The organism is Mesotoga sp. UBA6090 (assembly GCF_002435945.1).
Lineage (GTDB): Bacteria > Thermotogota > Thermotogae > Petrotogales > Kosmotogaceae > Mesotoga.
In genome coordinates this window covers 1-57671 of the sequence record NZ_DIXC01000057.1, presented here as the reverse complement: position 1 = coordinate 57671, position 57671 = coordinate 1, and the positions used below count along the sequence as shown (strand labels likewise).

General features: G+C 47.2%; 53 protein-coding genes. 38 read left to right on the top strand and 15 right to left on the bottom strand.

Annotated features, from left to right (window positions below; all coding sequences use genetic code 11):
* Window positions 1–739: 739 nt before the first annotated feature.
* The 3 genes from B3K42_RS08860 to B3K42_RS08850 are packed head-to-tail and all read right to left on the bottom strand — an operon-like array spanning window position 740 to window position 3931.
* Complete coding sequence (locus B3K42_RS08860) at window positions 740–2146, bottom strand: FAD-binding oxidoreductase (RefSeq protein WP_110991130.1); 1407 nt, start codon at window positions 2144–2146, stop codon at window positions 740–742.
* Window positions 2143–3141, bottom strand: coding sequence for an electron transfer flavoprotein subunit alpha/FixB family protein (locus B3K42_RS08855; RefSeq protein WP_110991131.1), 999 nt, complete (start codon window positions 3139–3141; stop codon window positions 2143–2145). Before B3K42_RS08855 ends, B3K42_RS08860 begins: the two co-directional genes overlap by 4 nt.
* On the bottom strand, window positions 3134–3931 hold the full coding sequence (locus B3K42_RS08850; RefSeq protein WP_110991132.1) for an electron transfer flavoprotein subunit beta/FixA family protein: 798 nt from the start codon (window positions 3929–3931) through the stop codon (window positions 3134–3136). Before B3K42_RS08850 ends, B3K42_RS08855 begins: the two co-directional genes overlap by 8 nt.
* Before the next feature lie 387 nt (window positions 3932–4318).
* On the opposite strand from B3K42_RS08850, the gene B3K42_RS08845 reads away from it, so the two are divergent.
* The 14 genes from B3K42_RS08845 (at window position 4319) to B3K42_RS08780 (ending at window position 17980) form a co-directional block, all read left to right on the top strand.
* Entirely contained in the window at window positions 4319–6127 is a 1809-nt protein-coding gene (locus B3K42_RS08845; RefSeq protein WP_110991134.1) for a diguanylate cyclase, read from the top strand.
* Window positions 6128–6347: 220 nt separating this feature from the next.
* A complete protein-coding gene (locus B3K42_RS08840; protein ID WP_110991135.1) occupies window positions 6348–7316 on the top strand; it encodes an ABC transporter substrate-binding protein in 969 nt (322 codons plus the stop codon).
* Between the two features lie 79 nt (window positions 7317–7395).
* Complete coding sequence (gene deoC, locus B3K42_RS08835) at window positions 7396–8091, top strand: deoxyribose-phosphate aldolase (protein ID WP_110991136.1); 696 nt, start codon at window positions 7396–7398, stop codon at window positions 8089–8091.
* Between the two features lie 14 nt (window positions 8092–8105).
* A complete protein-coding gene (locus tag B3K42_RS08830) occupies window positions 8106–9629 on the top strand; it encodes a sugar ABC transporter ATP-binding protein (protein WP_110991137.1) in 1524 nt (507 codons plus the stop codon).
* The gene (locus tag B3K42_RS08825; RefSeq protein ID WP_110991138.1) at window positions 9630–10622 is read left to right on the top strand and encodes an ABC transporter permease; all 993 of its coding nucleotides are present in this window, start codon (window positions 9630–9632) and stop codon (window positions 10620–10622) included.
* Between the two features lie 6 nt (window positions 10623–10628).
* Window positions 10629–11033 carry a VOC family protein gene (locus tag B3K42_RS08820; protein WP_110991139.1) on the top strand — a complete coding sequence of 135 codons (405 nt, stop codon included), beginning with the start codon at window positions 10629–10631 and terminating at the stop codon, window positions 11031–11033.
* A gap of 27 nt (window positions 11034–11060) precedes the next feature.
* The gene (locus tag B3K42_RS08815; RefSeq protein ID WP_110991140.1) at window positions 11061–11993 is read left to right on the top strand and encodes a ribokinase; all 933 of its coding nucleotides are present in this window, start codon (window positions 11061–11063) and stop codon (window positions 11991–11993) included.
* A complete protein-coding gene (gene xylB / locus B3K42_RS08810; RefSeq protein ID WP_110991141.1) occupies window positions 11990–13519 on the top strand; it encodes a xylulokinase in 1530 nt (509 codons plus the stop codon). Before B3K42_RS08815 ends, xylB begins: the two co-directional genes overlap by 4 nt.
* Window positions 13520–13563: 44 nt before the next feature.
* Window positions 13564–14313, top strand: a complete 750-nt coding sequence (locus B3K42_RS08805; RefSeq protein ID WP_110991142.1) for a GntR family transcriptional regulator — start codon at window positions 13564–13566, stop codon at window positions 14311–14313.
* A 14-nt stretch (window positions 14314–14327) separates the two neighbouring features.
* Complete coding sequence (gene rbsD / locus B3K42_RS08800) at window positions 14328–14729, top strand: D-ribose pyranase (RefSeq protein ID WP_110991143.1); 402 nt, start codon at window positions 14328–14330, stop codon at window positions 14727–14729.
* Window positions 14729–15382, top strand: a complete 654-nt coding sequence (locus tag B3K42_RS08795; protein ID WP_258367466.1) for an orotidine 5'-phosphate decarboxylase / HUMPS family protein — start codon at window positions 14729–14731, stop codon at window positions 15380–15382. Before rbsD ends, B3K42_RS08795 begins: the two co-directional genes overlap by 1 nt.
* Complete coding sequence (hxlB, locus tag B3K42_RS08790) at window positions 15379–15939, top strand: 6-phospho-3-hexuloisomerase (RefSeq protein ID WP_110991145.1); 561 nt, start codon at window positions 15379–15381, stop codon at window positions 15937–15939. The genes B3K42_RS08795 and hxlB overlap by 4 nt, the downstream gene beginning before the upstream one ends.
* A 14-nt stretch (window positions 15940–15953) precedes the next feature.
* Window positions 15954–16940: an aldo/keto reductase gene (locus B3K42_RS08785; protein WP_110991146.1), complete on the top strand. Its 987-nt coding sequence runs from the start codon at window positions 15954–15956 to the stop codon at window positions 16938–16940.
* An 11-nt stretch (window positions 16941–16951) separates the two neighbouring features.
* The gene (locus B3K42_RS08780; protein ID WP_110991147.1) at window positions 16952–17980 is read left to right on the top strand and encodes a zinc-dependent alcohol dehydrogenase; all 1029 of its coding nucleotides are present in this window, start codon (window positions 16952–16954) and stop codon (window positions 17978–17980) included.
* Between the two features lie 797 nt (window positions 17981–18777).
* Here the strand turns inward: B3K42_RS08780 and B3K42_RS08775 are convergent.
* From B3K42_RS08775 to B3K42_RS08745, 7 genes are read right to left on the bottom strand one after another with little or no spacing between them, the layout of a single operon-like run.
* Window positions 18778–19791: an ABC transporter ATP-binding protein gene (locus B3K42_RS08775; protein WP_110991149.1), complete on the bottom strand. Its 1014-nt coding sequence runs from the start codon at window positions 19789–19791 to the stop codon at window positions 18778–18780.
* Window positions 19788–20765: an ABC transporter ATP-binding protein gene (locus B3K42_RS08770; protein WP_110991150.1), complete on the bottom strand. Its 978-nt coding sequence runs from the start codon at window positions 20763–20765 to the stop codon at window positions 19788–19790. The genes B3K42_RS08775 and B3K42_RS08770 overlap by 4 nt, the downstream gene beginning before the upstream one ends.
* Window positions 20762–21853 carry an ABC transporter permease gene (locus tag B3K42_RS08765; RefSeq protein ID WP_110991151.1) on the bottom strand — a complete coding sequence of 364 codons (1092 nt, stop codon included), beginning with the start codon at window positions 21851–21853 and terminating at the stop codon, window positions 20762–20764. Before B3K42_RS08765 ends, B3K42_RS08770 begins: the two co-directional genes overlap by 4 nt.
* A 1-nt stretch (window position 21854) precedes the next feature.
* A complete protein-coding gene (locus tag B3K42_RS08760; protein WP_110991152.1) occupies window positions 21855–22823 on the bottom strand; it encodes an ABC transporter permease in 969 nt (322 codons plus the stop codon).
* A gap of 56 nt (window positions 22824–22879) precedes the next feature.
* A complete protein-coding gene (locus B3K42_RS08755) occupies window positions 22880–24625 on the bottom strand; it encodes an ABC transporter substrate-binding protein (protein ID WP_110991153.1) in 1746 nt (581 codons plus the stop codon).
* 40 nt (window positions 24626–24665) lie between these two features.
* On the bottom strand, window positions 24666–25781 hold the full coding sequence (locus B3K42_RS08750; RefSeq protein WP_110991154.1) for an anhydro-N-acetylmuramic acid kinase: 1116 nt from the start codon (window positions 25779–25781) through the stop codon (window positions 24666–24668).
* Complete coding sequence (locus B3K42_RS08745; protein ID WP_110991155.1) at window positions 25778–26797, bottom strand: serine hydrolase domain-containing protein; 1020 nt, start codon at window positions 26795–26797, stop codon at window positions 25778–25780. Before B3K42_RS08745 ends, B3K42_RS08750 begins: the two co-directional genes overlap by 4 nt.
* Before the next feature lie 857 nt (window positions 26798–27654).
* Between B3K42_RS08745 and nagZ the strand changes: the two genes are divergently transcribed.
* The 4 genes from nagZ to B3K42_RS08725 are packed head-to-tail and all read left to right on the top strand — an operon-like array spanning window position 27655 to window position 31688.
* Window positions 27655–29193 (top strand): beta-N-acetylhexosaminidase, encoded by a 1539-nt coding sequence (nagZ, locus tag B3K42_RS08740; protein ID WP_110991157.1) that lies wholly within the window; start codon window positions 27655–27657, stop codon window positions 29191–29193.
* 1 nt (window position 29194) lies between these two features.
* On the top strand, window positions 29195–30103 hold the full coding sequence (murQ, locus tag B3K42_RS08735; RefSeq protein ID WP_110991158.1) for an N-acetylmuramic acid 6-phosphate etherase: 909 nt from the start codon (window positions 29195–29197) through the stop codon (window positions 30101–30103).
* Entirely contained in the window at window positions 30100–30825 is a 726-nt protein-coding gene (locus tag B3K42_RS08730) for a GntR family transcriptional regulator (RefSeq protein ID WP_110991159.1), read from the top strand. Before murQ ends, B3K42_RS08730 begins: the two co-directional genes overlap by 4 nt.
* A complete protein-coding gene (locus tag B3K42_RS08725) occupies window positions 30822–31688 on the top strand; it encodes a BadF/BadG/BcrA/BcrD ATPase family protein (RefSeq protein WP_110991160.1) in 867 nt (288 codons plus the stop codon). The genes B3K42_RS08730 and B3K42_RS08725 overlap by 4 nt, the downstream gene beginning before the upstream one ends.
* Here B3K42_RS08725 and B3K42_RS08720 read toward each other — a convergent pair.
* The 4 genes from B3K42_RS08720 to B3K42_RS08705 all read right to left on the bottom strand — a co-directional run bounded on the left by B3K42_RS08720 (window position 31675) and on the right by B3K42_RS08705 (window position 35894).
* A complete protein-coding gene (locus B3K42_RS08720) occupies window positions 31675–32850 on the bottom strand; it encodes an exo-beta-N-acetylmuramidase NamZ family protein (protein WP_258367472.1) in 1176 nt (391 codons plus the stop codon). The genes B3K42_RS08725 and B3K42_RS08720 overlap by 14 nt on opposite strands.
* A 10-nt stretch (window positions 32851–32860) precedes the next feature.
* Complete coding sequence (locus B3K42_RS08715; RefSeq protein ID WP_292598322.1) at window positions 32861–33688, bottom strand: carbohydrate ABC transporter permease; 828 nt, start codon at window positions 33686–33688, stop codon at window positions 32861–32863.
* Between the two features lie 3 nt (window positions 33689–33691).
* Window positions 33692–34594: a carbohydrate ABC transporter permease gene (locus B3K42_RS08710; protein ID WP_292598321.1), complete on the bottom strand. Its 903-nt coding sequence runs from the start codon at window positions 34592–34594 to the stop codon at window positions 33692–33694.
* Between the two features lie 61 nt (window positions 34595–34655).
* Window positions 34656–35894, bottom strand: coding sequence for an ABC transporter substrate-binding protein (locus B3K42_RS08705; RefSeq protein ID WP_292598319.1), 1239 nt, complete (start codon window positions 35892–35894; stop codon window positions 34656–34658).
* Window positions 35895–36418: 524 nt separating this feature from the next.
* Between B3K42_RS08705 and B3K42_RS08700 the strand changes: the two genes are divergently transcribed.
* The 18 genes from B3K42_RS08700 to B3K42_RS08615 all read left to right on the top strand — a co-directional run bounded on the left by B3K42_RS08700 (window position 36419) and on the right by B3K42_RS08615 (window position 54978).
* Entirely contained in the window at window positions 36419–36724 is a 306-nt protein-coding gene (locus B3K42_RS08700; protein WP_292598317.1) for a cytoplasmic protein, read from the top strand.
* 37 nt (window positions 36725–36761) lie between these two features.
* The gene (pdxA, locus tag B3K42_RS08695; RefSeq protein ID WP_292598315.1) at window positions 36762–37796 is read left to right on the top strand and encodes a 4-hydroxythreonine-4-phosphate dehydrogenase PdxA; all 1035 of its coding nucleotides are present in this window, start codon (window positions 36762–36764) and stop codon (window positions 37794–37796) included.
* 305 nt (window positions 37797–38101) lie between these two features.
* A complete protein-coding gene (gene trhA / locus B3K42_RS08690) occupies window positions 38102–38794 on the top strand; it encodes a PAQR family membrane homeostasis protein TrhA (protein ID WP_292598314.1) in 693 nt (230 codons plus the stop codon).
* A 184-nt stretch (window positions 38795–38978) separates the two neighbouring features.
* A complete protein-coding gene (locus B3K42_RS08685; RefSeq protein WP_292598312.1) occupies window positions 38979–39965 on the top strand; it encodes a LacI family DNA-binding transcriptional regulator in 987 nt (328 codons plus the stop codon).
* A 28-nt stretch (window positions 39966–39993) separates the two neighbouring features.
* On the top strand, window positions 39994–41241 hold the full coding sequence (locus tag B3K42_RS08680; protein WP_292598310.1) for an ABC transporter substrate-binding protein: 1248 nt from the start codon (window positions 39994–39996) through the stop codon (window positions 41239–41241).
* Between the two features lie 62 nt (window positions 41242–41303).
* A complete protein-coding gene (locus tag B3K42_RS08675) occupies window positions 41304–42203 on the top strand; it encodes a carbohydrate ABC transporter permease (RefSeq protein WP_292598308.1) in 900 nt (299 codons plus the stop codon).
* Window positions 42200–43027 carry a carbohydrate ABC transporter permease gene (locus tag B3K42_RS08670; RefSeq protein ID WP_292598306.1) on the top strand — a complete coding sequence of 276 codons (828 nt, stop codon included), beginning with the start codon at window positions 42200–42202 and terminating at the stop codon, window positions 43025–43027. Before B3K42_RS08675 ends, B3K42_RS08670 begins: the two co-directional genes overlap by 4 nt.
* A 5-nt stretch (window positions 43028–43032) precedes the next feature.
* Complete coding sequence (locus B3K42_RS08665; RefSeq protein ID WP_181419127.1) at window positions 43033–44478, top strand: cellulase family glycosylhydrolase; 1446 nt, start codon at window positions 43033–43035, stop codon at window positions 44476–44478.
* A 135-nt stretch (window positions 44479–44613) separates the two neighbouring features.
* A complete protein-coding gene (locus B3K42_RS08660) occupies window positions 44614–45828 on the top strand; it encodes a family 1 glycosylhydrolase (protein ID WP_292598303.1) in 1215 nt (404 codons plus the stop codon).
* Between the two features lie 49 nt (window positions 45829–45877).
* Window positions 45878–48331, top strand: coding sequence for a glycoside hydrolase family 2 protein (locus B3K42_RS08655; RefSeq protein WP_110991165.1), 2454 nt, complete (start codon window positions 45878–45880; stop codon window positions 48329–48331).
* Window positions 48332–48530: 199 nt separating this feature from the next.
* Window positions 48531–48905: a DUF2089 domain-containing protein gene (locus tag B3K42_RS08650; RefSeq protein ID WP_110991166.1), complete on the top strand. Its 375-nt coding sequence runs from the start codon at window positions 48531–48533 to the stop codon at window positions 48903–48905.
* A 10-nt stretch (window positions 48906–48915) separates the two neighbouring features.
* Complete coding sequence (locus B3K42_RS08645) at window positions 48916–49278, top strand: SHOCT-like domain-containing protein (RefSeq protein WP_110991167.1); 363 nt, start codon at window positions 48916–48918, stop codon at window positions 49276–49278.
* Window positions 49279–49284: 6 nt separating this feature from the next.
* On the top strand, window positions 49285–50388 hold the full coding sequence (locus tag B3K42_RS08640; protein ID WP_110991168.1) for a DUF4097 family beta strand repeat-containing protein: 1104 nt from the start codon (window positions 49285–49287) through the stop codon (window positions 50386–50388).
* 2 nt (window positions 50389–50390) lie between these two features.
* A complete protein-coding gene (locus tag B3K42_RS08635; protein ID WP_110991169.1) occupies window positions 50391–51356 on the top strand; it encodes a hypothetical protein in 966 nt (321 codons plus the stop codon).
* A 225-nt stretch (window positions 51357–51581) separates the two neighbouring features.
* Window positions 51582–52847: a nicotinate phosphoribosyltransferase gene (locus B3K42_RS08630; protein WP_181419134.1), complete on the top strand. Its 1266-nt coding sequence runs from the start codon at window positions 51582–51584 to the stop codon at window positions 52845–52847.
* Window positions 52848–52849: 2 nt separating this feature from the next.
* Window positions 52850–53728: a pyridoxal 5'-phosphate synthase lyase subunit PdxS gene (gene pdxS / locus B3K42_RS08625; protein ID WP_110991171.1), complete on the top strand. Its 879-nt coding sequence runs from the start codon at window positions 52850–52852 to the stop codon at window positions 53726–53728.
* A gap of 3 nt (window positions 53729–53731) precedes the next feature.
* A complete protein-coding gene (gene pdxT / locus B3K42_RS08620) occupies window positions 53732–54334 on the top strand; it encodes a pyridoxal 5'-phosphate synthase glutaminase subunit PdxT (RefSeq protein ID WP_110991172.1) in 603 nt (200 codons plus the stop codon).
* Window positions 54322–54978 carry a class II glutamine amidotransferase gene (locus B3K42_RS08615; RefSeq protein WP_110991173.1) on the top strand — a complete coding sequence of 219 codons (657 nt, stop codon included), beginning with the start codon at window positions 54322–54324 and terminating at the stop codon, window positions 54976–54978. Before pdxT ends, B3K42_RS08615 begins: the two co-directional genes overlap by 13 nt.
* A 193-nt stretch (window positions 54979–55171) precedes the next feature.
* On the opposite strand, the gene B3K42_RS08610 is transcribed toward B3K42_RS08615, so the two are convergent.
* On the bottom strand, window positions 55172–55429 hold the full coding sequence (locus B3K42_RS08610; RefSeq protein ID WP_258367473.1) for a hypothetical protein: 258 nt from the start codon (window positions 55427–55429) through the stop codon (window positions 55172–55174).
* Window positions 55430–55737: 308 nt separating this feature from the next.
* On the opposite strand from B3K42_RS08610, the gene B3K42_RS08605 reads away from it, so the two are divergent.
* Complete coding sequence (locus B3K42_RS08605; RefSeq protein WP_258367476.1) at window positions 55738–56757, top strand: nucleoside phosphorylase; 1020 nt, start codon at window positions 55738–55740, stop codon at window positions 56755–56757.
* A 57-nt stretch (window positions 56758–56814) separates the two neighbouring features.
* Window positions 56815–57420 carry a GNAT family N-acetyltransferase gene (locus B3K42_RS08600; RefSeq protein ID WP_110991174.1) on the top strand — a complete coding sequence of 202 codons (606 nt, stop codon included), beginning with the start codon at window positions 56815–56817 and terminating at the stop codon, window positions 57418–57420.
* Window positions 57421–57671 lie beyond the last annotated feature (251 nt).

Genomic DNA, 57671 nt, shown 5'->3' with positions numbered 1-57671 from the left:
GAGTCGAGAAAGAGCATTGTCGAGATTTTGCTGCGCTCACCAAGAGGGCGAGAGCACCGTCTCGCCCTGTCTCCTTATCTCGTGGTCCTTAACGAAGAACTTTGACACAAAGTGCGAAGAAGCGTTTTTTCCAGCGTACAGCCTTCAGCGTTTCTTATCCAAGCGGCTCTTTCCCCGCGAAGCGGGCATTGCGACCTGGCATGTTCTTCGCCAGCCTTGCGTCTTGTGTATTGTTGTAGCCTCACTTCCTGCCGGAGGCAGCATCACTTCTGATCTTGATGCCACCAACCCGCTATCCCCAACCCCGGTCTTTCAAAAGCTCAGATCCTGAACAGGAGCACTTCAGTGACAAAATAAGTTCGTTCTGATCAGATTCGCCTTTTTCTCGGTCTCTTGTTCTTCTTACAACTGACAACTTGCAACTGATCCTATGCTCTTTCCAGCGTTCAGCGTCTCTTATCGAGCGGCAAGCGGCTTTTTTCGGAGAACGGAGAACCGTTCAACGGCGAACCAGTTTCTCTTGCTCTTCCTACAACGAACCCGCTAAACCCAACACGGTCTTTCAAAAGCCCAGATCCTGAACAGGAGCACGAGGATGACAAAAAAAGTTCGTTCTGATCAGATTCGCCTTTTTCTCGGTCTCTTGTTCTTCTTACAACTGACAACTTGCAACTTGCAACTAATTCTTTGCTCTGTCCAACCCCAACCTGCTATACCCCCGACCACGGCTGTCGGTTTTTCAAAGATCCACGATCTTCCCTGGATTGAGTATGTTGTTTCGATCAAAGGCCATTTTTATGCCTCGAATTAGGTCAAGTTGCGCTTTGTCTACGATCGATGCGAGGTATTTCTTCCTCTTTATACCTATGCCGTGTTCTCCGCTGATGCAGCCCCCTAACTCTGTGGTTTCGTCAAAGAGCTCTTTCTCGGCCAGTGGGAGATTTTTGTTCCACTCTTCTTGGGGAAGGTCTCCCTTTATGAAAGTGACATGGACATTTCCGTCGCCGGCGTGTCCAAAGGCAATCATTTCGAGTCCGCGCTTCTTTGCGATCTCTTCAGACCTCTTTATTAGCTTAGGTATGTTGGCCATCGGAACGGAAACGTCTTCCATGCTGTGTACGGGGCTTATTGCTGCCAATGCCTCCGCAATCGACTTTCTGGCCTTCCATAGTTTGTCTCTTGTATTCCGGTTGTCTGCCACGAAGGCTTCAAGACCGCCTGCTTCGATAGCGGCTTCCCCGAGTTTGACGTAATCGTCGAATATCGAATCCTTGCTGTTACCTTCGACTTCAATTATCAGGTGAGCGCCGGCGTCGGAATACGGGAATTCGATATTAAGGAAGCTGCAGGCCGCCCTTATCGACGAGCCGTCCATAAACTCCAGGGAAGTAGGGACAACACCCGAACCGCTCATCAACCCAGGTACTGCGGCAATTGCCGTATCGATATTCGGGTACGGTACGAGCAGTGCCACGGAATACTTCGGCTTTGGCAGCAGCCTCAGAGTTATCTTCGTGACAATTCCGAGCGTGCCTTCAGATCCGACCATGAGATGAACAAAGTCCAGACCGCTGACATCCTTCAGTCTCTTCCCTCCGAAGTACGTAACCTCGCCTGAGGGTAGTACAACCTCAAGGCCGTAAACATGGTATCCCGTCGGTCCATATTTCATCACTTTGTTTCCACCGGCATTTTCCGCAACGTTGCCCCCGATCGAGGAACTCTCGCTGCTGCACGGATCACCTCCGTAAACGAGGTTATGCCTGTCTGCCAGTTTCTGAATTTCGCCGGTTATCACTCCCGGTTCGACCGTAATCATCATGTTTGCTTCGTCGAACTCGAGAATCCTGTTCATCTTCTCGAAACTCATGACGATTCCACGATATGAAGGCACTGCGCCTCCCGAAAGGCCCGTTCCCGCACCCCTTGGGGTAACTGGAATCAAGTGCCTGTTTGCGAATCTCATGATCTGCGACACTTCCTCAGTACTTACAGGGAATGTGACGACCTCCGGTCTCACGGCTTTCAATTCCGCTGTCTCGTCTCTAGAATATCTATCCAGTGACTCCTCATCGTATTTGACGGGGATATTGAGTACTGATTGTAGCTCTTCGATCAGGCCCGCGTCCAGCTGTCCGTAATTCATCTCTTCACCTCCGACTCAAGAGACTCGGCAAGTTCGTTCAGAATCTCGACCGCGTCTCCAACAAGCCCGATATCTGCGAAGTTGAAAATCGCGGCGTTCCTGTCTCTGTTTATCGCAACGATGAACTCTGCGGTTTGCATCCCAGCAATATGCTGAACGGCGCCCGAAATACCCGCAGCGATGTAGATCTTCGGTTTAACTGTATGGCCACTCAATCCGACTTGAGCTTCGTGTCCTATCCACTTCGAATCAACGATCTTTCTTGAAGCGCCGATGGTTCCGTTAATCATTTTTGATAGCCTGTAGACAGGTTCCATGTTTTCGACCTTTCGAAGTCCCATACCTCCTGCGATTATTACTTCGGCGTCCTGAACACCCTTCTGCCCCTCTCCTATTGGATGGAACTCGATGAGTTTCGCTACCGTTTGGGCTAAATCCGGAGTCACGTCAAAGCGAACCAGCTCACCTTTGCTTTGATATGCTTCCTTCAAAGCCGAGAATGTCTTCGGTCTCACGGTGGCCATCTGAGGCCTGTGATTCGGAGTCTTTATAGTTGCCATTATGTTGCCGCCTATAGCAGGTCTCGTCTGAAGAAGGTTTCCAGTTTCCTCTTCTATATCTAGACCGGTGCAGTCGGCCGTCAGGCCAGTCTTCAAGAGAGCCGCCAGTCCGGGCATATAGGTTCTGCCCGAAGTTGTGGCTGGCGCAAGAACGATCTCCGGTGCGAACTCTCTTACGATAGCAGCCAGAGTCTTTGTGTATGGTTCGAAATTGAATCTGGAGAAGCTTCTGTCTACTGCCAGGATGATTCGATCTGCCCCTCCTGAGAAGAGAGCGTTAGCCGAATCCTCTTCGACAGGCTTGTCGGAAAGAACAACTACTGAAACCGTAAGAGGCCGCTTTATGGATAATTCTCTCGCCTTTCCAAGTAGTTCGAATGTACTTGAGTGGATTTCATTTCCTCTTCTCTCTGCGATTACCAGGAGATCACTCATGGTTCACCTCCAGATAGGGTACCAATCTCTTCTTTATCTCATCTATTCCGTCTCTGATACTGCTCCCCTCGTACATCTCTACCTTCCTCGAGAGCTTCGGGGTCCCAATTCTCACTACTCTTGTTGGTGAACCTTTCAAGCCGATCTCCGATGGATCTAATTCCAGAAAATCGTTGCCGACCCTCTCTATTGAGGCATTTCTGGCGAGTTTCTTTCCATTCAAGGTGGGGAGTCTGGGTTCATTGACATCTTTAGTCACCGAAACGAGTGAAGGTAGGGGAAGCTTCCATACTTCCTTTCCATCTTCCACTTCGCGTTCGATTGTTATGCCCGATTCATCTAGCTCAACTATCCTCGAAACATAAGTAGCCACGGGAATACCCAGCATAGCGCCTGTTTCAGGGCCCACCTGACCGGTTTCTCCGTCGGTAGCCTTCTCGCCGGCCAGGATCAGGTCAAAGGGACCTTCCTTTTCTGCAAACCTCGCTAGAGCCATAGACGTTGCCCACGTATCGGCGCCTGCGAACTTACGGTCTGTCAGCAGCACCGCCCTGTCGGCACCCATTGCTATTGCTTCCCTCACGGCCTCTTCTGCGGCTGGTGGTCCCATAGAAACAACCGCAACGGAGTGATTACCAGTCTCTTTGATTCTCAACGCTGTTTCCAGCGCGTGCAGGTCGAGAGGATTGATAACGGTACCAACACCCTCTCTTATCATTGTTCCCGTCTCTGAATTTAGCTTCACTTCGTCGGAGTCCGGGACCTGTTTTAGAAGAACGAGTATTTTCAAGACAATTCCCCCTTGGCGTGTATTCTCTATTCAATCTTAATACACGTGTCGATTACTTTCGCGGCCGTAGTCCAGATTTTGGAACGAAAGTCTTTGAAAGACTTGTTTTTAGCCACTTGATTATTATTGACCGTTTTGCTCTGAAAACCGATGAAAAATTGGTTACTTGATTTAATTGTCAGCACAAAGTGAAGGCGCACATATGTAGACGGCAAATACGTTTGAGTATTTTTCCATAATATTGCTTTTGAGTTAATGGAAAGTACTTTGTAGTCTGATTGGGAGCGATAAATAAGGCCCATAAATGATTCTCACTAAATTCCGGATTTTTAGAACTTCAATTATTCGTAATGATTGTGCTATCATATCAATAATCGGGGTGAATCGATGAAAAACAGGAAGACTTTCTTGTCACTTGTCTTGATTCTCTTGTGTGTTTTTGTTTTCGCAGATAAGCTCACTTTCGGCGGGGATAACGCATATCCTCCGTATGAGTTTGTTGATGAAAACGGTGAGCACACGGGATTCAATGTGGACCTGATGAAGGCCGTCTCTAGAGTTGCCGAGCTGGATATTGAAATAGAGCTCGGTGAATGGAATCTCGTGGTCGAAAAGTTCAAGTCAGGAGAACTTGACGGCCTAATAGGCATGGCTGTCACTCCCGAACGGCAAAAGATATACGGTTTTTCGATTCCCCACAATACTCTGCACATGGCGATCTTTTACAGAAAAGGTTCCAAAGAGCCTACCGTAGATGATCTGAGAGGAGGGGAAATTGTCGTACAAAGGAACGGTGTCATGCACGACTATCTCCTGGAGAACTCTATAACCGATGAGATTGTCGCGGTTGATTCTCCACTTGAAGGACTCAAGTTTCTCTCATCCGGTAAGGGAGATTATGGTCTCTTCGAGAAGTACCAATGTCTCTACTTTGCCAAGGAGAACAAGATCGATAATCTTGAAGCTTCAAGCATCATGGTCTTCGATAGAGATTACGCTTTCGCAACGGCAAAAGACGACTTCGCTCTTCTCAATAAGCTGAATAAGGGCCTCCTACTTGTAAGAGAGAGCGGGGAATACGGCATGATTTTCGAGAAGTGGTTTGGCTCGGCAAACTGGTTCGAACAGAATAAGAGGAATCTGCTGGTGACCGCAGGAATTGTCGTTTTCTTTGCCATTGGTCTGTTTGTCCTCTGGTTCTGGAATCACACTCTTAAAGTACGTGTCAAGGCAAGAACCGAGGAGCTTGAGAAGAAGGCAACTGAAAACGAGCGCCTCAGGGACAAGATAAGAAGTCTCCACGATATTGCCTTCAAGATGGAGAGCTGCACAGAAGAAGAGGAAGTCTATGATCTCATAGTTAGAGCGGCCACCGAAATTCTCAGCTTCGACTATTACAGTCTTGACATTGTCGAAGGAGACTATCTTGTCGCAAAGAGAAACTCGAACAACATCGAAGTCAATTCAAGGGTTCCAAAGTACGAGGGAATTGCTGGAAAGACTTTGAAGACCGGGAAAACGATAATAGTCGATGACGTTTCGAAGGAAATCGATGCAATACCTTCAAGCAATAGGATCAAGGCTGTACTTAGTGTTCCCATCGGCGATTTCGGCGTTTTTCAAACAGTCACAGTTGAGTCCGTGAGCTTTAAACATGAAGATGCAGAGCTTGCCGAGTTGTTGATGCTTCATGCTCTTGGAGCCTTTGAAAAGATCAAGAAGACTAGAGAAATACAGTTCCTTGCTTTCCACGATTCGCTGACTGGTCTTTACAACAGGACCTTCTTAGATGAGGAAGTATCCAGAGTAGACACTTCGAGAAATCTTCCGATTTCCGTAATTTTCGCGGATGTAAACGGGCTGAAGGGTTTGAACGACCGTTTCGGCCATTTCTACGGCGACGATTATCTGAAGACAATATCTCGCACAATCAAGGAATCCTGCAGGCACGAGGATCTAGTTGTTCGATGGGGTGGAGATGAGTTTGTTGTCCTTCTTCTGAGAACAGACACCGAAATGGCAGAGGAAATCGTTTCAAGAATCGAGAAAAATCTGAGCAAGATAGACTGTTTCGCCGTGGAAGCTAGTGTCTCATTTGGAGTAGCCACTAAGAGAGACATGGTAACTGATTTTCATGATGTGCTGAGAAATGCGGAGCTTGCAATGTATTCGAAGAAAAGAGAACTCAGAAGGTAAGAAAGAGTCCAGAAGACCAACCTTTCCAGAAACAACTGGCGATGATTAAGAGTGATTAAAGACGATTATGTCTTCTTTTTTTCTCTAGGCTTCTTATAACTAAGATTTCCTCTGTCATTCAAATTTGATTCGAGTTTGGTCACTTGCTATAATTATAGTGTTTGTACGTACATGTGTACATACGTATGTACAGAACAATCTTATAAGGAGGGTTTTGCTAATGCGCAAAGTACTTATGCTACTTGTCATGGCTTCCATTCTTTTCGGAGCCACATTAGGTTTTGCCGCTTACGAAATTGCTTTTATTGTAAAGGCGACGGATTCTGACTTCTGGCAGTACACGATAGTCGGCGCTAAGAATGCCGAACACGATCTCCAGGGTCTTGTGAATGTCACGGTTTACGGACCTCCGTCCGAATCAGACATCGACAAGCAGGTTGCCATTCTTGAGGACGTTGTCAACAAGAAGCCCGATGCGATTGTTATTTCTTCGACAAGCTCGGAAGCTCCTTCTCTGATTCTTGACGAAGCTTACAAGCAGGGAATCAAGATAATCCTTATTGACAACTTCGTCTATGATACTGGATACAATTCATTCTTAGCGACTAACAACGCCGTTGGTGGCGCCGCTGCAGCCGACAAGCTGGTTGAGGCTCTGAAAGCAAACAACAAGCCTTTGGATGGCAAGGTCGGTCTGATAAGTGCAATGGCCGGTGTCCAAGTTCTCACCGACAGAGATGCTGGGTTTATGAACAGATTGAAGGAAATAGCTCCGAATCTCGAAGTCCTGCCAACGATCTATGTAGACAATGACATTTCAAAAGCGGCCAACGCAGCTGAGGACCTTTTGATAGCTCATTCAGATTTGGTTGGTTTCTTTGCTGACAATAATCACACAGGAATCGGTGTTTCCAGAATCATTGAGCAGAGAGGTCTAGAGGATGAGATAATGGCAGTTGCTTACGACTCAGATCCTTTGGAAATTGAGGCGCTTGATAGTGGAGCACTGAAGGCTCTCATTGTTCAGGACCCCCACGGTATGGGCTACAAGGGTGTTATGTACGCCTTCATGGCCATTCATGGCGAGCCTCTTCCCGAATACTACGACACTGGAGTCTACGTAATTACAAAGGACATTCTTGAAGAGTCTATGGAAATTCTCGATCCATTTTCGAGAAAGAGATATTAATTTCAGCAAGAGCTAATGTACCCAATGGGCAGCGAAAGCTGCCCTTTTTCAGAAATTTCTGCCTACCCCGGAGGTATTTATGAATAGAGACATTCCTTTTAACAGGCGTTTCGATAATACTTTGCTCACTCCAGAATCGAAATGGGAAGATATCGAAAGTTTCGTTGATGAAACACTCGAGTACAACTTCAGAAATGTAGTTGTGCCTTGGTATGCGATCCCGACTTATGTCATTGAAAAAGTCCAGGGAACTGAAGTTGGAATTAATGTGGGTCCAGGAGGCTTTCCGCTCGGAATGATTCCCACTGAGTTGAAAATGAGGGAAATCGAATACTATATTTCTCTCGGAGAGGCGGTTACTGATTTCGACATTGTGATAAACGTATCTGCAGTCAAATCGAGAAACTGGGATCTGGTGAAACGGGAGTTCGTAACTCTTTCCGAGCTTGTAAAGAAAGGAAACAGAATCTGCAAATTCATAATAGAGACCAGCAGATTGACTGAAGAGGAAATAGTCAAAGTGTGTGAATTGATAGTAGACGTTCCAACAATCGACTTCGTGAAGACCGGGACGGGTTTCGGTCCTAGAGCTACTTCTTATCGTGATGTTGAGCTGATTAACTCTGTCGTTTCCGGGAAGAAGCAGATCAAAGTTTCCGGGGGCGTCAGGACTCTCGAGCAGGTCGAGAAATTCATGGAAATGGGAGCTACTGTCTTCGGTTCAAGTTCCAGTGTCTCTATATACAAAGAGTATGAAAAGAAATATGGTGGTTAAAGGAGAGCGATAACATGCCCGAGGAAAAGACCGTAATTGAGCTAGAAGGTATAAACAAGAGTTTCCCTGCTGTTAAGGCTCTTGACAATGTCTTCCTCTCCGTCAAAAACGGTGAGGTGAGAGGGCTTGTGGGAGAAAACGGAGCAGGGAAATCGACACTCATAAAGATAATTACAGGAGCTTATTCGAAAGACTCAGGGACAATGATCTTTGAAGGAAATGAAATTTCCAGGAATTCACCGTTGATATCAAAAGCGTTGGGAATCTACGCCGTTTATCAGGATGTCATGGTCACACCCGATCTTTCCGTGGCAGAAAACTTCTTTCTTGGGCAGCAACCTAAGATTGGTCCATTCATAAACTGGAAGAAGATGTACAAAGAATCAACGGAGTTCCTGGAGAATATCGGTCTGGACATAAACGTCCGCAAAAGCATAAAAGAGTTGAGTATAGCTGAAAGTGAAATGATAACCATATCCAAGGCGCTCTGGCAGAAGCCCAGACTAGTTATCTTTGATGAACCGACCGCCGTGCTCACAAGGAATGAGACGAAAATTCTCTTTCAGATAATAGATGAACTCAAGAATCAGGGAACGGCCGTAATCTATATCTCGCATAACCTTGAAGAGGTCTTTGACATATGTGATACGGTTACAGTCTTGAAGGACGGGGCCACAGTGGGAACTTACACAACGGAAGAGCTTGAAAACGTTGAGAAACTGATCCCTCTGATGGTTGGCAGATCGATTGAGGAGATGTACCACAAAAAAGACACAAAGGCTGGCAAAGAGCTCCTGAGGGTCGAGAACCTTTCCGGAGAGAGATTCGAGAATATCAGTTTCCATGTAAGGGAAGGCGAAGTAGTAGGCTTCTTTGGCTTGATGGGTGCTGGAAGAACTGAGATTGCACGGGCGCTTTTCGGAGCCGATTTTCTTAAAGAAGGAAAGATATCGGTTGAAGGCAAAGACGTTTCGATAAAGACACCGAAGGATGCGCTGATGAAGGGTATTGGCTATCTTCCGGAAGACAGGAGAAAACAGGGAATCTTCTTGCAGCAGGATATAGATTTCAATATTAACATAATTAACTTCGACGAGGTGATGGCGGGTCCTATCATCAACTATGGGAAGGCTCATTCACAGGCAAGAGAGTATATCGACAAGCTTTCTATAAAGATTGGCAGCATCTTCCAGCCGGTTTCCGAGCTGAGTGGAGGAAACCAGCAGAAGGTAATCATCGCTAGATGGCTCTGTAAAAATACAGATGTTCTAATCTTCGATGAACCGACCGTCGGTATCGACGTTGGAACGAAATCGGAAATATACAAACTCTTCGGCGAGATTCTCGCCAGCAACAAGGGGATTGTGCTCATATCCTCCTATCTTCCTGAACTCATGAGCATGTCTGACCGTATATACGTTATCTCTAACGGTAGAATGGCTGGAGAGGTCGACAAGAAAGACTTTTCCGAGGAGTTCTTGCTGACACTTGCAATGAAGAATATTGTTTCAAAAGAAAAAGTGAAGGAGGCGGTCTAAATGGCTGGAAAGAGAGATAGAAAAGTATTTGCCGAAAGAAACCTTCTGATTATTCTGGTTGTGATGTGGGTCTTTCTTGCCATTGCGACGGGAGGGAACTTTTCCTCATGGGCTAACATAACCAATCTTATTAGGCAGTCATCGATAAATGGGGTAGTTGCCATCGGTATGACCCTCATAATCATAACTGGTGGAATAGATCTTTCAGTTGGTTCTATAGTCGGTCTCAGTGGAATGGTATTTGCGATATTTACTTCTACAAGAGGCGAGTTTCAATTTCCGACCTTTGTAGGAATACTCATCGCTCTAGGCATAAGCGCGATAGTTGGGCTGATAAATGCCATCGCAGTTCATGATGGGAAAGTTCCGGCTTTCATAGCAACGCTAGGTATGATGACACTTGTTAGAGGAGTCGTAATGTATATTTCAAGCGGAAGGATGGTTACCGGCGTTCCCAATGAGTACAGGCAGTTTGCCGTCGCAGAATTCTTGGGTCTGCCTGCACTTGCTTGGACATGGATAATACTTGCGGCAATCATGATATTTGTGTTGAAATACACCAAGTTTGGCCGAAATCTTTATGCCATAGGAAGCAACGAAGAAGCGGCAAGGCTTTCAGGTATTAGCGTTCGTCTGAACATGTATTCATTCTACATTGTAGCTGCGATTTTCAGTGCAATAGCAGGTTTGATGCTAGGAACGAGAATGGCTGCAGGAGTGCCGACCGGGGGACAAGGCTACGAGCTCGATGCCATAGCCTCGGTTGTTATCGGAGGAGCAAGTCTAAGCGGAGGAGTAGGTACCGTCCTTGGTACAGCCCTTGGCGCTCTTATTATCCAGACCATAAGAAATGGCGGTAATCTTCTTGGAGTAGATCCATTCATAATGCAGATAGTTATCGGTGCAATAATAATCCTTGCGGTGTTCTTTGACCAGTTCGTCAAGAATAGAAGAAAGGGCGAAGGTCTAAAGAGACTCTTCAAAAAGGCATGATGGGAAATGAAGATAAACAAGTTCTTTCATGTGGCAGTAGAAGTCCCCGATCTCGATAAAGCGCTCGAGTTCTACACAGGTCTTCTCGGGTTGAAACTGGTTAATAGAGAGAAGCTGCCTGAAAAGAGGCTCGAAGTGGCGTTCGTTGCCGGCGAAGGCTGTGAAATCGAACTTATGTGTTACGAAGATAGCAAAGAGAGGGAGTTTGCTCCTGAATCACAATCTCACTTTCAGCACCTTTCTTTTGTTGTAGATGACATTGAAAAGGCAATGGATTACCTTAAGAGCAACGGCATTGAACTCGAATCGACCGATCCTATTACGGTCTTTGACGGAAAGGTTTACTACAACACGTTCAAGGGTCCGGGCGGTGAATTGCTGGAGATCGCGGAAGAGAAGAGACCTAGATAAAATTATTGGATTGTTTGGAGGTTTCAGATGAATAAAGTGACAGTATTCGGTAGCTATGTCATGGATCTCACTACCCTTTCTCCCCATATACCCGTTGTAGGAGAGACGGTCTTTTCCGGTCCCTTCAAGATGGGTCCCGGAGGCAAGGGTTTCAACCAGGCTGTGGCTGCCAGAAAGGCCGGATCTGACGTCAAGTTCATGACGAAGATAGGCAAAGACTTGTTTGCTCCATTCGTGAAGGACGCATTCGATAGATTTGGAATCACAAAGGAGTATCTTCTCGAGTCGGATACTGCCGGAACTGGTGTCGCTCTGATAATAGTAGATGAGAACAATGGAAACAACGCTATTGCAGTTGCGCCAGAGGCGTGCAACGAGTTGACTGTTGAGGATGTTAGAAGGCACAGAGATATCTTCACCTCTTCCAATGTCTTTCTTACCCAGTTTGAAGCGAATCTCGACGCAACCTATGAGGCGATAAAACTCGCCAGGGACTCCGGGGCGAGAGTCTTGCTAAATCCCGCTCCCGTAAAGGAATTTGATCATTCGATCCTAAAATATGTAGACATTATTATGCCGAACGAGATAGAGGCCAGCCTCATGACGGGAATTCCCCTCGATGGAATGGAGTCGATAGAGGCTATAGCGTCTGAATTGAAGAAGTCGGTGGACATTGTACTCATAACTCTTGGAGGTAAGGGAGTTTACTGTCCATCGGTAAATGGAGGACTCGTCCCCGCCTGCAGGGTGAAGACTATTGATACAACCGGAGCTGGAGATGCATTTGCCGGCGTTTTTGCGGCATATCTCTCAAGGGGAGAGAGATTGGAAAGAGCCATCGACTACGCCCGTGCCGGAGCCGCCATTTCCACGACAAGATTCGGCACTTCGCCTTCAATGCCGGAAAGAAAAGAAATCGAAGCTCTCGTTAATGAGATAATCGGGGGCGATAAGAAGTGAAATACGTCATCGCATACGATCTGGGAACTACCGGGAACAAGGCGACACTTTACGGAGTGGACGGAAAACTCCTGGCCAGTTCTTTCTCAGGTTACAAGACCTATCATCCCGGGCCGAATCAGGTAGAGCAAGATCCTCTGGAGTGGTGGGAGTCCGTCAAAGAAACCACCTCGGAGCTCATCGTCAGGGCCGGTGTCAATCCCGAAGAGATAGTCGCTATAAGCTTCAGCGGCCAGATGATGGGAGCCATTCCCGTGGACAGGGACGGAAAGCTCCTTAGAAGAGCCATCATATGGGCCGATCAGAGAAGCGTCGAACAGTCGGCAAGGCTCGAAGAAGTGGGCAATGATTTCGTTTACAGGCTCACGGGATCGAGGATAACGCCGACATACTCCGGCCCGAAGATTGCCTGGATAAAGGACAACGAACCCGAAATATACAATAAGGCACATAAATTCCTGAATGCGAAGGATTACATAGTATCCAGATTCACCGGAGAGTTTGGGACGGACCATTCAGATGCATCTATGACGCTTCTCTTCGATATCAAAAACCTGAAATGGTCGGAAAGACTCGTAGAGGTTCTCGGGCTGGATATGGATAAACTTCCCGCCGTGACCTCCTCAACGAATGTCGTCTCGGAGATACTACCGAAGGTAGCGGAGGAACTTGGACTGTCTAAGAAGACTCTCATAGTCCGCGGAGGCGGAGACGGCGCGTGTGCCTGTCTCGGAGCAGGGGTTGTCAGTCCCGATGAGGCTTATCTCTATCTCGGTTCGTCGAGCTGGGTCAGCACATGCTCCACGGAACCGCTCTTCGATGAGAAATCGAGGACGTTTAACTTTGCTTATCCCATAGAGGGTTTTTATTGCCCCACTGGCACAATGCAAGCAGGCGGAGCCTCTTATCATTGGGCAAAGGATGCTCTCTGTCAGCACGAAGAAGAGAAGGCCAAGGCACTCGGGCTCAGCGCCTTTACAATTATGGACGATCTAATTGACCAGACAAGACCCGGAGCGGGAAACCTAATCTTCCTGCCCTATCTGCTTGGGGAGAGAAGCCCGAGGTGGAACATAAATGCTAGAGGAGCCTTTATAGGACTTTCCTCGACACATAGAAAGGCCGACATGCTGAGGGCGGTGCTCGAAGGTGTGGCCTTCAACCTGAAAATAGTCCTGGATATTCTTGAGACAAAGGGAAAGTTCGACAAGATTCGCCTTATCGGCGGAGGAGCAAAGGGAAGAAACTGGAAACAAATTGTAGCCGATATATTCGGAAAGACGGTTACCGTGCCGGAGTATCTTGAAGAGGCAACGTCAATGGGAGCGGCTATTATTGGAGCTGTTGGAGCTGGAGAGATGACGTTCAAGGAAGCGTCTAACTTCGTGAGGGATGTTCAGTTCATCGAATACGACCCAGAAAATCACAGGTACTACGAAAGACTTTTCGATGTTTTCGATAAGGCCTACAGTTCGCTCATAGAAACCTATGAAGACCTTGCAAAACTGAGACCGTATTCGAATTAGCCTATTTGCCTCTCGAGTACCGCGAAGAAGGATGTGATTTCATAATGCTTTTTAATGCAGACAGAAGAATAGCCCTTGATAGAGCGAGTCCGGTTCCTCTCTACTACCAGATTTGTAGAATAATCTCGGATTATATGAAGGAACCGGGCGCCGTTGGTAGAAAACTTCCAACGGAAGAAGCTATGATGAAAGCGTTTGACGTCAGCAGGGCGACCGTGAGGAGAGCCTTGCAGGCCCTGGAAAGCAGCGGACAGATCTCCAGGTCTCGGGGAAGAGGAACTATCGTAACGAACAACGCTTCTCAGGAGCAGCTTACAACTATCCGAAGCTTCACTGAACAGATGAGGCTCGAGAGCCATGTGCCGATAACTAAGGTTGTTGAGGTAAAGAAAGTCAAGGCAGGTCCGGACATGGCGAGAATTCTCCACGTCTCGGAAGACGAAGAGTTGCTTCAGGTTACGAGACTGAGGGGAAATGAGTCTTACTTTCCTCTTGCTCTCTTCATATCATTTCTCACGTCTAGATCAAACCTTACTGGAGAAGAGAACTTTGAGGGTTCTCTTTATGAACTGATGGGAAATAAGGGAACTGCCGTCGTCGAGGGAGACGCGATCATAGAGGGACGGCTCGCCGAGGGAAGAATAGCAAAGCTTCTGAAGATAGAAGAGGGAGCGCCGATCCTATATTACGAAAGAGTAGGCTGCACTGCCCTGGGTGAGCATGTTGAGCTGGTGCAGTGCTGGTACGAAGCAACCCACTACAAATTCCGGATACATTTGACTACAAAGATTTGAAGGGAGCGATAATTATGAAGAAAAGCGGAATTCTGAATAAAGAGATATGCAATCTTATAGGTTCGATGGGCCACACAGACTTACTGGTAATATCTGACTCCGGACTTCCTATTGCCTCAGACAGATACAGGATAGATGTCAGTATTGTAGGCGGAAAGCCAGGGGTCTTCGATGTTCTAGATCCCGTGCTGGAAGAGCTTGAAGTTGAAAAGGTAATCTTCTCTGAAGAGATGAAGACCGTTAGTCCAAAATGCCTAGAAGATACTTTGAAGCACCTGCTCGAAGGCATAGAAGTGGAATTCGTTCCCCATGTCAGGTTCAAGGAACTCACCAACACTCAGTCTAAAGGAGTAATCAGAACCGGCGAGCAGATTCCATACTCCAGTATCATTCTCGTTGGCGGGGTAACCTATTGATGATCCGTTTACAACTTGCAAACGACACTCACATAAAGGCCAGCTTTCTAAAGACCGCCAAAGAAGTCGCGGATTATATAGACATTCTCGAAGTCGGTACGCCTGCCGTTCTTGCTCACGGTGCGGCTCTGGTAAGAGAGATAAGCGAGATCCTTCCCAATCATGAGATTCTCGCAGATATGAAGATTGTAGATGGAGGTTATCTCGAAGCGACGATGGCTTTTGAAAACGGGGCTGATATCGTGACGGTTCTTGGATTCGCTTCTTTCAAAACGATTTCGGAAGTCAGAAAAGCTGCCGACCAGTTTGGCGGAGAGCTAATGTTGGACACTATAGAGATTTCTGATCTCCAATCCTTTGCCGAAAAGGTCTCTCCGCTATCACCGGATTACGTATGCATCCACACCTCTGCCGATCTGAGCGGTGTGGGAGAGAGCATGCACCTTCTCGAATACGCGAAAAAGATCGAAATTATCCGGAGGGTCCTTCCAGAGGCAAAGATCGCCGTTGCTGGCGGAATATCTCCCGACAATCTCTCCCATGTCTTCCCCTTGAAGCCCGACGTAGTGATTGCCGGAAGATCGATATGGGAAGCAGCCGATCCTGCAAGAGTGGCATCGGAGATAAAGAAGCGACTGGAGAAGGGCTCATGAAATTCGAAAGTACGCTTGATGTTGTTATTGACGAGATTAGATCCGTCCTGTCCGGAGTTACGGATGAATCGATCGAAGAGCTCTCCGAGAGAATTCTAAAGGCAAGAAGAGTTTTTCTCTTTGCGATGGGCAGGTCTGGCCTGGCGATCAAGGCCTTCGCGATGAGGCTTATGCATCTGGGATTGAAGGTCCATGTTGTTGGAGAAGTAACCAGCCCCTCTTTGGGAGAGGGAGACCTCTTAATCGTTGGATCCGCTTCGGGGGAGACTCCTTCTGTGGTTCTTAACAGCGAGAAGGCCCGAAAACTTGGAGCCGGAATAGCTTCTATAACTGCCAGCAAGGAATCTACAGTGGCGGGATTCAGCGATGTGGTTATTACGATCCCCACGAAGACGCCGAAAGTGCCAGACAGGACGGGCGTCTCTTCGGTTCAACCGATGGGGAATCTATTCGAACAATCACTGTTGATTCTAACGGATATCATTGTGATGAACTTAATGGGGAAATTGAGCATAGATTCGGAAATGATGTTCAAGAACCACGCAAATCTCGAATAAGGGAGGCGAGACAATTGAAGTACAAAAAAGTGAAAAAGATAGAAGAGAAGCTATCGGCACTCGGTTACGGTTGCTGGGGAGTATCCGGCCCCTCTTTCTGGGATGGAACGACCGACGAAGATTCGATCAAAACAATCCAGAGGGCAATTAGCGGTGGCATAAACGTTTTCGATGTGGCGCCCGTGTACGGTTTGGGACACGCTGAGGAGGTACTTGGAAAGGCAATGAAAGGCTCGAGGGATAAGATCTTTGTCGCAACAAAGTGTGGCCTTCTCTGGGATGATCAGGGAAGAACGAGAAACTGCCTGAAGCCGGAGAGCATCCGCAAAGAGATAGAGGATAGTCTCAGAAGACTTGGAACTGATCACGTGGATCTTTATCAGCTTCACTGGCCAGATCCCGAAGTCGAGATCGAAGAGACAATGGAGACCATGGTTCAGCTGAAGAAGGAAGGAAAGATAAGATACATAGGTCTTTCTAATTTCTCCATCGCTGAGGCTAAGAGAGCTATGAAAGTGGGAGAGGTCAGCAGCATGCAGGGTCTCTACAACATGCTCGAAAGGAACCCAAAGAGCTACCATAATATTCCGCTCGATTACAGGGTTGAAGAGGAAGTCCTTCCCTTCGTTCTGGAGAATGGAATGGCCTTTCTGCCATATAGCCCGCTCTTCCAGGGACTCCTGGCTGGAGCGATAAGCGACAAGAAGAAGTTCAGCGAACACGACGTGCGGGCAGCAAATCCGAAGCTAAATTCACCTGAGTTCAAGAAATACTACGAGGTCGTCGTGGAACTGAACAGGCTGGCGCATGAGATAGGGAAGCCTCTGAGTCACATAGCCATCAACTGGCTTATCAGAAATGAAGCAGTGACATCGGTTATTGCGGGCGCTCAGAAGGTCGAACAGATAGAGCAGAATCTCGGCGCCGTCGAATGGGATATGGACGACGGACTATACGAAAGGATAGAAGAGATAGTCTCCGGTTCAAATCTAGAGCTGTAGGGGGTGTCTATGTGAAAGCCGCGTTTGTAAAATCGCCGTTCAAATTCGAGGTCCGGGACGTAGATCTTCCCCCTCTGAAACCGAATGATGTACTGCTGAAGATAAAGGCCTCGGGAATCTGCGGAACAGATCTTCACACAGCAAGAACTGAAGCCAAGGATTGGCAGACTTTCGGCCACGAGATAGTCGGCATTGCGGAAGAGGTCGGTTCAAATGTTGAAAATGTCAAGGTCGGACAGAGCGTGCTGGTAGAAAGCGGCTCCTTTTGCGGGACTTGTGAGGACTGCAGAAACGGGCGAGTGGATCTCTGCCATGACAGAGCACCCAACGTCTTCATAAGGGCCGAGAAAGAGAATCTCACGATGGGCTTTGCCGAGAAGGTAATAATCGATAAACAGAATGCGGTGCCATTCGAAGGAGTCCCATACGAAGAAGCCTCTCTCGTCGAGCCAATGGGAGTTGCGCTTGACCTCACATACACGGTCGACCCCAAGCTGAACGACGACGTGCTCGTCGTTGGTCTAGGCCCGATCGGTCTCATGGCCGTTCAGATAGTCAAGGCCATGGGAGCAAGAAGAGTCTTTGTCGCCAACCATTCAAGATCTAAGATAAGAATAGATGTCGCAAAGAGCTTCGGAGTGGAGGATGTCATACTGGTCGACAAGACCCCGATCGGCTCCTACAAATTCCCCAAGGGCGGCGTGAATAAAGCTCTCGTCACCGCACCGCCGTATGTAATTCCCGAAGTTCTCGACGTCATGAATTTTGGAGGAGTCGTCGGCTTCATCGGAATTGATTACGGTGAGGGACGGTTCATAAAGTTCGATGCCAACAAGTTCCACTTCAACAAGCTTCAGCTTAGAGCCTCACATGCAGTTCCGGCTCTTTACTTCCCAAGATGCGTAGAAATGATAAAGAGCGGAGCAGTAAATGTGAAACCTCTGATTACCGATACCTTCAAACTGGAAGATATCGGCGAGATGATGGTCAAGGCAGAGAATGAGAAAGACAAAGTAATCAAAGCCGTAATGCTAGATTGAGAATTAATGCAAAGGCCTGCCGAACGGCGGGCCTTTTTCTTTGAGATCACAAAAAACCTCAGATGTCAGAGGTGTGAGGAAAGAGGTCAGAAAACAAAGATCCTTCTGAGGACCTACACATTTCGTCATGCTGGATCCAGAGCCGTCCTTGGTCCTTTGTCCCAGATCATGAACCCGTCCTTCGAAGAACAGTTGCAAGTTGCCTGTTCCAAGTTGCAAGCCCTAGAGTAAAGAAACGTCAGATACCTCGTTCTGAACATGAGGTCCGTTCTTGACGTACACACACACCCCGTCGACGAATGAGCCGTCGCCACCACTCTCGAGAGGGGATCAAAGAGCTTTTCAAGATCCCAGATCCTTACCTGTCCTCTTTGTTTTTCCCTTCTCTCTACTCCCTGAATAAATGCCTTGACCAAGAACGAAGAACAGATCCTCGCTCTGGAACGAAGAACAAATTCTTTTTCTTGGACGGGCAACCAAGGACGGTTCCTCACAGTCTTGCAACTTGCAACATGGCACTTGGAACTGTTTTGCCCTGCGTTCAGCGTCTCTTAGCGAGCGGCAAGCGGCTCTTATCGGCGAACGGAGAACCGTTCAACGGCGAACCAGTTTCTCTTGCTCTTCCTACAACGAACCCGCTACCCCGAACCACTGTTTCTCGAAAACCCAGATCCTGAACAGGAGCACGAGGATGACAAAATAAGTTCGTTCTGATCAGATTCGCCTTCTTCTCGGTCTCTTGTTCTTCTTACAACTCAGAACTTGGAACTTGCATCTTGCAACTAATTTTCTGCTCTTCAAACCTCTCCCCCCTGTCCTTTGACCTCGGTTTTATGCAGCCAGCAGGCGACTGTATGGCCCTCAGCCACCTCGAAGTTGCCGGGCATTTCTTTACTGCAGATGTCCATTTTGTAGGGGCATCTAGGGTGAAACGGGCATCCAGACGGTGGATTTATCGGGCTAGGGGGTTCCCCTTCCAGTCTGATGTTCTGAAGTTTCCGGTTCTCGGGATCCCAATTTGGAATCGAAGCCATAAGTGCCTTTGTGTAAGGGTGAGCGGGGTTATTGAAAAGCTCCGTTGCTTCGGCAGTCTCCACGACGTTCCCCAGATACATCACCATTATTCTGTCGCTCATGTGGTGCACGACGTCTAGGTTGTGTGAGATAAAGATGTAGGACATCTCGCTTTCGTCCCTCAACTCCTGCAACAGGTTTATTATCTGACTCTGAACGGAAACGTCGAGGGCAGAGGTGGGTTCATCGCAAATAATCAACCTCGGTCCAACCGAGATCGAACGGGCTATCGCGATCCTCTGCCTCTGTCCCCCGGAAAACTCGTGAGGGTAACGCTGGGCGTATTCGGGATAGAGGCCCACTTTCATCAGAAGCTCTCCCACATAATCCTCTGCTTCATTCTTGGATAAGAGGTTGTGTGCCTCGATCGGTTCCCTTATAATATCCCTTACCGTCATTCTGGGGTTAAGAGAATCGAAGGGATTCTGAAAGATCATCTGAACATCTCGTCGAAACTTCGAGCGCACGTTCTTTCCAAATCCTTTTGTTATGTCGTGTTCTTCTCCGTTTTCGTCATGGTAGACTATCTTCCCGCCGGTCGGCTCGTAGATCTTCACTATCGTCCTGCCCAGAGTGCTCTTTCCGCAGCCGGACTCCCCAACTACTCCGATTGTCTCTCCCCTGTTTATCTCAAGGGTAACCGACTGCATTGCCCTTACATGGCCGACAACCTGGAGGAAGACGCCGGCCTTTATCGGAAAGAACTTCTTAAGTCCTTCGGTAGAAAGTATCTTCATTTTTCAGATCCCTCCTCGAAAAGCCAGCAGGCAGCAGTGTGGCCGTCACCAACATAGAATTCGGGCGGATCTTTCTCTCGGCAGATCTCCATCGAGTGAGGGCATCTCGGATTGAATCGACAGCCCTCTGGAAACTCATATGCCCTGGGAACGTATCCTTCGATGTAAGGCAGTTTCTTTCCCTTGAAGGATCTCATCACTCTGGAGTTCAGCAAGCCCTTTGTGTAAGGATGAGAGGGGGATGAATAAAGCTCATTCACCCCTGCCTTCTCGACGATCTTTCCGGCGTACATGACGTGAACCCTGTCGGCCAGTTCGGCAACTACCCCGAGATCATGGGTGATGAAGATTATCGAACTGCCGAATTCGCCCTGGAGCTCTCGCATAATGTTTAGAACCTGTGCCTGTATTGTGACATCCAGTGCGGTGGTTGGTTCGTCGGCGATGATTATCTCTGGATTTGTTATTAGGGCCATCGCAATCATTATTCTCTGTAGCATGCCGCCGCTCATTTCGTGGGGATACTCCTTGTATCTCTTCTCGGGTTCAGGAATGTTGACTCTGCGTAGAATCGAAATAATCTCCTCATATGTTCTGCCTTCGTTCCATGGCATGTGAGCTCTTGCCACTTCTGTCAGTTGGTATCCTATGGTGAAGAGAGGATCGAAAGTCGACATCGGTTCCTGGAATATCATGCTGATTTCTCTGCCCCTGATGTCTCTGTATGCACTGTTTGGAAGTCCAACTAGATTCTTATCCTTGTAGAAGATCTCTCCTTCAACCTTTGCGGGAGGAACCTTGATAAGACCAAGTATAGTCTGTACGGTCACGCTCTTTCCACAGCCTGACTCTCCGACCAGAGCTAGAATCTCTCCCTTTTCAAGGTTGAAACTGATGTCGTCTACGGCCTTGACCAGACCATCCGGAGTTCTGAAATACGTCTTTAGATTCTTGACTTCTAGGATTGTGCTCATACTTTTTCCACCGCCCTGTAAGGATCAACGGCATCTCTTAAGGCATCTCCGACGAAGTTGAAGGAGAGGACCGCGACGATTATGAAGATTCCAGGAATCATCAGCCAGGGATGAGCCTCTAGTTCAGATAGGGACTGCGCCTGTTTCAACAACAATCCCCAGCTGGTCATAGGTTCCTTTATGCCAAGGCCAAGAAAACTGATTGCGCTCTCGCCCAAAATCATTCCCGGTATTGAAAGAGTCGAAACGACTATTAGATAGCTGATCGTGTTTGGGATGAGGTGACGAGTTATTATCTTCATGTTCGATACACCGGATACTTTGGCAGCCAGAATAAACTCTTTCTCTCTAAGGCTCAAGACCATCCCCCTCACAACACGAGCAACCCCCATCCAGCCTATTAGCGACAGAACGATTACGATTCCGAAGTAAACCCACGTGCTCGGCCACTGCGGGGGCAGTATTGTAGCAAGAGCCAGCCATAGAGGTATTCTCGGGAAAGATCTCAGTAGCTCTATGAAACGCTGTATCAGGATGTCGATAGTTCCGCCATAGTAACCGGAAAGGGCCCCTACGATAGCACCAATAAAAACGCTTATCAGGGTGCCCACAAGGCCCACGGTCATCGACACCTTGCCTCCTACAAGGACTCTAGAGAAGAGATCTCTTCCAAACCTGTCTCCTCCAAAGAGAAGTATCATTGCCACATCCGATGACTCCTCGACTCCAAACAGATGAAGATCGGTCTTAAAAAGCCCCCAGAAAGTGTATTCTTCACCCCTTACGAAGAGCTTTATCGGTACTACGTTGCTCTTGTCTTCAGTGAATTCCAGTCTATAGGTAACGGGATTTCTGAGCTTGGTCATTCCGTACACGAAGGGGCCCCGCCATTTTCCCTCTTCGTCGAAGAAACGGATTTTCGAAGGAGGAGCGTACACGAAGTTTCTATGCGCCGTTATGTAGTTGTAAGGAGCTATGAAATCGGCGAATATAACCAGTAAGTACATGATCGAAAGAGCAATAAGCCCAATGACTCCCAATCTATGCTTAAAAAAGTTTCTTGCGATTCGTTCTTTAGTGCTCTGCATGTCAGCTCATCCTTATCCTTGGATCGAGAACGGCTAGAGCAATGTCTGCAAGAAGATTCCCGATCTGGGTTATGATGGCTATGAACATCAAAAATGTCATAACTAAGTATTGATCGTGATTAAGAAGCGCATTGTAGAAGAAGGGTCCCATTGTCGGAAGGTTCAATACGATAGCGGCGATGATAGTTCCGCTGAACACGTTCGGTAGCTCCGTTCCGGCTATGCTGACCATAGGATTTAGGGCGTTCTTGATTGCGTGCTTTCTAACGGTTTTCTCATCGAGACCGTGGGCTCTAAGGGAAGTAACGAAAGGAGAAGAGACCACATCGAGCATGTTTCCGCGCATTACCCTCATAAGCCCAGCCAAACCGCTCATCCCAACGACTATGAGAGGGACCCAAATGTGTTTCAGAAGGTCTACAAGTTTTGCCAGACTGAAGGGCGCCCCGACAAACTGGGGCGAAAAGAGGCCCCCTATTGATGTCGCCCCCATCTGCAGCATTAGATACATCAAAATTAGAGCCATGAAAAAATCAGGTATGGAGACTCCTATGAAACCAATAACGGTTAAGGTGTAATCCCCAAATGAATATGGATGTAGCGCCGAATAGATGCCCATAGGAACTGCAAGAATCCACTGGAATACAATCGCCCCAAGTGCAATAAATACAGTCCAACCCATGCGTTCCCATATCAACTCTCCAACAGGTCTCTGGAAGGCGAAAGAGTATCCAAAGTCTCCGCGGGTGACGATTCCCTTTATCCAGTTCCAGTATCTGACATGTGCGGGTTCGTCTAGGCCGAGGTTCTTTCTAAGCAGTTCGATCTGTGCCGGTGAGATTCTCGGATTATCAAGGTACTGGCTTATGAAATCGCCCGGCTGAAGCTCGGTAATCACGAAGCAGATCACAGATATGAAGAACATCATTGGAATCATGATAAGCAATCTTCTTGCGATAAAAGACCACATGACCTTCCTCCAGAGAAGTAAAGCGGGAGGAGAATCTCCTCCCGCAAATTAAGCGCCTATTTCTTAAATACAGTCCAGGAAGCGTAAGAGAGAAGACCCTCTTCGTTCTGTTCGACATTTCCAAGAGACTTGTTGGCAGCATAAAGATTCATACCTTTACACACAAATATCACGGGCAAGTACTCTGCGTAAATCTCCTGCCATTCGTCGTAGAAGGTCTTTCTGACTGCGTGGTCCATTGCGACTTGACCGAGCTCAAAGAGCTCATATACTCTCTTCTCCCAGTCAAGCATGTTCTCGAATATTGGAAGATTTGTCTCGGGATCCCTTGTTGTTCTGTGCCAGTAATACAGTTGTGTGCCCGGCTGCCATATGGCCTTTCTCAACTGAGGATCGGGTTGGTTTCCGAATGCCCTGATTCCAACTTCGAAACTACCTGCACCGAACATCTGGCCGGTAAGAGAACTATCAAGTATCTGCAGGTTTACCTTAATTCCTATGCTAAGTAGATCCTGGGAGTATATGTAGGCGATATCCTGATATTCTTGAGGAGCGCTCTGAAGAGTCAGGACGAACTCGAACTTGCTTCCGTCCGGGTACTCTCTCAGACCATCACCGTTGACGTCCTTGAAGCCTAATTCGTCAAGGAGCCTTGCTGCTTCGGCAAGGTTGAAAGGTCTGCGAATCTCTTCGATCTTTGGATTGTAGAAGGCCTTGTTCGAAGGAAGCACAGGCACTCCTCCAAGAACGGCCAGTCCATTGTAAACCTCATCGATAATTCTCTCTCTGTCCAGAGCATACTCCATTGCCTGGCGGAACTCGGTGGTTCTGAAAACCTCTCTGAGTTTCGGGTCCTCGGCATCGAAATTGAAGGCAATATGAATCGGGCTTGGAGTAGGCTGAGTGGGCTCGGCAAGGAAAACTCTGAATGGACCACCGGCAAGTTCTCTCTCCTTCAGTATTGGGAAGTCATTTCCCGAGACGGCCATGTAATCAAGCTCGCCGGCCATGAACTTCGCCAGTCTTACCTGAGCGTCACTCACGATAACGTATTCAACCTTGTCGACATATGGCAGTTTGTTTCCGTGAGAATCGACCTTCCAGTAATTGGGGTTCTTCGTCATAACTACTTTCTGATCGATTATGTATTCCGAAAGAACGAACGGACCGTTTGCCGGGATCTCGCTTGGAGGAGTGTTTGTCAGCCATAGATCATTAACGGAGTCTGGCCTGTCTTTGTCTATCTTGTCCTCAAGCGCATGTGAGGGGTAGATATAAGCGTGCGAGAGAACGGTGAAAAAAGCTGCGTAAGGTGCGGGAAGAATCGCTTTGACCGTTCTGTCGTCTACCTTCACCCACTTTATGGGCTGAGCTTCGATCGTGAAGCGGTCAACCGAGTTTCCCCTTGCGACCGGGTTCATGATGAAGTACTTGAAGGTGAAGATTACATCGTCTGCTGTAAGGGGCACCCCATCTGACCATTTCACATCTCTCAGATGAAAAGTGACCTCTTTGTTATTCTCCGAAACGTCCCAAGACTCTGCCAGGGCCGGTCTGATTGCTGATGTAACGGGATGAGCCTCTACAAGTCCCGTTAACATCTGACCCACCACCGTGTATGCGTTGTTGTCAAGGGTTCCGTAGAAGTTGAATGATTGGGGAGATCCGGTAAGCGCTAGATATAGAGTACCTCCCATCTTAGGATTTGGATCCGGTGTAAGCAGAGTATCTTCCACAAATGGAGCTGCCATTGACATGGCGGTGAAAAGAACTGCGAGAACTAACAGAAAGATTCGCCTCACTGTAAAAACCTCCTTTTTGTTTTCTCTCCCGTCAGGGAGATCAAGGTAAAGCCAGTTTTCCTAGAACAACTCTCTTTCTCGCTCCCGTTACAGATGGAACGTTTGCTTCTACCCCGTTAAAGAACTCCTGAGCTAGAACTGCCATGCCCATCGCTTCCTTTGCCTGTAAGAAGGTTCTGTCAGGCACTTCTACATCAAAGCCGCTCAGTTGTTTAAGGTCCTCGATCATAACGGGGTTAAGGGCTCCTCCTCCCGTAACTACGATTCTTTTCCCCAAAGGTAAATATGAATTGATGCTTTGAACTAACTGGAATACGCTGAACCTAACGAGTGTTCTAACAAGGTTTTCCGGAGAGGAGACGGAGATCCCCTCCAGGAAGGCTTCGTTGTAGACCTCTCTTCCCGTCGATTTCGGGGGTTTCCTCTCAAAATATTTTCGGTCTCTCCCTATTAGAGCGTCGAGTATCTCGCTGTTCACAGAGCCCCTGGTCGCGATCTTGCCGCCTTTGTCAAACTCCTTGTTGAAATTCCTTTTTACTACTAGATCTATCAGGCAGTTGGCTGGACCTGTGTCAAAGGCCTTCACGTCTTCAAGTTTCTCAGCCACATAAGTTACGTTCGCTATTCCACCTAGATTTACTGCGTAGATGCCGCTTTCAAAATAGATCCAATCGAAATAAGGGATGATAGGTGCTCCCTCTCCACCGAAAACCATGTCCTTCTTTCTGAAATCAAAGACAACCGGAAGGCAAGTCTCAGAAGACACGATATCCGCTTCGCCAATCTGAAGAGTGGCATGCACCGCAGGGTCGTGGTAAACGGTCTGTCCGTGGTATGCGATTGCCTCAACTTTGACTTCTGTCCTATCTAGAAAGGACTTGATTGCGTTTGCGTGCTTTTTCCCGATGAGGAAGTTCATCCAATTTACTCTGTCTACACCCGAAAGCGACGGGTCGAAGGTTCTTACTATCTCATCCTGGAGCCGGGATTCGAACTGAACGGAAGAATGCTCGAGAAGCTTCACCTTCATGGACTTACCGCTCCCGGAGCAATTCACAATGGCAAGTTCCAAACCATCGGCCGACGTTCCCGACATGACTCCGAGAATGTTTCTTGAATAGCTGGAGAGAAGATCTCTTATCTCATTCCAGATCATCCGAGGCTCCCAAATATGAGGTTGTGTAAGCGCCTTCTGATTCTTTGCATTTGAGGTATAGTGTCTCTCCGGCTGATGTTCGTTCGGTTGGAGAGAAGAACAACGAATAGCCCCGTGGCGGGATCTGCCCATATTGAAGTCCCTGTGAATCCGGTATGACCAAAGGCCTCTTCTCCGAGCATGTCACCTGCACTGGAGCCCCTTGCGGGTGCCATCCAGCCTAGATGCCGTTTGCTTTCTCCAATTGATACTGTTTCAGAGATGAACGTTTCAAAGACCCTCGAAGGTACAAGTCTCGCATACATTAGACTGGAGACGAACCTGAAAAGATCTTCCGCCGATGAAAAAACGCCGGCATTTCCGCTTACTCCACCGAGATAATATGCTAGTTCGTCATCCGGCAAACCCCTTAGAACCTTTCCTTCCCGTTCGCTTGTCGGTGCCACGTGATCGAGGTCCTTCGGCAGATATGAGGTCGAATTCATCCCGAGCGGTTCAAAAACCTCCTTTGAACAGAACTCGTCGAATTTGATGGAGGTGACTTTCTCGACAACGGCCATGAGAGTTATGAAATTAAGACATGAATAGTTTATTTTTTCCATTGGTCCAGACTCTGGCTCTAGTGAGATTATGGAATCCAGCAACTCCCTTCCCTTGATTTCTCGCCAAGCTTCAGAATAGGGCTGCATCCCCGAGGTATGGGTTAGCAGATGGAAAATTGAAATTCCCTTCTTTGATTCGGGTACATCGAAGAAATCTCCAAGTGTATCCCAGAGAGAAAGCTCTCCACGCGAGACGAGAAGCATTATCGCGCTTGTGGTTGCAACCACCTTGCTTAAGCTCGCGATGTCGTACACCGTTTCAAGTGTCGTGGGAATATTGTCGTCTACCGCGATGAATCCGTAGGCCTTCTTGTAAAGGACCTCGGTATCCTTCCCTACTAAAACTACGGCTCCCGGGTACACTGCTTTTTCAATACCGCACGAGACTATTTCATCAACTTTATTCCAGATCAAAATGAACCTCCTTATGTTTTACGTTAACCGTCAACGGTCCGCCGTCCGGGAAAAGCAGTTGCAGGTTCTTAGTTCCAAGTTGCAAGCCGCAGGCCCGAAAAAAACGTCAAACGCCGTCATGCTGGAAGCAGAGCCGTCCTTGGTCCTTCGTCCAAGAACATGGACCCGTCCTTCGAAAGAGTAGTTGCAAGTTGTCAGTTCCAAGTTGCAAGCTCTAAAGTAAAGAAACGTCAGATAACTCGTTCTAAACATGAGGTCCGTTCTTGATGTATTCAACACACCCCGTCGACGATGGAGCCCTCTCGAGAGGGGAGTAAAGAGCTTTTCAAGATCCCAGATCCTTACTTGCCCTCATTGCTTTTCCCTTCTCTCTACTCTCTGAATAATGGTTTGACCAAGAACGAAGAACAGATCCTCGCTCTGGAACGAATAACAGGTTTCCCTTGCCAAACGGATAACCGCTCAACGGCGAACCAGTTCCTTTGCTCTTCCTACCACGAACCCGCTACCCCGAACCACTGTTTCTCGAAAACCCAGATCCTGAACAAGAGCACTTCAGGATGACAAAATAAGTTCGTTCTGATCAGATTTGCCTTCTTCTCGGTCTCTTGTTCTTATTACAACTAAGAACTTGGAACTTGCAACTGATCCTATGCTCTTCCAACAGCAATGCTAACCCATTTTCGCTATGTATACAAGTTTTTCCTGGCACACTTATACGGAACTACAGTTGAATAAGATCGATGAGCAACGGAATCGAAGGTTATGTATATTCATACTATACAAATAGATAATTGACAATACAAGTCTCCAGAATTTAGAATGGTAGTGTATCCATAATTAAGGAGCAGATGAAGATGAATCTAGATGAAGCCGTAGGACGGCTCTTTCTGATTGGAATCCCGGGTCCTGAGATTGATAGCGAGACCGAAAGGACACTTCGAGAAGTGAAGCCCGGGGCTATTATTCTCTTCTCGAAAAATATCGTTGATTCAGCACAGATAAGAGACTTGGTCGATGAAATTGAAAGAGTTCTTGGATACAAGCCTGCAATAGCTATAGATCAGGAAGGCGGAATCGTAAGCAGACTCAGGGAGGGCTTCACCGTTTCTCCGGGTGCGATGGCGATAGCAGCTACCGGAAATGTTGAGAATTCATCAATTGCTGGGAGAATTATGGCTAGAGAGATGAACGCCATAGGTGTGAACTGGAATCTCGCTCCCGTTGTCGATATAAACTGCAATCCCAAAAACCCGGGAATTGGCATTAGAAGCTTTGGCGATTCTCCTGATCAGGTGATAGCATATGCGAAAGCCTTTGTCGAGTCAATGAAAATCGAAGGAGTAATGAGCTGTCTAAAACATTTTCCAGGTAAGGGGAGGGTAGATGTAGATGCTCATCTAGATCTTCCCACTCTTGATGTACCGTTTTCCACGCTCGACTCTTGCGAGCTCAGGCCATTCAGGGAGATTACGGCAGATTCATTTATGCCTTCTCATATATACTTTCCTCAGCTTCAAGCCAATCGAGTTCCGGCTTCCATGTCGAAGGAGATCTTGACAGACCTCGCTCGTGGCGTACTGAACTATGAGGGGGTTCTTGTTGCAGATGATCTTGGTATGGGGGGTGTGAGCAATTATTTCTCACCCGAGGAGGCTGCCATCGAAGGCCTCAAGAACGGGATGGACTACCTTACATACTGCCACGAACCGGAAATTCAGAGGAGAGTTAAGAGGTATTTGACAAGGAAGATCGAAAGATTCTCCGAGCTAGAAGCCCGACTGCAAGAGTCGCTAAAGAGGGTGGAGAGTTTCAGGATGAAGGCGGTAGCATCTGCGAGAAACTCGCTTGATGAGATCTCTTCCTCTGAAAATCAGAGAGCGATGCAGGAGATCTCAGACAAATCTATAACAGCTATTCTCAACGATGAGTCTCTCCTACCTCTGCCTCTCAGCAGTGTAAGCGCTATTTACTCTGTGAGACTGTCTAGATTAGTTCAGGTAGAGGACGGTCCTCAAAGAGGTGTCCCCGCAGTTGCAAGGGAGATTGCTCAGATGATCGATTGCCCGGTGATCGACTATGCAGCTGGAATGACAGTTGAAGAAGCAGATAAGTTGGCTTTAAGTGCCCCGGGAAAGGGTATAAGATTAGTCTTCACAGAGAATGCTCATCTCAATGATGGACAGAGAGAATTCCTCATAAGGCTTTCGCAGAGAACGGGAAGAACACTGGTAATAGCTTTGAGAAATCCATACGATGCTTTCATAAAAGGTGTGAACAACTGCGTTCTAAGTTATGGTTACGAAGGAGTTTCGCAGAGGAGTATCCTTAAGGTTATTAAGGGAAGGATAGCTGCCGAAGGAAGACTCCCGGTTAGCATACCGCAGGAGGTCTGAGATGAAGTTTGATAAGCTGGAAACAGAGGGAGCAAATCCCAGGACAAAGAATCTGGATGAACTATCGACGTACGAGATGCTTAGAATAATGAATGAAGAGGATGCAACGGTTCCTCTATCAGTGAGAGATGTCCTGAAAGAAGTCGCTTCTGCGGTTGAGCACTGCGTGAACTCCATTGAATCAGGTGGGAGAATCGTCTATGCCGGTGCGGGTACTAGCGGTCGACTAGGAGTACTGGATGCGGCAGAAGTCGTTCCGACTTTCGGCGTTTCCAAAGATCTCTTTGTAACACTCATGGCAGGAGGTCAGGAAGCTTTAGCCAACCCTGTCGAACACGCTGAAGACAGCACTGAACAAGGCGAAATGGAGGCAATAAAGGTCGGAATATCGCGAAAAGACGCCGTGATCGGAATTTCGGCATCGGGGAGAACGCCGTACGTGGAGGGTGTTCTTAAGTATGCGAGAAAGCAGGGAGCCAAAACGATCATAATTTGTAATGTTGGAAAACCTTATCTCGCGGAGTTTGCTGATGTGACAATAGCGGTAAGAACAGGTCCTGAAGTAGTAACCGGCAGCACGAGATTGAAGGCCGGTACGGCTCAGAAGCTGGTTCTTAATATGATCAGCACTATCACTATGGTAAAGGTTGGCAGAGTCTTTGGGAACTACATGATAGGGGTGAAGATTCTCAATCGAAAGTTGGTCGATCGAGCAACTAGAATAATTTCTGAGATTAGCGATCTCTCTTATGAAGAGTCCGAGAAGATATTGGAGGCCTCCGGTAGGGAGGTCCCTCTCGCGATTCTCATGGCTCTTACGGGTCTCGGAAAAGAAAAGTGTGAAGACTCTCTCAAACGCAACAGGGGCCATGTGCGCTCGGCTCTCAAAGAACTCGGAGGAGTGAATTGAGAGAAACCGGTACACCGGTTTACTACCGGATTTATAAGGAACTGAAGCGTCGAATAAGTAAGGGGGTCTATTCGAAGAAGATTCCAACCGAAAAGGAGCTCTGCAATGAATTCAGCGTCAGTAGGCTTACTCTTAGAAGAGCACTTGACGAGCTAAAAAGAGAGTATGTAATTGAGTCATCGAAGGGTCGCGGAACATTCGTTGTTGAACAGAAACACGAGGAGAGTATCAGCTCGCTTACTGGTTTTACGGAAGAGGCAGCTAGAGAAAAGCTTAGAGCCAGCTCAGTAGTGTTAAGTGTTGGTCTTGTTGTTCCTCCTGATGAAATTGCTAAGAGTTTCGGTGTTCCCGCTGACGGTATGGTGGTGTTTCTGCAGAGAGTGAGATACCTGAATGACGAACCATACGGAATTGAGATGGCTTACTTGAATCCTCTGGCAGATATCAGGATCCTCAACATAGTCAGCAGAGATATGAGTGTAGAGTCTCTGTATGCTATTCTTAAGAATGAACTGTCGCTAGTTCTTGATCACGCTCAGGAAAACATTGAAGTCTGCAGACTGTCCAAAGAAGAGGCATGCCATCTTCATGTTGAAGAGGGTAGCTACGGGATAGCTCGTGAAAGACAGACATTCACAAATAAAAACTTATGCGTTGAAATAGTCAGATCCGTATACAGAGGGGATCGCTACAGACTAAAGGTTGTGAGGAGAGTAGAATGAGCAAGAAGATACTTGCAATGGACGGAGGCGGCACTAATCTTAGAGTGACTGCCATTTCAAGTGAAGGGAAGAAAAGGAAAAATTATAACACGGGAGTAAATATCACTGCAGTCAGTACCAGTAATCTTGTATCGATCTTCTCATTAGTCCGCGACGATATTTGGGTTCCGGACGTCATACTTGCAGCGTTCTCCGGTGCCGGAGATAGAATTCGCGAAAGAAAGCTGAGACAAGCATTGGAATCTGTTTTCAGAGACTCAGAAATTGAGGTAATTATGGATATTGAAGGCTTGTACAGAGCTGCGGTTGGCGAAGAAAGAGGCGTTGTTGTTGTTTCAGGTACTGGTTCAACGGTTTATGGTCATGACGATGCAGGCGAAGCGGTAAAGTCAGGTGGCTGGGGACACATTTTTGATGATGAGGGAAGCGCCTACTGGATCTCGAAAGAGTTGATCGTCGCTTCTCTTAAGTACAGGGATGAGCTGATTCCTCACGATCCCGTTTTCGATCAACTTGTCGATTTCTTTGAAACGGATAACATAGAAGAACTTGTCAACCTTACGCTTTTGCCAGACATGAAGACAAAGATTGCCTCTTTTAGTAGAGTTGCACTTGAAGACCCTTCCGAATTGGTTAAGATTGTAGCGGATGAAGGGATCGAAGTACTTGCTAAGAGAACCCTCAGAGTTCTTGAAAAAACCGGTGAGGTTGACACAATACACACCTTTGGCGGCTCTTTTGCCTCCGCTTATTACAATGAAAGATTCTCGGAGATGATAAACAATCACAGAACCTCACTTTTCACCGGGAATGTTGATGAAATACTGGCCGAACAGATGTTTGAGAAGCTCAATAGATCCTGAATTCTCTTGTTAAACTCTCAAACTCTCTTTGCTCATCTTTCCATAACTCGGAAAGCTCCGCTGAAGTTGCCCCTTGAAGCAGTTTTTCTCTATACTGCTCTTCTCCTATTATCAAGTCGAAATGATACCTGCCGTCCCACATCTTGTTGAGTGGGATGCTGGTTCCATGATAGTGCACATCCCAGTCGAATTTTCCCGGCCACAGCTTCATAAGAATGGCGATAATGTCTAGAGCAAGTTCCAAGGGTTTAATGGCGTTTCTATCTGTAACATAGAACTCAAGACCATTACAGGACTGGTCTTGCAGCTTGAATGCTCCCGGAATGAAACTCCTCTCTCTAAAGGCAACACCGGGATGATCAAGTTTCTTCAGTTCCTCATAAAGTGGTGCGGAGTCGATCCATGGCGCTCCTATGTATTTGAAGGGGTGGACAGTGCCGCGCCCCATAGATAGGTTCGTGCCCTCGAAGAGGCAGAAACCCGAGTAAAGTATTGCGTGCTCAAGCGAGGGAATATTCGGGGAAGGCGTGCTCCACAGGTGACCGGTCTGATCATAGTACATATATTTCTCATAATTCTCCATCGGCACTACTGTAAGATCTGCACCGATATCGAAGATCTTGTCGAAGTACTTCGCAACCTCACCAACGGTCAAGCCATACCTCAGGGCAAGACCATACCCCCCGACTATGCTGTCGAGCCTCTTCTTTATTGTGGGGCCCACGACCTTACATGAAAGCGGGTCGGGTCTGTCGAGAACTACTACCTCTATCCCCCTTTTCGCACACTCCTCCATTGAATAGACGAGGGAATAGAGATACGTATAGAATCGAAGGCCGACATCCTGAATGTCGTAAACGAAGGCATCGATTCCAGAGAGCATCTCCTCTGTTGGTCGTATCACATCTCCGAAGAGCGAAAAGATCGGTATACCATATTTGGCGTCCACCGCGTTGCCGACGCTAACTCCATCGGCCGCGGCTCCCGAGATACCGTGCTCGGGACCGAACAATTTCACGATATTGAAGCCTGCGTTAAGCATGAGGTCGACGTTGATTCTCAGATCCCCATTGACACCGCTAGAGTTGGTTAGCAACCCGATCCGTTTCTTCTTCAGTATGTCGCTCTCTAAGAGACAGTCGATTCCAAGCTTCACTTTCACACCCAGCACCTTACTTTATTGCTCCCTGAGTCATGCCCGTTATGAACTGCCTCGAGAACAACAGGAAGAGTATTATCGTTGGAGCGACGGCCAGCGTAAGCCCCGAGAACAACAAGTGCCACTGGTTCACATACTCCCCGAAGAAGATCGAAACGGCCAGAGTAATTGTCGCCTTCGATCTATCCGTGATGAAAATAAGCGGGAAGAAGAAGTCGTTCCATACGTTGACGAAGCTGACGATCGAGACTATCGACAGAGCCGGCTTGACCAGAGGAAGAATAATCCTCCAGTAAATCTGCATCGGAGAAGCTCCGTCGATTCTTGCAGCTTCTGAAAGCTCGTTAGGGACTCCGTCAATGAAATTCTTGAGAAGGAAGACAGAGAACGGAATATTGACGGAGGTGTAGATTATTATCAGTCCAACTAGAGAGTTCGTGAGATGGAAGTTTCTAAGCAGTATGAATATCGGAATTATTGCGAGCCTTGCAGGAAAGGCTAGACCCAGCATCGAGTATATGAAAAGAAATCTCCTTCCCCTGAAGGTGTACTTGGAAATCGCATAGGCAAACATCGAGGAGACAATTACAATTCCAATGACAGAAGTACCGGCAACAATCAGACTGTTCTTGTAACCCGTCCCTATTCCGGCCTGCTGCCATGCCTTCGAATAGTTTTCGAACAGGACTTTCGACGGGAATGAAAACGGTTGCAAATAGATCTCTCTCATTGACTTAAGAGAGTTCATGATCATAATGAAAAACGGAACTAGAATGATCAAACAGTAAACGACCAGAAGGAAGTAAACTACGATTTTTCCGAAAAGGCTAAGCTTCAGCATGCTTCATGCACTCCTTTGTCTCTTCTCGACGATGTAGACATACAGTATCGAGACGGGCATGACTATGGTAAAAATAAAGACCGTTACCGAAGCTCCCAGCCCCATATCAACAGCCCCGCTACCAAGCCCCCCGAAGGCCGTCCTGTAGAAAAGCGTCCCGAGAACGTCCGTAGATCTGTATGGACCAGCCTGCACGCCTTCCAGAGCATATACCATGTCGAATATATTGAAACTCCAGATGAAAATGAGAATCGCTAGTGTTCTGAAAGTGGAAAATGTTAGTGGGAATATTATTCTCCACGTAATCTTCCAGTTGTTTGCGCCATCAATATAAGCGGCCTCTATTAATTCTGGCGATATATCAAGTATCGCTGCAAGAATAACGAGTACATAAAACCCAAGGTTTCGCCACACATTTACAAGAATTATCGTTGTAAGAGCTGTGTTTGCCTGACCTAACCAGGGTTGGGCCAAACTCCCCAGTCCAATAGTTCTCAAGAACTGGTTTACCAGTCCTGCCTGAGGATTCAGGAAGAGAACCCACATAAATCCAACAAGAACTAGAGGTATCATGTTCGGTATGTACGTTACTACTCTGAATGCTCCAGCTCCCTTTATCTTGCTTGCCAGCATTAAAGCAATTAAAAAGCCCAGTCCAAGTTCGAGAATCGTTAGCATTATGAAGAAGTAGACATTGTGGAAGAAGGCGTTGAACAACTCTTTGGAAAAGCTTCCAGTAAAAAGCGTCCGGAAGTTCTTTAAACCGACGAAGGTCCTCGCCCCCACTCCCGACCAGCTGAAGAAGCTCAGTATGAGGCTGTCGATCAGTGGGTATATTATAAACACAGAGTACAGAATCAGGGCAGGTAAGATGAAAACAAGAAGGTATCTAAGTTTAATCTGCATCTTCGTTCTCCTCAATGAACTCTTCCCCGCCAGTCGGCGGGGAAGAGAAGAAATCTGTCGTTTACTGATTCATCAAAGGCGGGTACCACTGAGATATTGCATCCTGAGCCATCTGTGAGAGTCCTTCGGGGGTAAGCTGGCCTGCGTAAAGAGCTTGCATTCCCGGGCTGAGAACGTCGTCATACAGAGAAGGCTTCTGTGTTGTGAAGACAGATCCTACCCAATAGACCCATGGGGAAGCGTTGTTGTTGTAGACAGCTAGAACTTCTTCCAGTAGAGGATCCGGTGGGATTTTTGCGCCTACGACGGCAGGAATATTGTAAGTGATTCCGGCGAAAATCGTACCGAATTCAGGTGTGGCGCAGAACTTGAGTATCTCTTTGGAGTCCTCGAGGTTCTTGACATTAGATGTCAATGCTATGGCTCCGTCGAGATAAGTGTAGGCATAGGGTGTCTGGTCCTCGGTGAGTGGTGGAACCATGAAATATCCGACATTGAGATCGGGATTTAGATCTTTCCATGTCTGGTAACCCCAGGCGCCATAGAATACCATCGCTGCCTGACCAAACGCGAAGGCAGCGTCCTGATCGACCGTCGTGTTTCCCATGAAACCGTCCTGATAATAAATCTTCAGATCGTTGAGCCTCCTGTTGAGATCGGTGAACTTGGGATCGAGGAAGTTGGTTTCGCCGTCTGTCAGAGCCTTTATCCAGTCGGGTCCAAGAATGCTGACACCACACATTGCGTGCTGCATTGTGAGTGCCCACGCTTCCTTCCCATAAAGGAAGAAAGGTGTGATTCCCTTGTTCTTGATAACTTCAGCGTTGGCGACTAATTCATCCCATGTTGCAGGTTCCTCTAGTCCGAATTCTTCGTAAAAGTCTTTGTTGTAGAATATTCCAACTACCTGCACTGCAAAGGGAACTCCGTAAACCTTGTCTTCCCAGGTAACTGAGTTTAGAGCGGCCTGCGGGAAGTTGGACATATCCGTAAACTCGTCGACTGGCAGGTAAAGGCCATTCTCGATCAGAACCTGAGTTCTTCCTCCGGGAAGTCTTCTGGAGTAAACGATATCCGGACCTTCGCCGGTCTGGAGAGCAAGGGCGACCTTCGAGTCGTATTCCGTCGGTGCGAAGGCCGTGTATTCGATCGTGATGTCGAGACCTTTGCTCTTCAAGGCCGCTTCGACTTCTTTCCATACCTGAGCGTCCTGAGTTCGCCAGCTCCAGATTGTGACTTTGCCGGAAAAGGCGCTTACGGCAATGATCACGACCAAAGTCAGTAACAAGAGTTTCTTCATACTTTCCCCTCCTACAAAATAAAATTGAGAACATCTTACGGTATAACACAATAGACATATCACAGATCAAACAAAATCCGGTAAAGACCGCGCTTGCCGTTCATAGAAAACGTAGAAGAACAAAAACTTATGCCTATATTGTTAGTATGATTATACAATATGTACCAATCCAAAATAAAACTCCGAAAACCATTGCACAGGCAAGATCAGTAGAGCTCATTGCCAGAATTCAGCACTATGCCGGCCTCAATGCAAGACAAAAGAGATCAATCCTGCAAAATTCCATTTCCCGCGCAAACAAACTACTTATACTGAGACAATATCAGAAAAGCTTCACACAAGAACATCCATAAATCCCGGGCTAAATTGAGACTACTTGTTCAAGAGTGTGGTTTAGGTGGGAAATTGACTTCATGAAATCAGACTAATCAGATAGAATCATAATAAGAGTAGTAAAACACGACATCAGATGATCCCGTCAACCGGAATTTCGTGATCACTGCATTGTCTCTTGGAGGTGGCAGATGGAAAGAGTTACCGTAACCATTGAGGCCAGTATGGAAAGTACTGTTGATAACTTCCTGTTGATGAGACACAGAGATGTCGAGTACCTAAATGAGGCGCTTGTCACGGATGATTTCGAAAGAATGATGGATATTGCGAAAGACTTGAATAAAGAGGGAAGATGCTGCGGGTTTGACTTCATTTCTTCGGTAGGAACGAAGCTCTTTGCCGCCGCCTCTGAGAAGAACAAGCTGGCCGCCGAAATCTGCGTGGACCTTTTCAGCTGGTATATGACGAGAATCAGGACGGAAGTATTCGGAGAGTGAAAGGGCTTCGGACTAGGAGACATCTGGGAGGTAGTGTTTGATTCTGAAACCTATGGAGCAGCCGGTTCTACCGGAAAGGATATCAGAGAAGCCGGCAATAGCCATCCCCGTTGGTGATCCTGCGGGGATTGGGCCGGAAATCGTGTCGAAGGCCATCGCCAATAGGGAAATCTTCGAGATCTGCAGGCCGATAGTGATTGGCGAACTCAGGACTCTTCAAAGAGAAATAGACAGAAACCATCTCGGCATGAAGATAGAGACAGTCTCCGAGATAACCGATCAGACGGAATTCTCTCCCGGAACTCTCTCTTTGGTCGACATGGGAACGCCGGATAGACTTCCGGAATATGGAAAAGTCGATAGAGTCTGCGGAAGAGCGGCTTTTGAATATCTCAGGAAGGCGGTTGAGCTGGCGGAAGAGGGGAGGATATCTGCAATCACAACCGCCCCGATAAACAAGCTTTCGATCAAGGCTGCAGGAATACCTTACGCGGGGCACACCGAGATTCTCGGCGCCCTGACGGAGACAATAGATCCCCTGACGATGTTCGAAATCGCGGGAGAGATGAGAGTTTTCTTCCTATCCAGGCACGTATCGCTCATAAATGCCTGCAGAATGGTGAAGAAAGACAGGGTCTACAACTATATACTCAGATGCGAAGTGGCTCTGAAACAGCTGGGTATACAGCGGACGAAGCCGATCGGTGTAGCTGCTCTTAACCCTCATGGGGGCGAAGGAGGTCTCTTCGGAAGAGAAGAGATCGAAGAAATCATCCCGGCAGTCGAGCTTGCAAGAAAGAAGGGCATAGAAGTTGTTGGCCCAGTAGGTGCCGATTCGATCTTCAATATGGCGAGGAAGGGTGCTTTCTCCGCCATTATCTCTATGTATCATGATCAGGGACACATTGCAACTAAGACCCTCGATTTCGAGAGGACGGTCTCGATAACCCTGGGAATGCCGATTCTGAGGACTTCCGTAGATCACGGGACGGCCTTCGACATAGCCGGAAGGGGAATTGCCGATCCCTCAAACCTGATTGAAGCAGTAAAAGCCGCGGCTCGCTATTCGTAGATTCATCAATCTTCTTAATTTGGTTTCTTTGATACCCAACAGACTTCATGACAGTCCATATGAATAGCTTGACATCATGCCCGTCTGCTTTTCTTCAAGGCTTCTAGCAAAAGTGAATTGATTTTTTCATATCTGTTCTCTTGATTTCTCGACTCGCGTTTCATCCGATTTTCTCCACGCGTATTTCGAGTAGCTGCTTTTTGATGCAACGTTACAGAATGCTCGTGAAGAATATTGCTTCCCCGTAGCGAAGTATGGAATGGGCTATAATAGAAGATAAAATACTTTTCCAGAAAGGATTTTCCATGAGTACAATTGAAGGCCGAAGAGTCGACCCTATGGTCTCAAGCGAGAACTCAAATGAAGGATTCAATGCGATTAGTCACATAGTTGCAGCGGTCCTTGGACTTGCTGGACTGGTGCTCTTGATAGTTTTCTCTGCAATTCAGGGCAAATGGTTACATCTTGTAAGTTTCGCCATATACGGGACGACTGTAGTTGTCTCAATGACCTTGAGCGGTCTTCTTCACTTCTTCCTGTGGTTCAGAAAGTACTACAAGGTCTTCGCGATCCTCGACCACAGCGCGATATACTTGCTTATAGCCGGCACCTATACGCCATTTTGTCTGGTTGTTGTTGGAGGCTGGGTTGGCTGGACTGTTTTTGGAGTAATCTGGGGCCTTGCCTTCCTGAATGTGGCACTGAAGTCTTTATTCTTTTCGACAATGCCTCTCTGGCTATCGATGGCGGGCTATCTCTCAATGGGATGGCTGTCGCTCGCCTTGGTCTACAGCGTGTACATAAGGCTGGGGCTTTCGGCCATCTTGATGCTTCTTCTCGGCGGCGTTTTTTATACGGTTGGTGCAGTGATTTTCATTAGAGAGAAACCGAATCCATTTCCAGGGAAATTTGGGAATCATGAACTATGGCATATTCTGGTCATGCTCGGTAATCTCACTTTTCTCATGATGATGTTTTTCTACGTTTTGCCTTACTAGAGACTACCATCACAAGATATTAACAGAATAACCGAGTCATTCTGCATTATTCGACCATAGATATCCAAGAACGCCGATAATCGTTCTAGAATTGTTTTGGACCTAAGTTACTAAGATGTTAGAATAAATGCAAACGTTTCCGCAAACGTTTGCGGCATCGTTGGTGAATTTGGAGGTGCCCCGAATGGCTAGAATCACCATAAAGGATGTTGCAAAGTCACTTGAGCTTTCAGTATCAACGGTTTCTCGAGCCTTGAATGATAAAGAGGATGTTGATGAGAAGACGAGAGAGAAGGTTAAAAACAGAGCCAGGGAACTTGGTTACACGCCAAACATGATGGCAAAGGCGCTAAAGGGAAAGGTGCTTGGGTTGCTCGGAGTAATAATCGATGACAATACGAACCCTTTTTATGCGGAAGTCGTTAAGGGTATGGAGAGAGAAGCTAAGAAGCATGGATTCCACCTTCTTCTTGTGAATACTGCTGCCGATTACGAGGAACAGGTCTTTGCGATCGAATTCTTGCAGAATAAGGGAGTAGACGGAATCCTGATCGCTCCTGTCGATGATACGAAGCCTGTCGAGATGGATGGCATCAAGGTACCTTTTGTAATAGTCGGTAGGCACTTCGAGAAGAGCGGTTTCTGTGAAGTCTATAATGATGAGGAACTTGGGGGGTACATCGCAACGCGACACTTGTTGGAATCGGGGCGCTCAAATGTCATCACAGTTCAACCGGATATGAATATCTTCCCTACCCGGGGAAGAAGTCTCGGCTACAGAAAGGCGCTGCAGGAATACTCGACTGAGCTGGCAAATTCGGCCATCGAACTCAAATCTTCTCCGGAAAACGCCGGGAAGGCTGTTCTAGAGTATCTTGAATCCGGCGGTGCTTGCGATGCAGTATTCGCCTACAACGACATGTATGCTCTGGAGATAATCGCCCTACTACGTTCTAAGAGTATAAGAGTTCCGGAAGAGATCGCGGTGGTCGGATATGACGACATACCCTATTCGGTTTATGTATGTCCAAAGCTTACTAGCGTTGCGCTTGATAAGGATTGGCTTGGAAGAACCAGTACCGAGATGCTAATCAAGATGATCAAAGGCAAGAAAATTAGAGAGAAGATATATGTGCAGAAACCTGTTCTCAGAGTTAGGGACTCTGGGTAGGAATAACCGAACAAGGGAGGGGTTTTTTGTGAAGAAGCTGTTTGTTTTCTCATTGTCAGCCTTACTTTTATTCTCAGTCTCTGCTTTTGGATTAGTCACTCTCGAATACTGGACGGGTTTTACAGGGCCCGACGGTAGTTTCATGCAGGAACTTGTCGACAAGTTCAACGAAGAACACAAGGATGAGATTCAGGTAAACATGAGCACCATGCTATGGGCGGACTATAATACAAAGGTGCCCATAGCACTTGCGAGCGGAAAGGGACCGGATGTTGGTATTGCCCATGTGGACAACATCAGAAGTTTTGTGAGTCAGGGAATGCTTCTACCTTTGGATGAGTACCTTGAGATCATGAACATGAAAGAGGGAGACATAGTCTCTTCGGTTTGGGATGCCGTTCATGTAGACTCAAGTGTGTACGGAATACCACTTGATGTTCATCCTCTCGTCTTCTACTGGAACAAGGACCTTTTCGAAGAGGCCGGTCTCGATCCCGAGAATCCTCCGACGACTCGAGATGAATTCGTTGAGGCCGCAAAGCTTCTTACTAAGGACACTAACGGAGATGGAACAATCGACCAGTGGGGCACAATGATTCCAGTAGGTTGGCCTAACTACTTCATATGGTTTTCTGCCTTCTTCTCCAATGGGGGAGTGCTGTTCAACGAGGATTTGACGAAGGCCGCCTTCAATAGTCCTGCCGGAATCGATGCAATGCAGTTCTTGGTGGATCTTGTTTTCAAGCACAAGGTTTCGCCAGAAAAGGTACAGGTCGACGCAGACATCGACGCTTTCAAGAGAGGTACCTGCGCAATGGAATTCAACGGAATCTGGATGCTGACTGACTACATGAAAGTTGAAGGACTGAATTTCGGTGCCGGATCGGTCCCACAATTAGGGTCTGAAAGGCCGGCAAACTGGGCCGGTTCCCACACTATGGTCATCTACAAACAGAGAAAACAGGACAAAGAAAGAACTGAGGCCGCTGCCAAGTTTATAAGCTGGATAAGCAATCACAGCTACGAATGGGCACTTGCAGGCCAGATTCCCGCTAACATCTCTGTTCAGAATAGTCCGGAGTTCCAGTCTTTGCCCTATCACAGCACAATTGCCAAAGGTGCTGAATACGTTGTTTTCCCACCTTTCTTCCCAAAGTACGGCGATGCTACAGGACCGATATGGGAAGCGTTGAACCTTACCATTTTGGGACAAAAAACGGTTGAACAAGCTCTTAGCAACGCGGAAAGAATAAGCAACGAAATTCTTCAAGACTAAATGAACCTTATGTCCCTTCCGGAGAGGTTTTTCCGGAAGGGACATTCATCAAGGAGGTTCTCTTGAGAACAAAGAAGGTTGTTCCATATATTCTCATTCTGCCCCATGCTGTGTTCTTTGGCGTGTTCTTCATTTTCCCGTTATTCAAAAGTGTTTATATGAGCCTCACAGAGTGGGGATTGTTTCAAGGCATGATAAAGTATGTCGGGTTGGACAATTACGGGAAAATCTTCGATTTCAGTGGGTACAGATCGGAATACTTCTGGAAGGCAATATGGGTAACCGTTCAGTTCGTTATCTATTCTGTGCCCGTGCTTGTTTTTGTCGCAACCGGGCTGGCTCTTATGCTAAATAGCAAGAAGCTGAAGGCAAAGGGCCTGCATCTTACGGCGACTTTCGTTCCTACGGCGCTCTCCGTAACCGTCGTGGCTGTAATGTGGAGATGGATACTGAACAATCACTCCGGCCTGCTGAACTACGTTCTGAGTTTCTTCGGCATCGGCAAAGTCCCCTGGCTCACAGATCTACCCTGGGTTTGGTTTTCTATTGTCATCGCGACAGTATGGTGGACAGTAGGCTGGAACACCGTGATCCTTCTGGGCGGGCTCAAAAAGATTCCCGATTCACTGTATGATTCTGCCAAAGTCGATGGGGCAAATTCAATTCAAAGGTTTCTCTATGTAACGCTTCCCGGTCTCAAGCAAGTGATGATGTTTGTAGTCATAACTCAGGTACTTGCCGGATTCGGATTGTTTGCTCAACCTCAGCTGATGACTGGTGGGGGTCCTGGGAGGGAGACGATTCCGATAATGCTCCACATTTATGGAGAGGCATTCAATCCTTCGAGGCCGAGAATGGGTTACGCAACAGCCATGTCATTAATCACAGGAGTGATAGTAGTTTCCGTAACCTTCCTCCAGTACTATCTCTTCACAAGAAGTAGCATGGAGGACCGGCGATGAGGAGAAGAGGTTTTGGAATAAACATAGTTGCTTTACTGATCTCTCTCATATTCCTTTTCCCACTTTACTGGACTTTCCTGACCGCATTCAGAACTGAAGCCCAGATACTGGCCTGGCCACCCGACTTCTTGCCAAAAAACCTTACGATTTCTAACTTTAAAGAGGTTCTGTCACATCCTCACGATACTCCGGTTTTTCGGTGGTTCTTGAACAGTGTGATCGCAGCCGTGAGCTACGCAAGCCTTTCAGTGTTTGTGGGGATTCTTGCCGCCTTTGCTCTTGCAAGGTTGAAATTCAGATTCAGAGATACTTATTTCAAGCTGATGCTGGTTTCTATGGCGGTACCTGGGATGATTCACTTTCTTCCCAACTATACTACGGTAGAAGCCTTTGGATGGACTGACAACCTCATCGCGATAATCGTTCCGGGTCTGGCTTCCACTTTTGGAATCTTTCTCTTGAGGCAGTTCTTCATAAGCATTCCGAGAGAAATCGAAGAGGCTTCGATAATAGACGGGGCAAACATCAGGCAGCGAATCCTTTACATTATAGCGCCCCTTGCGAAAGAATCAATAATTATTCTATGGGTAATGAACTTCATGTCCAACTGGAACGACTACTTATGGGCGCTTGTCGTTCTTTACTCTCCTGAGAAGAGGACCATGCCGGTAGGAATCTCGACACTTCAGGGGAAGTACGTTACACAGTACGGCCCTCTGATGGCCGGCGCTCTCTTTGTTGCTGTTCCCTCAATACTGATATTCCTCCTGGTACAGAGGTATTACATTAAAGGAATAGACATAAGCGGTGGAGTAAAGGAGTAATGCTCATGAAGAGACTATTCGTGATTTTCCTATTCTCGGCGGTGGCTTTCAGCGGAATAGCTTCGTTTGTCAAGATATCACCTGCTGGGAAGTATTTCGAACACAACGGAAGAGCGATTGTTCCGGTGGGATTCAATGACGCAATAACCTGGCCCTCACTAATTTCTCTGAGCTATGGAAACAGGAAGGCCGCCGAAGAGTACTTCGAGAAGCTCTCCTACTATGGAGTGAATACACTGAGAATCATGTTCGAATATGCACAGGACAGGTCTGGCCTATCACTTTTCGAGTCACCGCTCGGAACATACAACGACACCGTAATAGGTATATGGGACAACATAATCTCTCTTGCCGAGAAGTACAACATTTACCTTATAATAACGCCCTGGGACCCTTTCTGGATGTATGAAAACTGGGATGTAAATCCTTACAACGCCGACAACGGCGGCCCGATATCTACAATGGCCGAGTTTCTTACAGATGAAGAAGCGCTGGAATGGCAGAAGGCCAGATTTAAATTCATGATCGAAAGATATGGAGCCAGCGAGCAGATTCTTGCATGGGAGCTAAACAACGAAATTGAGTTATGGTACGGTCATATCTTCTATAAGGCAGATTACTCAGTTGGCAATGAAGCGAGAAGATGGATCGAAGAGATCTCGACTTTCATAAGGGCGCTGGAGAGAGATCTCTACGGAGAAACTCATCTCCTGGCAGTCTCGACTGCGAAACCTGCCCTTACGGGTATTCTGTCCGGAAAGCTCTACAGATTCGATCACATTGATTTCTTCACTACACATTTCTATTTTGACACGATAAAAGATCCGAAGGATCCCATGAAGATCGCCGAAGACGTCGTAATGAACATAAATTACCACAATTATCTCTTTAATGATTCTATTCCATTCATGGACAGCGAGAGCGGACCCATAGATCGATGGCCTCAACCCTCCAGATTCGATACAGCCTGTTATAAGGCCTTTTCCTGGGCCCACCTTGCTTCGGGAGGTACGGGAATAGGAATGCGGTGGCCCTATACTTCTCCCCACCTTATGCCTGATTATCTGCTCCAGGTTCTGAAACCGATCTCACAGTTTATAGAGTCCGAAGGAATCGACTGGCTCGATTTTTCGGGAATCAATCTTGATAACGAAATCATAATTAGTTCAGATAAAGATGTATTTCATACATGCAGCGGGAACAATTTTGAAGATCTTACCTCGGCTATTGGATGGGTCGCTTCCAAAGAGACAATTGGAAATGTAGCTATTGAATCTTCTGCTTTTGATGAGGGAACTTACTTACTTGAGATTTGGAGCGACAACTACGAAGGGGATGTGGATTCTTACATTTTAGGCTCTTATGAGTTTGATTCAACAGATGACTTCTCTCTGGAGCTATCGGTAGATCGATCCAGTTTTGCATACAAGATTTACAGGATAGCATCCTGAACTAGGGCAGAGATCAAAGCCATTTTTTGAGTTTAAGAAAGAAAAAGACAGAATCTCTCACATTAGAGTGTATTAAACATTGCAATGTATACGGCTAAAAACAGAAGATTATCATTAGCGAGTCGGGTGAGTATGATGAAAAAGGACTTCATGTGGATAGCGGGAATTGAAGACACATTTGTGACTAAGACGGATAGGACTTCGGCCAGATCGCTGGATGAGTACGAACTCACACAACATTACTCGAACTGGGAAAAAGATCTGGAGATTATCGCAGATACGGGGTTCAAGTATGTTAGGTATGGAATTCCCTGGTATACGGTGAATCCCGAAAAAGGGAGATTTGATTTCTCATGGACCGACAGAGTCTTTGATTTCATGGGTGAGAGGGGCCTTATCCCGATAGTAGACTTCATTCACTACGGTACACCCCACTGGATGGACAATGGTTTTCTCAACAGCTGTTTTCCGGATTACATGGCTGATTATGAGTTGGAGGTTCTTGAAAGGTATAAGAAGTCAATTGATCTCTTCACCCCCATGAATGAACCATTCATTACCCAGGAATTCTGCGGCCGCCTGTCACTCTGGCCTCCTTATTTGAGTGGAGACGACGGATTTGTAAAACTGCTCATCTCGACGGCAAAAGGGATAATGAAATCAGTCTCGTCCATAAAGAGAGAACTACCGGACAAATACGCCCTTCACGTTGAAGCGTCGGGCATCTTCTTTTCGGCCGATCGAGAACTGCAAGAGGAAGTGAAGAAGGTGAATGAAATGAGATATTTGACCTATGATCTTATACAGGGGAAGGTAGATACTAAGCATTGTCTTTTCGATTACCTGTACAGTAACGGAGTTGGAAGTGAAGATCTCGACTGGTTCACAGAAAACAAAATAACAGTCGACGGATTCGGGGTCAATTACTATCCACAACTGAGTGTCTTCAAAGTCTCGAAAGAAATGGGGAAGGTACGAACTACACCATTTTATGGTGGGACAGATTATCTCGAGAAACTGATTTTAAGTTATCACGAGAGATACGGTGGTCCGATATTCCTTACGGAAACAAGCATAAACGGAGAGCCAGATCATCAGATTCTCTGGTGGAGAGAGTCGCTCACACTCGTAGAAAATCTGACAGATAGAGGGATAGACCTGAGAGGATACACGTGGTTTCCCGCAATAGATCTGATAAACTGGGATTATCGTTACGGATCCGAGCCTGTGGAGAAGTATGTAGAAACCATGGGTTTCGTCAATCTCAAGATGGACCCCTCCAGGCAGTTCAGGAGATCTACAGGAGAACTTGCAGCTGTCATGAGGAACGACTTGCGAGGCGAAGAATAGTATTCTCGAAGATTATTTATGGCAGACATTAGAAAGCGGGTAATGAAATATGAGAAGAAGGAAAGATCTTGGCGGGAATTGGTTGTTCGAAATTCTTGAAAATGAACCAGATGATGTTAGCGAAATTGTGCCGACAAAGACTATTGAGATCCCCGGGTGTGTTGAGAGCAAGTATCCCGAAGTCACATCCTCTCAGAGATATATGTATTTCGAAAGGGAATTTGAATATGAAGGGAATTCGGACTGCAGTACGATACTAATGTTTGGAGCAATAGACTATCTTTGCAGAGTCTTTCTGAACGGTTCCGAGTTGGGCAGCCATCGGGGAGGGTACCTGCCTTTTGAATTCGACATATCCAGAGTACTGTCATCGCGCAATAAACTCCAGGTTCTTGTCTTCGATCCCATAGACGATAGGAAGATTGACTTCAGACGTATTCCTCACGGAAAGCAGAATGGAGATCCAAACTGGTACACGAATATCTCGGGCATCTGGCAAGGAGTGTGGATAGAAGAAAGACCCCCGGTCCACGTAAGTGGGCTGAGAGTTGACACATCGTATCTCAAGAGGAGCCTGGAGGTCGCGTTCACCACAAATGAAGAATTCGATCGAGCATGCATAGAGGTATTCGACAAATCAAACCGGCTTCTGGCGTCAGAGATAAGCGGGGACAAGAGTATTTCGCTTAGCCTTCCCAGCTGCCTTCCCTGGTCTCCTGAAACTCCCAATCTCTACAGACTTGTAATTACTGTTGAAGCAGTGAAGAGCAGAGATGTCATCGAGAGGAGGGTTGGGTTCAGAGACTTCGTAGCCGAAAACGGGAAGCTCTTTCTGAATGGCCGCGACTTCTACATGAAAGCGGTTCTCGATCAAGATTTCTATCCCGAAACCCTTTACACGATCCCTTCAGAGCATTTTTTAAGGGAGAGTTTTGTAAAACTGAAGGGAATCGGTATCAACACGATCAGGCATCATGTGAAGGTTCCTGATCCCAAATATATGGATATTGCAGATGAGGTTGGTTTGATCGTCTGGCAGGATGCGCCGCACTTTGATCTCTTTTCTGATGAGGGAAGCGAAGAGCTTCTGGAATTAATCGACGGTGCCGTGAGAAGAGATTCTCACCACCCATCGCTTTGTCTCTATTCGATTATCAACGAGTCCTGGGGAATAGATCAGACAGATCCACATCAGGCGAAATGGCTAATCGAAGCGTATGAGAGATTCAAGGATAGGTTCCCAGGTATCGTCTGGATAGACAACTCTGCCTGTATGGGAAACTACCATATGAAGAGCGATCTGAACGACTACCACTTTTACGTAAGCTCCATCGACAGACAGGATCAATGGAATTCGTCTATCGAACTTTACTCGGAAAACCCCGAGAGCTTCTACATCGGAGAATTCAAAGATAATGCAGAAGGAAGGCCCCTTGTCGTTTCTGAATTTGGGAACTGGTCGTTGCCACCCGAAATCTGGCTGCGAAAGAAAGAAAAACCATACTGGTTCAATCATATATTTAATGATGTCCCTATGACGAAACCGGAAGGGGCTTTAAAGAGATTCAACAATAGCGAGATATCGAAGGAATACAGTTATCGAGAGCTTTTCGAAATCTCCGTTGAAAACCAGGAGGAAAACCTAAATATTGAAATCGACAAGATGAGACTTCATGAGAATATAAGGGGATTCGTCATAACGGAACTGAGCGACGTCTTCTGGGAATGCAACGGTCTCCTTGACTTCGATAGAAACTTCAAGGTCAATCCGGAAAGAATGCGAGCAATTCTAGACAACGACCTTTTCGTTGCTCTTCTGGATGAAGAAGAATTATGGATTGGAGAAGAGGCAATCCTCAGAATCTTTCTCCTAAGGGATATTAAGAGAGAAACGCTCAGGATAAAGATTGGAGAAGAGATCCAAGAGAAGCCAGTATCTGGGGAGAAGGGCGACACGGTAAGAGTATCTCTGGAGACGGACAGGTTCAGCGAGGGGCTGCTTAAGATTGAAGTTTCGCTAGATAAGTGTATTGCAACGCTCCACGCTGTTCTTTCCCGCAAAGAGATTGCCGAGATCACGATCATCAGTAATCCTCATTTCAGACTACAGAAACCGATTGACAGAAAATCGGTTGTTGTGCTGGACAAACCGGGCGCTTCCTTTGAACACAAAGGATACAAAGCGTCAACTGTTGCGAAGGATGATTTGCTCTCGGGCGACTGGATAACGGGAATCTTCTGGAACTCGAAACAGCTCTTCGACGTATTTCCCGGTGGATTATTCAGGAGATGTCATCGCAGTCTAATAGAAGATAGGCCAATGATAAGCAGCTTGGGCTACAGCAGAAGGCTTTCCGGTGTTGTCTATGGATGGCTCACCGATTTCTACGGTTATATCGATATGGTAGATGATTCAATCTACCTATCCACTCTCCATCTCGACCCCAAAAGACCGCTGGCAAATCTGTTACTTAGACGCCTTTCAGATCTTCATTCCATCTAAAGCCTCTCCGAATGAGGAAAAACGAGAACGTAGCCTCCGTCTACCGAAAATTCACAACTAAAAAGATTGGTTCTTAGTGCAATAAATTGATGTGGACCTAAATATATTTAAGGTTACATTTGACTTTTCGAGTTGGAAGTTGTATAATGAACATAGTCGAAGACGATATTTGTTCAACTTATGTTTTGGAGGTGGACCGATGAAATACTCATTAAGCAACTGTCCCGTCTGTGGGGGGAAAATGACAATCACAGAGTACAAGTGCGATAGTTGTGGAACAACGATTAGGGGAAGATTTGAGCTTGACGATATCATGAAGCTGTCTGCCGAGCAGCTCGATTACCTGAAGACTTTCATAAAGAATCGAGGCAACCTTTCTGAGGTTCAGAAGGAGCTGGACATTTCCTATCCTACAGCCAGAAATAGACTCGAGGATATTGTGAGAGCAATGGGATACCAGGTTGTCGACAAAGACAGAGAAGAGGCTTCCAGAATTCTCGAGAAACTTGAATCTGGGGAACTGCAGCCCGACGAAGCTCTTGAGATGCTAAGAAGAGTTAGAAAAAAGAAGTAGGTGGTTTTATATGGATAGAGAAGAAGTCTTGAAGATCTTGAAGCTTATAGCCGACGGCAAGATCTCTCCTGAGCAAGGAAGGGATCTTCTTGAAGAATTTATCGAATCATATGCAGAAGAAAGATCTGGAAGGAAGTTTATCATAGAGGTTGTGGATAACTTCACCGGAAAAGTGGAAGCGAATATTAAGCTACCCGTTAGGTTGGCAAGGTTTGTAGGAAACTTCGTGAAAGAAAAGGACGCGAATTTTAGAATCGGTGGCAGAGTAGTTGATTACAATCTGAAGGAAGTGCTTGACGAGGTAATCAAGACTAGAGAGTCGGTTGAAATAGAAACCGAGGACAAGAGAGTAACGATAAAGGTAGAGGAATGAGGGGGTATGGTCGTGGAGAAAAAGTTTGAATTCGAAAGCGCCGGTATTGAAATCTTGAAGGTTACCTCAGCTAGCGCGGATCTTCAGATCGACCTTGTTGAAGAAGGAAACGTGGTCGCATTTGTTGAAGTGGATTCGAATGATTATGTTCCTGAAGCCGAAAGGTCAGGAAAGAAGCTTACGATAAGATTCCAGAAGGGTACTAGCATCAATATTCCTTTTATAAAAAATCTATATGACGGTGGGGCCGATGTAAAGAGCATAAGGCTTCTTGTCCCGAAGAACATTCAAGAGCTCGATGCAAACAACGCTTCCGGTGATGTCAATATCACAGACTTCGATCTGAGGAGTCTGAAGATAAACAACGTTAGCGGTGACGTGAAGATTGAGAACTGTTCAATGAATGAGTTTAGCTTAAGTACGGTAAGTGGAGATCTGACTTTTGTTGCATCGAATTACCGAAGAGGCAAATTCGGATCAGTATCGGGTGATCTGAGCATTAAAGGAATTCCTCCGATGGAAAGAGACACGAGTGTGTCAACGGTGAGCGGGGATGCAATAATCTCATATTCAGGTGAACCCAGGTTCGATGCGACGATTTCCTCGGTTAGTGGGGATGTTTCCTCTGACATGGGACTGGTGAAGGTCGACAAGAAGCACTATAGATATGGAAATGGCGAACCACAGGAGTATCTTAAGATGAGCAGCGTATCTGGTGATCTCCTAATAAGTGCCAAGTACAGAGGAGCGCCCGCAAAAGAGGTCAAGGTCGAATCTTCTCCTGCTTCTTCAGAAGAGAAGAGGTCCGACCGAGCCGCTGTGGTTGAAGAGAATCTCCAGGATCAGGAGACTAAGAAGATACTGAGACTTTTCAAGGAAGGCAAGCTGACAAAGGAGTACGCCCTGGAGATGTTAGGAGTTCTAGGCTATTCTGAGAAGGAAATAGAAGAGATGCTCGAAGTTGATGAAGAGCTGAAGAAGCTTAAGGACTCCATAGATGTAGTGATGAAGGAGGAAGATACAGAAAGCAAAGAGCTTCAGGAGTCTCCGGAGAAAGTTGATACTCCTGAAGAACCTAAATTGACCAGAGAAAAGAAAGAAGGTGATTAGCAATGAAATTTGGAGCACTTTTCGCGATTTTTCTGGGGATATTGATCATTCTGTCGGTTACTCACATAATTCCTAGCTTTGCTTTCGCAATAGAGATTTTCTTTGCCATTGTATTCCTCTACCAGGGATTTAAGATATTCATAAGATTCAAGGCGGAATATATGGGCAGTCTCATCTTCGGTGCGATTCTTGTCACCGACCTTTTGATTGGGTGGAATGTTATCAAGGGCTTCAGGGGCTGGGGCTTCTGGGAGCTCATAGTGGCCATGATTGGATCGTATATCGTTGGTTGGGGCATAGTTACCCTTTTCAGAAAAAGCTTTAAGCTAGGAAAAACACAAAGCTCCACGAGACAGGTCCTAAACATCTCGAGACCGAAGGAGTTTGATGAGCTCGAAATAGAACTCGAGGCAAACCTAACAAAGGTACTAATGATGGACAACACTTCAAACGGTATCGACGCAAATGTAAGTTTCGATAAGCTGAGTTTCAATGGAGATCTGAAATACGATATGGATAAGGCTAAAGGCGTTTTGAAGGCGAAGTGCAAGGCAAAATCCGGGGTTTCAAGTGTTATGTCCAAATCAAGAATGAACCTTGAGATCAACGCTGAGCCCATTCTCAGGGTTGAGGCTACACTTGATGGAGCTGATACAGTTCTTGACTTTTCGAGTCTCAATCTAGATAGGGCTACAATTAAGACCTCATTGTCCAGGCTGTCAATAATCCCTTCTGAACGGCGTGACTCAATAATCGATATTGACTGCGAAGTTACTTCCCTGAACATCAGGGCACCAAAAGATGTTGGACTTAGTATTGTTCATGAAGGGGAGTTGAACTGGAGTAACTTCAACAATCTTATGGAGAGAGAAAAGGGATACGTCTCGACCAATATCGACAGGGCCGTGACTACCTGCCAGATCAACGTAAAGTCAGATATGTCGAAGATCTCTATCGACTGGATATAGAAGAATCATCTTCTCTGCCGGCCTTGCGGCCGGTTTGTTTTTTGGACCGGTCCGTTTGGCAAAGATCAGCCGGGTTCAAGAGTCGAAAGTCGTCTATTATTATATAATCGGATACCGGATACGTTTTTTCCGGAATTTTTGCTCGCGAATCAGGGTATAGGAAGGGGGCGCTCCGTGGACAAGTGCAGAATCGACCCGAGGGTTTTCAAAGTACCGATTGACAAGATGAGAGCCGGCTACTATTCTGACAAATACTTCACGAGACTCGTCGAAGTCCTCAAGAAGGCAGAAAAGAAGTCAAGGGTGCTATACCAGCTCTTCCCGAGGAGAGACGCGACAATAGTGGGAATTGACGAAGCGCTTGCCATTCTTCGCTTTGGGACCGGTTATTACTCGAATGAAGGAGAGGCGAAGAGGCTCTTCGAAGAGGTACTCGAGATTGAGAAGGAGGTCAACCACGCAGCCTGGGAGATGGACCGTCGGGCACTGGTGGAACTGACCGCTCGAAAATGGGATCTTAAGATGAAGCTTAATGATCTCTGGATCGACAAGTGGTCCGAACTGGAAGTTCGCGCTCTATATGACGGTGATGAAGCAAAGGATATGGAACCGGTAATGACTATAGAAGGCGATCCCAGATATTTCTCTTATCTGGAAACAATATTGCTGGGTGTTATAGCGAGAGCTTCTTCAACTGCGACTGCCGTCAAGTCCGTCGTGAAGGCCGCTAGAGGCAAGGAGATACTCTTCTTCAGCGCGAGATTCGACCATTTCTGGACTCAGGCAACAGACGGATACGCGGCGCTCAAGGCCGGTGCCTTCGGCGTTTCTACCGACGCGAACGCCGACTACTGGGGAGTTGAGAGTATGGGGACGATACCCCACGCGCTTATTGCAGTGTATAACGGAGATACGGCCGAGGCCGCCATGGAGTTCGATCGTTACATAGACGGTGGAGTCAATCGAATAATTTTGGTAGATTGGGACAACGATGTGATCGGAACGACGGTCGATTGCGTTGCCCGCACGTACAAAGCCGAGACCGGTGAGGACTTCACACCTGGCAAGACCGATCCTTCGGTTGTTATAGGACCGGGAAAGGGAAAGATATGGGGCGTGAGATTCGATACTTCTGGCATTTTGAGAGACGTTTCGGTCGTCCCGAAGGACGCTTCCTCACTGGGAGTCTGTCCCGAACTTGTCTGGAGGGCTAGAAGGGAATTCGACCGGTGCGGAATGAATGATTTAAAGATAGTCGTCTCGGGCGGTTTCACGGCGGAGAAGATAGATCTCTTTGAAAAGCTGAATGTCCCCGCGGATGTTTACGGAGTCGGTTCGTCTCTACTGAAGAACAAGCTGGACTTCACGGCAGATATCGTGGAGGTCGAAGGAAGGCCCTGCGCAAAAGTCGGAAGAGGGAAGAGAGAGACTCCGAGATTGGAAAAAGTAGCGAGTAACTATTGGAACAACGATAAAGAGGAGAGGTGTTGAAAATGGAAGCAAAGGGAACCTGGACAGTAAAAAAAGGGTTCGCTGAAATGTTCAAGAACGGCGTAATCATGGACGTCACGAATCCCGAGCAGGCAAAGATAGCTCAGGATGCCGGAGCCACGGCAGTAATGGCTCTTGAAAGAGTACCGGCGGATATCCGAAAAGAGGGCGGAGTAGCCCGAATGGCGAAAATCGGTCTCATCAAAGAGATCATGGAATCTGTTACGGTCCCTGTAATGGCCAAAGCCAGAATTGGCCACATCGCCGAAGCGAAGATCCTCGAAGCTATTGGCGTTGACTTCATCGACGAATCGGAGGTTCTTACACCTGCAGATGACAAATATCACATAGACAAGAGAATATTCACCGTCCCCTTCGTTTGTGGAGCGAGAAATCTCGGAGAAGCAGTCAGAAGAATCGCCGAGGGCGCCGCGATGATCAGAACAAAGGGAGAGGCCGGTACGGGCAATATTGTCGAGGCAGTCAAGCACATGAGAACCGTCAACGAAGAAGTGAGAAAGGTCCAGATGATGAACGATGCCGAACTCGTCCACTACGGAAAGGAAATCGGTGCGCCTGTCGAGATTCTCAGCCAGGTAAGAGAGCTCGGAAGGCTTCCCGTCGTCAATTTCGCCGCCGGCGGAGTGGCTACACCGGCCGATGCGGCTCTCATGATGATGCTCGGCTGCGACGGAGTCTTCGTAGGTTCGGGAATCTTCAAGTCAAAGGATCCCGCAAGAATGGCCAAGGCGATCGTCGAAGCGGTTTTGCATTATGACAATCCCGAAGCTCTGGCGGAGATCTCCGAGAACGTAGGAGATGCAATGGACGGCCTCGAGATCGAGACTCTTGAAGTTCGAATGGAAGAAAGAGGCTGGTAAGAGTTGAAGATCGGGGTTCTTGGAATTCAAGGCGCTATACAGGAACATCTATCGATTCTCAGAAAGGCAGGAGTGGAACCGTCCTGGGTGAAAGACCGGAAGGAGATCGACTCGGTCGATGCGCTGGTAATGCCGGGTGGAGAGTCGACCACCATGATCAAGCTCTTGAAGAGATTCGAAATGTGGGAAGCCCTCAGGAATAGGATAGAAGGTGGAATGCCAGTCCTGGCGACCTGCGCGGGCATGATCCTCCTGTCGAGGAAGATTGAGAACGTCGTCAATCAGGACTCTCTTGGCGTTCTAGACATTAGCGTCAAGAGAAACGGTTACGGCAGGCAGATCAACAGCTTCGAGGTCGATCTACAGATTGACGAGATCGGCCCCGAACCATTCAGGGCAGTATTCATAAGAGCTCCAAAGATCGAATCGATCGGTGGCGAAGTTAGAGTCCTTACATGCTACGACGGATCGCCGGTTCTCGTTCGCCAGGGAAACGTGCTGGCAGCCTCCTTCCATCCCGAACTTACTGGAGATCTGAGAATTCACCGGTACTTTCTAAAGATGGCCGAAGCGGCTGGAAAGAGGATTGAAAAATGTGCAGAATGATCGCCTTCAAGGCAGATAAGAACATAGATACGAACTGGATTTTAGACATTCTAAAGGGTATCTCTGAGAAAGGCATTTCCAGTCCTCACAGTGACGGCTGGGGCTATGCCCTTCGTGGCGAAGCGAGAGAAACCTACAACAGTTTTAGTGCGATCTTTGACAGCGACAAGAGGCTTCCTCCAAGCAGGGTCGGGATAATTCATTCTCGAAAGGTATCGAAGGGATACACCGTCAATCTCGAACACGTCCATCCCTTCTATGCCACAGTCAAGGGGAGAAACTACGCCTTCTGTCACAACGGTACGATATACGACTTCGCGAGCGATGAAGGAACGACGGATACCCAGAGATATCTCGAGCTTCTGGTCAGTAATCTCGAAATATACGAAACGAAGAGAGCCCTGGAAATAACAGCGGCCTTTGTGGCGGAGAACTACCGCTACACGTTGATCAACGCGCTTCTCACTGACTATGAAAACATCTGGGCGATAAGGCAGAACGCAGAGAAAAACGACACGGAGCACGCCCTATTTCTTTACGAGATGGACGGGGTTAGGATAGTCTCTAGCGAACCCGTCGAGAAATTCGGCGATCTCCCCGGAAACTCTATCGAGATAAAAAACGGCGAAACGTTAGTTCTTTAGTAAGACCTAATAAGATTACGGATTCAAGAAAAGAACCGCCACGATGGCCGGTTTTTCTATAGTCATAGTTATTATTACTTCAGCTGGAATCCTATGCTTAAGTCGATGGTCGCAAGTCTGTTGTCCGTGAAGCCATCGGGGCTGTCGGAGTTTTCGGAAGTGCTCTTAGCGGTTCCCCCTATGAAACGTACATTTAATAGGTTTCGAGATAATCCGTTAGAAGCAGGCCGGCTCTCAAAGAAGCGTCCAGCACCGATCCCTCGAAGTCAAAGTCAGCTTCGTTAATGAACCTGCTGGAGGCGTAGAAACGGTAGATGTCTGTTGCTAGGTAAGCCTTTTCGTTCAGCCAGTACTCGCCCTTCACCTTGATAATCGGAACGCGACCGACATTCTTGTTATCGACGAATTTCGTTCCGTCGAGAGACTCGAAGTAGATATCTGCATTTCTCAACTGAAGGGACAAGCCGAGGGTGAGATAGCTGTTGCCCTTTCTCAAGACGTCGTAAGTGTAGCTGACCCTCTAGAACGGGAAGCCGTAGTTCAAGAGGATTCCGCTTCCGGCGGGGAAGGTGACTCCGTCGACTATCAGGTCGCTCTTAAGCTGAACCTTAGACTGAACCGGAGTGGCTGATACAGAAAGTAAACAGTGTGTTTGCCGATACTCAACCCGGCGGTGTACCTTTGATATAGGAAGAGAATATTCTGTCCGCCGTCTTTCTCATAATTCAGAACAGTTCCCGTCTGACCGAACTGAATTGTGTGGAAGATCACTCCCGTAAATCCGATCTCGTAGTCGAGCTCGAATTTGAACCTGTTTTCGGGATTGTTCACATCGCTGCCGATAAAATAACTGTGATAAGAAGAACCACTATCAGAGCCAACCTTGTCTTCACGATTTCACCTCAGTTCATACTGATTACAATAATAAAGCTTTCGGTTACAAAAGTGTCAGGTACTTTGGGGATTGTCGATCTCTTCTTTGCTGCTAAAATTGTCGTAAAGGGGGCATATATGGAGAAGCGTTTACCTATTCTGGAACATGATTATGAAAGACCGGCCGTTATCGAACCGACGAAGGTCATCTCTTCGATCACCGAGATGTCCGAAAGAGCGGTTATTCTCTTCTATCAGGGTGTGATAGAGAGTCTCTTGAAGAAGGGTCTTCTGAAGAAGATCAGTGACAGGAGAAGCGAGGTCGGACTGTATCCCGTCTATGAGATAGAGTACAAAGCGGTCAAAGTCGCGATCTTGAATCCCGGACTTGGAGCGCCGTCGGCGGCAGGCTTTTATGAGGAGCTCATCGCCCTTGGAGTTAGAAAGACAATAGCCTGCGGCTCATGTGGAGTACTGAAGAGGGAGATTCCGAGGGGAGAGATCATAGTCGTTCAGTCTGCCATTAGAGACGAGGGAACCTCGTATCATTACCTGGAGCCTTCCCACGAAATCACTGTAGACGCAGAGGTGTTAGAGAAGATAGAGGCCGCATTGGAAGCTTCATCGATTCCATATATCAAGGGAAAGACCTGGACAACCGACGCCTTCTACAGGGAGACGAAGAAGATAGTCAAGGAGAGAATCGACGAGGGTTGTATTACCGTCGAGATGGAGGCTTCCGCCCTCATGGCCGTCTCAAAGTTCCGAGATGTCGTCTTTGGACAGCTGCTTTCCTCGGGAGACGACGTTAGCGGCGAAGAGTGGGACAGAAGATTCCATCCTGAGTCCGCCAGTCACAAGGAGCGTGTCTTCTGGGCGGCGATCGAGTGCTGCCTGAGAATATAGGTCTATTGCCAGTCAAGCCCTTTGCTGCGCATAGTGGCAAGCTGAAAGGGTGATAGCATGTTCGAACCGATCGGAATTTCTGCAAGAGAACACTCAAGTGCGATAGAAATCTTAACCGAAGCATTTGCCGATGACCCGATGGTCAAATACGTAGTTAACGAAAAGAGAAGGGAACTCGTAAGGAAAATCTACGGAGTCATGTTCAAGGCCTATTGTGGTAACGGAAATGCCTATTTCGATTCACCCGATATGAACGGAATGATTCTTTGGATTGATTCTGAAGAAGATCCCGACCTTGGAGCATGGATCAGGAGCGGAGCCCTGAAGATGCTGATATTTCCAGCAAGGTCACTTAATCGTCTTATGAAGCTCGGCAGGGTAGTATCGAAGGTTCACAAAGAATGCATACAAGAACACCATCTTCATCTGATCTTCATTGCGGTTTCGCTCGCTTCTCAGAGAAAGGGTATTGGCAGACAGCTTTTGAACCTTCTTACGCGTGAAGCAGACTCCAGAGGACTTCAGTGTTATCTGGAAACCCAGAATCCGTCAAATTTAGCCTTCTACGAATCCTTTGGATTCTCCGTCGTAAAGGAAATCGAAATCTCGCCCGAGCTGAGATCTTGGAGCATGGTAAGGCCGGGACCGCTTCAAGAGCCATAGACGCGGGCTCTGGGGTGTAAGGTCTAGGGTCTGGCAAGAGCGTTAGAAGACATCATTGGTCATCAGTCTCAAACCATTAACCCGCCCATAGGAAACTGTTAGTTTCACTTAATAGGTTTTAAGTCCTCCCTTGAGGGAGGATGGGCCACGCAGGACCGTTCTCTCGTGACAGACTCTATTTTTTACATTAAGTTAACTTAGGATCTGGATACTAGGTGATTGTTCCTCGTTCCAGTGTGCCAAGAAGGCGA

Coding starts and splice junctions, on each gene's coding strand:
- B3K42_RS08860 (WP_110991130.1), bottom strand. CDS start 2,146: ATGAATTACGGACAGCTGGACGCGGGCCTGATCGAAGAGCTACAATCA.
- B3K42_RS08750 (WP_110991154.1), bottom strand. CDS start 25,781: ATGATCTGGAATGAGATAAGAGATCTTCTCTCCAGCTATTCAAGAAAC.
- hxlB (WP_110991145.1), top strand. CDS start 15,379: ATGAAATTCGAAAGTACGCTTGATGTTGTTATTGACGAGATTAGATCC.
- B3K42_RS08635 (WP_110991169.1), top strand. CDS start 50,391: ATGAAATTTGGAGCACTTTTCGCGATTTTTCTGGGGATATTGATCATT.
- B3K42_RS08685 (WP_292598312.1), top strand. CDS start 38,979: ATGGCTAGAATCACCATAAAGGATGTTGCAAAGTCACTTGAGCTTTCA.
- B3K42_RS08660 (WP_292598303.1), top strand. CDS start 44,614: ATGAAAAAGGACTTCATGTGGATAGCGGGAATTGAAGACACATTTGTG.
- rbsD (WP_110991143.1), top strand. CDS start 14,328: ATGAAGAAAAGCGGAATTCTGAATAAAGAGATATGCAATCTTATAGGT.
- B3K42_RS08770 (WP_110991150.1), bottom strand. CDS start 20,765: ATGAGCACAATCCTAGAAGTCAAGAATCTAAAGACGTATTTCAGAACT.
- B3K42_RS08825 (WP_110991138.1), top strand. CDS start 9,630: ATGGCTGGAAAGAGAGATAGAAAAGTATTTGCCGAAAGAAACCTTCTG.
- B3K42_RS08655 (WP_110991165.1), top strand. CDS start 45,878: ATGAGAAGAAGGAAAGATCTTGGCGGGAATTGGTTGTTCGAAATTCTT.
- B3K42_RS08645 (WP_110991167.1), top strand. CDS start 48,916: ATGGATAGAGAAGAAGTCTTGAAGATCTTGAAGCTTATAGCCGACGGC.
- B3K42_RS08705 (WP_292598319.1), bottom strand. CDS start 35,894: ATGAAGAAACTCTTGTTACTGACTTTGGTCGTGATCATTGCCGTAAGC.
- B3K42_RS08795 (WP_258367466.1), top strand. CDS start 14,729: ATGATCCGTTTACAACTTGCAAACGACACTCACATAAAGGCCAGCTTT.
- nagZ (WP_110991157.1), top strand. CDS start 27,655: ATGAATCTAGATGAAGCCGTAGGACGGCTCTTTCTGATTGGAATCCCG.
- B3K42_RS08640 (WP_110991168.1), top strand. CDS start 49,285: ATGGTCGTGGAGAAAAAGTTTGAATTCGAAAGCGCCGGTATTGAAATC.
- B3K42_RS08665 (WP_181419127.1), top strand. CDS start 43,033: ATGAAGAGACTATTCGTGATTTTCCTATTCTCGGCGGTGGCTTTCAGC.
- B3K42_RS08815 (WP_110991140.1), top strand. CDS start 11,061: ATGAATAAAGTGACAGTATTCGGTAGCTATGTCATGGATCTCACTACC.
- B3K42_RS08615 (WP_110991173.1), top strand. CDS start 54,322: ATGTGCAGAATGATCGCCTTCAAGGCAGATAAGAACATAGATACGAAC.
- deoC (WP_110991136.1), top strand. CDS start 7,396: ATGAATAGAGACATTCCTTTTAACAGGCGTTTCGATAATACTTTGCTC.
- B3K42_RS08775 (WP_110991149.1), bottom strand. CDS start 19,791: ATGAAGATACTTTCTACCGAAGGACTTAAGAAGTTCTTTCCGATAAAG.
- B3K42_RS08760 (WP_110991152.1), bottom strand. CDS start 22,823: ATGTGGTCTTTTATCGCAAGAAGATTGCTTATCATGATTCCAATGATG.
- B3K42_RS08840 (WP_110991135.1), top strand. CDS start 6,348: ATGCGCAAAGTACTTATGCTACTTGTCATGGCTTCCATTCTTTTCGGA.
- B3K42_RS08820 (WP_110991139.1), top strand. CDS start 10,629: ATGAAGATAAACAAGTTCTTTCATGTGGCAGTAGAAGTCCCCGATCTC.
- B3K42_RS08630 (WP_181419134.1), top strand. CDS start 51,582: ATGAGAGCCGGCTACTATTCTGACAAATACTTCACGAGACTCGTCGAA.
- B3K42_RS08805 (WP_110991142.1), top strand. CDS start 13,564: ATGCTTTTTAATGCAGACAGAAGAATAGCCCTTGATAGAGCGAGTCCG.
- B3K42_RS08765 (WP_110991151.1), bottom strand. CDS start 21,853: ATGCAGAGCACTAAAGAACGAATCGCAAGAAACTTTTTTAAGCATAGA.
- B3K42_RS08725 (WP_110991160.1), top strand. CDS start 30,822: ATGAGCAAGAAGATACTTGCAATGGACGGAGGCGGCACTAATCTTAGA.
- B3K42_RS08650 (WP_110991166.1), top strand. CDS start 48,531: ATGAAATACTCATTAAGCAACTGTCCCGTCTGTGGGGGGAAAATGACA.
- B3K42_RS08710 (WP_292598321.1), bottom strand. CDS start 34,594: ATGCAGATTAAACTTAGATACCTTCTTGTTTTCATCTTACCTGCCCTG.
- murQ (WP_110991158.1), top strand. CDS start 29,195: ATGAAGTTTGATAAGCTGGAAACAGAGGGAGCAAATCCCAGGACAAAG.
- B3K42_RS08600 (WP_110991174.1), top strand. CDS start 56,815: ATGTTCGAACCGATCGGAATTTCTGCAAGAGAACACTCAAGTGCGATA.
- trhA (WP_292598314.1), top strand. CDS start 38,102: ATGAGTACAATTGAAGGCCGAAGAGTCGACCCTATGGTCTCAAGCGAG.
- B3K42_RS08715 (WP_292598322.1), bottom strand. CDS start 33,688: ATGCTGAAGCTTAGCCTTTTCGGAAAAATCGTAGTTTACTTCCTTCTG.
- B3K42_RS08670 (WP_292598306.1), top strand. CDS start 42,200: ATGAGGAGAAGAGGTTTTGGAATAAACATAGTTGCTTTACTGATCTCT.
- B3K42_RS08845 (WP_110991134.1), top strand. CDS start 4,319: ATGAAAAACAGGAAGACTTTCTTGTCACTTGTCTTGATTCTCTTGTGT.
- B3K42_RS08830 (WP_110991137.1), top strand. CDS start 8,106: ATGCCCGAGGAAAAGACCGTAATTGAGCTAGAAGGTATAAACAAGAGT.
- B3K42_RS08855 (WP_110991131.1), bottom strand. CDS start 3,141: ATGAGTGATCTCCTGGTAATCGCAGAGAGAAGAGGAAATGAAATCCAC.
- pdxS (WP_110991171.1), top strand. CDS start 52,850: ATGGAAGCAAAGGGAACCTGGACAGTAAAAAAAGGGTTCGCTGAAATG.
- B3K42_RS08700 (WP_292598317.1), top strand. CDS start 36,419: ATGGAAAGAGTTACCGTAACCATTGAGGCCAGTATGGAAAGTACTGTT.